This is a genomic window from Trichococcus sp. ES5, from assembly GCF_900067165.1.
Classification (GTDB): Bacteria; Bacillota; Bacilli; order Lactobacillales; family Aerococcaceae; genus Trichococcus; species Trichococcus flocculiformis.
The window spans coordinates 1-53667 of sequence record NZ_FJND01000019.1 but is presented as its reverse complement, the minus strand read 5'-3'; the positions used below and the strand labels follow the sequence as shown (position 1 = coordinate 53667).

Annotated in this window: 49 protein-coding genes and 1 riboswitch; of the genes, 31 read left to right on the top strand and 18 right to left on the bottom strand. The window is 47.4% G+C overall.

Annotated elements, in window-relative coordinates:
• Nucleotides 1-1303 (top strand): ISLre2 family transposase (locus TES5_RS12395; protein WP_157080412.1); only part of this gene is annotated, 1303 nt, incomplete at its 5' end.
• 257 nt (nucleotides 1304-1560) lie between these two features.
• Nucleotides 1561-2994: an RNA-binding domain-containing protein gene (locus tag TES5_RS12390; protein ID WP_083546534.1), complete on the top strand. Its 1434-nt coding sequence runs from the start codon at nucleotides 1561-1563 to the stop codon at nucleotides 2992-2994.
• Between the two features lie 141 nt (nucleotides 2995-3135).
• Here TES5_RS12390 and rluF read toward each other — a convergent pair whose 3' ends face one another.
• The 3 genes from rluF to TES5_RS12370 form a co-directional block, all read right to left on the bottom strand.
• Complete coding sequence (rluF, locus tag TES5_RS12385; protein ID WP_068562304.1) at nucleotides 3136-3843, bottom strand: 23S rRNA pseudouridine(2604) synthase RluF; 708 nt, start codon at nucleotides 3841-3843, stop codon at nucleotides 3136-3138.
• A gap of 46 nt (nucleotides 3844-3889) precedes the next feature.
• Entirely contained in the window at nucleotides 3890-4630 is a 741-nt protein-coding gene (gene truA, locus TES5_RS12380; RefSeq protein WP_068562303.1) for a tRNA pseudouridine(38-40) synthase TruA, read from the bottom strand.
• A 976-nt stretch (nucleotides 4631-5606) separates the two neighbouring features.
• Nucleotides 5607-6242, bottom strand: a complete 636-nt coding sequence (locus TES5_RS12370; protein WP_068562301.1) for a hypothetical protein — start codon at nucleotides 6240-6242, stop codon at nucleotides 5607-5609.
• Nucleotides 6243-6587: 345 nt separating this feature from the next.
• Here TES5_RS12370 and TES5_RS12365 point away from each other — a divergent pair, with 345 nt between their 5' ends.
• The 3 genes from TES5_RS12365 to TES5_RS12355 all read left to right on the top strand — a co-directional run bounded on the left by TES5_RS12365 (nucleotide 6588) and on the right by TES5_RS12355 (nucleotide 10510).
• Nucleotides 6588-7445: a helix-turn-helix domain-containing protein gene (locus TES5_RS12365; protein ID WP_068562300.1), complete on the top strand. Its 858-nt coding sequence runs from the start codon at nucleotides 6588-6590 to the stop codon at nucleotides 7443-7445.
• Between the two features lie 251 nt (nucleotides 7446-7696).
• Nucleotides 7697-9049, top strand: coding sequence for a Trk system potassium transporter TrkA (trkA, locus tag TES5_RS12360; protein WP_068562299.1), 1353 nt, complete (start codon nucleotides 7697-7699; stop codon nucleotides 9047-9049).
• 15 nt (nucleotides 9050-9064) lie between these two features.
• Entirely contained in the window at nucleotides 9065-10510 is a 1446-nt protein-coding gene (locus TES5_RS12355; protein WP_068562298.1) for a TrkH family potassium uptake protein, read from the top strand.
• A 114-nt stretch (nucleotides 10511-10624) separates the two neighbouring features.
• Here TES5_RS12355 and TES5_RS12350 read toward each other — a convergent pair whose 3' ends face one another.
• The gene (locus TES5_RS12350) at nucleotides 10625-10957 is read right to left on the bottom strand and encodes an iron-sulfur cluster repair di-iron protein, ric (RefSeq protein ID WP_068562297.1); all 333 of its coding nucleotides are present in this window, start codon (nucleotides 10955-10957) and stop codon (nucleotides 10625-10627) included.
• A 133-nt stretch (nucleotides 10958-11090) separates the two neighbouring features.
• On the opposite strand from TES5_RS12350, the gene ftsH reads away from it, so the two are divergent.
• The 3 genes from ftsH to TES5_RS12335 all read left to right on the top strand — a co-directional run bounded on the left by ftsH (nucleotide 11091) and on the right by TES5_RS12335 (nucleotide 13673).
• On the top strand, nucleotides 11091-12863 hold the full coding sequence (gene ftsH, locus TES5_RS12345) for an ATP-dependent zinc metalloprotease FtsH (RefSeq protein WP_369813498.1): 1773 nt from the start codon (nucleotides 11091-11093) through the stop codon (nucleotides 12861-12863).
• A 93-nt stretch (nucleotides 12864-12956) separates the two neighbouring features.
• On the top strand, nucleotides 12957-13307 hold the full coding sequence (locus TES5_RS12340) for a DUF2200 domain-containing protein (protein WP_068562295.1): 351 nt from the start codon (nucleotides 12957-12959) through the stop codon (nucleotides 13305-13307).
• A gap of 51 nt (nucleotides 13308-13358) precedes the next feature.
• The gene (locus TES5_RS12335) at nucleotides 13359-13673 is read left to right on the top strand and encodes a pyrimidine/purine nucleoside phosphorylase (RefSeq protein WP_068562294.1); all 315 of its coding nucleotides are present in this window, start codon (nucleotides 13359-13361) and stop codon (nucleotides 13671-13673) included.
• Nucleotides 13674-13787: 114 nt separating this feature from the next.
• Here the strand turns inward: TES5_RS12335 and TES5_RS12330 are convergent, their stop codons facing one another.
• The 5 genes from TES5_RS12330 to TES5_RS12310 form a co-directional block, all read right to left on the bottom strand.
• Nucleotides 13788-14129 (bottom strand): type II toxin-antitoxin system PemK/MazF family toxin, encoded by a 342-nt coding sequence (locus TES5_RS12330; RefSeq protein ID WP_068562293.1) that lies wholly within the window; start codon nucleotides 14127-14129, stop codon nucleotides 13788-13790.
• Nucleotides 14129-14359: a type II toxin-antitoxin system PemI/MazE family antitoxin gene (gene mazE, locus TES5_RS12325; RefSeq protein WP_068562292.1), complete on the bottom strand. Its 231-nt coding sequence runs from the start codon at nucleotides 14357-14359 to the stop codon at nucleotides 14129-14131. The genes TES5_RS12330 and mazE overlap by 1 nt, the downstream gene beginning before the upstream one ends.
• Before the next feature lie 301 nt (nucleotides 14360-14660).
• Nucleotides 14661-15398: an amino acid ABC transporter ATP-binding protein gene (locus TES5_RS12320; protein WP_068562291.1), complete on the bottom strand. Its 738-nt coding sequence runs from the start codon at nucleotides 15396-15398 to the stop codon at nucleotides 14661-14663.
• A gap of 4 nt (nucleotides 15399-15402) precedes the next feature.
• Nucleotides 15403-16071 carry an amino acid ABC transporter permease gene (locus tag TES5_RS12315; RefSeq protein ID WP_068562290.1) on the bottom strand — a complete coding sequence of 223 codons (669 nt, stop codon included), beginning with the start codon at nucleotides 16069-16071 and terminating at the stop codon, nucleotides 15403-15405.
• Between the two features lie 144 nt (nucleotides 16072-16215).
• On the bottom strand, nucleotides 16216-17061 hold the full coding sequence (locus TES5_RS12310) for a transporter substrate-binding domain-containing protein (protein ID WP_068562289.1): 846 nt from the start codon (nucleotides 17059-17061) through the stop codon (nucleotides 16216-16218).
• 220 nt (nucleotides 17062-17281) lie between these two features.
• On the opposite strand from TES5_RS12310, the gene ade reads away from it, so the two are divergent.
• The 3 genes from ade to TES5_RS12295 are packed head-to-tail and all read left to right on the top strand — an operon-like array spanning nucleotide 17282 to nucleotide 20860.
• Nucleotides 17282-19123, top strand: a complete 1842-nt coding sequence (gene ade, locus TES5_RS12305) for an adenine deaminase (RefSeq protein WP_369813497.1) — start codon at nucleotides 17282-17284, stop codon at nucleotides 19121-19123.
• 42 nt (nucleotides 19124-19165) lie between these two features.
• A complete protein-coding gene (locus TES5_RS12300) occupies nucleotides 19166-20215 on the top strand; it encodes an inorganic phosphate transporter (protein ID WP_068562287.1) in 1050 nt (349 codons plus the stop codon).
• 12 nt (nucleotides 20216-20227) lie between these two features.
• Complete coding sequence (locus TES5_RS12295) at nucleotides 20228-20860, top strand: DUF47 domain-containing protein (protein WP_068562286.1); 633 nt, start codon at nucleotides 20228-20230, stop codon at nucleotides 20858-20860.
• Between the two features lie 149 nt (nucleotides 20861-21009).
• Here the strand turns inward: TES5_RS12295 and TES5_RS12290 are convergent, their stop codons facing one another.
• The gene (locus tag TES5_RS12290; protein WP_068562285.1) at nucleotides 21010-21246 is read right to left on the bottom strand and encodes a hypothetical protein; all 237 of its coding nucleotides are present in this window, start codon (nucleotides 21244-21246) and stop codon (nucleotides 21010-21012) included.
• A gap of 225 nt (nucleotides 21247-21471) precedes the next feature.
• Nucleotides 21472-21582, top strand: a riboswitch (SAM riboswitch).
• An 80-nt stretch (nucleotides 21583-21662) separates the two neighbouring features.
• Here TES5_RS12290 and TES5_RS12285 point away from each other — a divergent pair.
• Complete coding sequence (locus TES5_RS12285) at nucleotides 21663-21941, top strand: hypothetical protein (RefSeq protein ID WP_068562284.1); 279 nt, start codon at nucleotides 21663-21665, stop codon at nucleotides 21939-21941.
• Nucleotides 21942-21967: 26 nt separating this feature from the next.
• Nucleotides 21968-22330 (top strand): DUF488 domain-containing protein, encoded by a 363-nt coding sequence (locus TES5_RS12280; RefSeq protein ID WP_232309386.1) that lies wholly within the window; start codon nucleotides 21968-21970, stop codon nucleotides 22328-22330.
• A gap of 170 nt (nucleotides 22331-22500) precedes the next feature.
• Here TES5_RS12280 and TES5_RS12275 read toward each other — a convergent pair whose 3' ends face one another.
• A complete protein-coding gene (locus TES5_RS12275; protein WP_068562282.1) occupies nucleotides 22501-23430 on the bottom strand; it encodes an AraC family transcriptional regulator in 930 nt (309 codons plus the stop codon).
• 196 nt (nucleotides 23431-23626) lie between these two features.
• Between TES5_RS12275 and TES5_RS12270 the strand changes: the two genes are divergently transcribed.
• Entirely contained in the window at nucleotides 23627-24559 is a 933-nt protein-coding gene (locus tag TES5_RS12270; protein WP_068562281.1) for a DMT family transporter, read from the top strand.
• Between the two features lie 59 nt (nucleotides 24560-24618).
• Here TES5_RS12270 and TES5_RS12265 read toward each other — a convergent pair whose 3' ends face one another.
• Nucleotides 24619-24978 (bottom strand): hypothetical protein, encoded by a 360-nt coding sequence (locus TES5_RS12265; RefSeq protein ID WP_068562280.1) that lies wholly within the window; start codon nucleotides 24976-24978, stop codon nucleotides 24619-24621.
• Nucleotides 24979-25195: 217 nt separating this feature from the next.
• On the opposite strand from TES5_RS12265, the gene TES5_RS12260 reads away from it, so the two are divergent.
• From TES5_RS12260 to galE, 5 genes are all read left to right on the top strand, one after another.
• The gene (locus TES5_RS12260; RefSeq protein WP_068562279.1) at nucleotides 25196-26236 is read left to right on the top strand and encodes an NAD(P)-dependent alcohol dehydrogenase; all 1041 of its coding nucleotides are present in this window, start codon (nucleotides 25196-25198) and stop codon (nucleotides 26234-26236) included.
• A 198-nt stretch (nucleotides 26237-26434) separates the two neighbouring features.
• Nucleotides 26435-27052 (top strand): trimeric intracellular cation channel family protein, encoded by a 618-nt coding sequence (locus tag TES5_RS12255; RefSeq protein WP_068562278.1) that lies wholly within the window; start codon nucleotides 26435-26437, stop codon nucleotides 27050-27052.
• A gap of 273 nt (nucleotides 27053-27325) precedes the next feature.
• Nucleotides 27326-28489, top strand: a complete 1164-nt coding sequence (locus tag TES5_RS12250) for a galactokinase (RefSeq protein ID WP_068562307.1) — start codon at nucleotides 27326-27328, stop codon at nucleotides 28487-28489.
• A 12-nt stretch (nucleotides 28490-28501) separates the two neighbouring features.
• Nucleotides 28502-30007: a UDP-glucose--hexose-1-phosphate uridylyltransferase gene (gene galT / locus TES5_RS12245; protein WP_232309383.1), complete on the top strand. Its 1506-nt coding sequence runs from the start codon at nucleotides 28502-28504 to the stop codon at nucleotides 30005-30007.
• A 28-nt stretch (nucleotides 30008-30035) separates the two neighbouring features.
• Nucleotides 30036-31046 carry a UDP-glucose 4-epimerase GalE gene (gene galE / locus TES5_RS12240; protein ID WP_068562277.1) on the top strand — a complete coding sequence of 337 codons (1011 nt, stop codon included), beginning with the start codon at nucleotides 30036-30038 and terminating at the stop codon, nucleotides 31044-31046.
• A 263-nt stretch (nucleotides 31047-31309) separates the two neighbouring features.
• On the opposite strand, the gene TES5_RS12235 is transcribed toward galE, so the two are convergent.
• Nucleotides 31310-32281 (bottom strand): helix-turn-helix domain-containing protein, encoded by a 972-nt coding sequence (locus TES5_RS12235; RefSeq protein ID WP_068562276.1) that lies wholly within the window; start codon nucleotides 32279-32281, stop codon nucleotides 31310-31312.
• Nucleotides 32282-32398: 117 nt separating this feature from the next.
• Between TES5_RS12235 and rhaB the strand changes: the two genes are divergently transcribed.
• From rhaB to metF, 6 genes are all read left to right on the top strand, one after another.
• Complete coding sequence (gene rhaB / locus TES5_RS12230) at nucleotides 32399-33847, top strand: rhamnulokinase (RefSeq protein WP_068562275.1); 1449 nt, start codon at nucleotides 32399-32401, stop codon at nucleotides 33845-33847.
• A 4-nt stretch (nucleotides 33848-33851) separates the two neighbouring features.
• Nucleotides 33852-35108: an L-rhamnose isomerase gene (locus tag TES5_RS12225; protein ID WP_068562274.1), complete on the top strand. Its 1257-nt coding sequence runs from the start codon at nucleotides 33852-33854 to the stop codon at nucleotides 35106-35108.
• A 10-nt stretch (nucleotides 35109-35118) separates the two neighbouring features.
• Nucleotides 35119-35943, top strand: a complete 825-nt coding sequence (gene rhaD / locus TES5_RS12220) for a rhamnulose-1-phosphate aldolase (protein ID WP_218587630.1) — start codon at nucleotides 35119-35121, stop codon at nucleotides 35941-35943.
• A gap of 25 nt (nucleotides 35944-35968) precedes the next feature.
• Nucleotides 35969-37126 (top strand): iron-containing alcohol dehydrogenase, encoded by a 1158-nt coding sequence (locus TES5_RS12215; protein ID WP_068562272.1) that lies wholly within the window; start codon nucleotides 35969-35971, stop codon nucleotides 37124-37126.
• A gap of 458 nt (nucleotides 37127-37584) precedes the next feature.
• The gene (gene metE / locus TES5_RS12210) at nucleotides 37585-39867 is read left to right on the top strand and encodes a 5-methyltetrahydropteroyltriglutamate--homocysteine S-methyltransferase (RefSeq protein ID WP_068562271.1); all 2283 of its coding nucleotides are present in this window, start codon (nucleotides 37585-37587) and stop codon (nucleotides 39865-39867) included.
• Nucleotides 39868-39884: 17 nt separating this feature from the next.
• Nucleotides 39885-40745: a methylenetetrahydrofolate reductase [NAD(P)H] gene (metF, locus tag TES5_RS12205; RefSeq protein WP_068562270.1), complete on the top strand. Its 861-nt coding sequence runs from the start codon at nucleotides 39885-39887 to the stop codon at nucleotides 40743-40745.
• A 305-nt stretch (nucleotides 40746-41050) separates the two neighbouring features.
• Here metF and TES5_RS12200 read toward each other — a convergent pair whose 3' ends face one another.
• Both TES5_RS12200 and TES5_RS12195 read right to left on the bottom strand, forming a co-directional pair.
• On the bottom strand, nucleotides 41051-42334 hold the full coding sequence (locus TES5_RS12200) for a DEAD/DEAH box helicase (RefSeq protein WP_068562269.1): 1284 nt from the start codon (nucleotides 42332-42334) through the stop codon (nucleotides 41051-41053).
• Between the two features lie 358 nt (nucleotides 42335-42692).
• Entirely contained in the window at nucleotides 42693-43169 is a 477-nt protein-coding gene (locus TES5_RS12195) for an RpiB/LacA/LacB family sugar-phosphate isomerase (protein WP_068562268.1), read from the bottom strand.
• A 194-nt stretch (nucleotides 43170-43363) separates the two neighbouring features.
• Here TES5_RS12195 and pgmB point away from each other — a divergent pair, with 194 nt between their 5' ends.
• The 5 genes from pgmB (at nucleotide 43364) to TES5_RS12170 (ending at nucleotide 51355) form a co-directional block, all read left to right on the top strand.
• Complete coding sequence (pgmB, locus tag TES5_RS12190; RefSeq protein WP_068562267.1) at nucleotides 43364-44053, top strand: beta-phosphoglucomutase; 690 nt, start codon at nucleotides 43364-43366, stop codon at nucleotides 44051-44053.
• Nucleotides 44047-45726 (top strand): glycoside hydrolase family 3 protein, encoded by a 1680-nt coding sequence (locus tag TES5_RS12185; RefSeq protein ID WP_068562266.1) that lies wholly within the window; start codon nucleotides 44047-44049, stop codon nucleotides 45724-45726. The genes pgmB and TES5_RS12185 overlap by 7 nt, the downstream gene beginning before the upstream one ends.
• 83 nt (nucleotides 45727-45809) lie before the next feature.
• Nucleotides 45810-46814, top strand: a complete 1005-nt coding sequence (locus TES5_RS12180; protein ID WP_068562265.1) for an AraC family transcriptional regulator — start codon at nucleotides 45810-45812, stop codon at nucleotides 46812-46814.
• A gap of 96 nt (nucleotides 46815-46910) precedes the next feature.
• The gene (locus tag TES5_RS12175; RefSeq protein ID WP_068562264.1) at nucleotides 46911-48287 is read left to right on the top strand and encodes an MFS transporter; all 1377 of its coding nucleotides are present in this window, start codon (nucleotides 46911-46913) and stop codon (nucleotides 48285-48287) included.
• Nucleotides 48288-48490: 203 nt separating this feature from the next.
• Nucleotides 48491-51355 carry an alpha-L-rhamnosidase gene (locus tag TES5_RS12170; RefSeq protein WP_068562263.1) on the top strand — a complete coding sequence of 955 codons (2865 nt, stop codon included), beginning with the start codon at nucleotides 48491-48493 and terminating at the stop codon, nucleotides 51353-51355.
• A gap of 516 nt (nucleotides 51356-51871) precedes the next feature.
• On the opposite strand, the gene TES5_RS12165 is transcribed toward TES5_RS12170, so the two are convergent.
• Both TES5_RS12165 and TES5_RS12160 read right to left on the bottom strand, forming a co-directional pair.
• Nucleotides 51872-52285: a cupin domain-containing protein gene (locus tag TES5_RS12165; RefSeq protein ID WP_068562262.1), complete on the bottom strand. Its 414-nt coding sequence runs from the start codon at nucleotides 52283-52285 to the stop codon at nucleotides 51872-51874.
• Between the two features lie 19 nt (nucleotides 52286-52304).
• On the bottom strand, nucleotides 52305-52622 hold the full coding sequence (locus TES5_RS12160) for a carboxymuconolactone decarboxylase family protein (RefSeq protein WP_068562261.1): 318 nt from the start codon (nucleotides 52620-52622) through the stop codon (nucleotides 52305-52307).
• Between the two features lie 319 nt (nucleotides 52623-52941).
• Here TES5_RS12160 and TES5_RS12155 point away from each other — a divergent pair, with 319 nt between their 5' ends.
• Complete coding sequence (locus TES5_RS12155) at nucleotides 52942-53127, top strand: hypothetical protein (RefSeq protein WP_068562260.1); 186 nt, start codon at nucleotides 52942-52944, stop codon at nucleotides 53125-53127.
• 81 nt (nucleotides 53128-53208) lie between these two features.
• On the opposite strand, the gene TES5_RS12150 is transcribed toward TES5_RS12155, so the two are convergent.
• The coding region (locus TES5_RS12150; protein ID WP_198143353.1) for a transposase at nucleotides 53209-53667 on the bottom strand (459 nt) is incomplete at its 5' end.

Genomic DNA, 53667 nt, shown 5'->3' with positions numbered 1-53667 from the left:
AAGTCAACTCATGAAGGAGGCCTTAGAGGCCTTGGATAGCGAGTTGTACGTTCCGTTTAAAGCGGAAGGATGGCGTATCGCCAACAGGGATTCACGCACGATTACTTTCACATTCGGTACAGTCGAGTTTATGCGTAGACGTTTAAAGAAGAAAGGTGAAAAGAGCTTTTTCCCACTGGATAACATCTGTGGCTTCAATAAAAGCGAGCGCTACTCTACCCTTTTACAAAAGCAAGTGGCCGAACTTGTGACTGGCAGCGTCTACCGCGGTGTGGCCGAAGCCGTCACTAAACTGACTTCGTTCAGCATGAGCCATGGAACAGTGGGCAATATTGTGAAATCGGTAGGAGAAAAGCAAGCGCAGTGGGAGAAACAAAACTTAGAAGAATACGAAGTGGCATTACCCGAAGAACAGAAAGAAGTACCTTTTCTCTTGGTAGAAGGCGATGGGATCGTCATTAAAGGCAAGGGGAAAAGAAAAGAAGAGATCCACCGAGTCCAAATAGCAGAAGGCGTCACAACAAGCGGGAAAAGAAAGAAACTGAAAAATCCGATATTTGTGTCATCGTTGAAATCAGCGAAAGATGCATGGGAGAAAGCAGCGATTTATTTAGGGAGTCATTACGATCTCAAAAATACGGTAGTCATTTCGAACACCGATGGTGGCTCAGGTTATCGGGCAGAGGACTGTGCCATGGCAATTGGTGTGTGTAAGGAACATATCCATCAGGTGGATCGCTATCACGTTCACAAAAAGATTAAGAGCCGTCTTTCTTGGTGTCCAGAGATGGAACTGCCGCTGAAAAAGGCCCTATGGTCCTATGATTGGGATTCGATTGCGATTGTGTTGGATACGATTGAAAGTAAAATCTCGCTAGAACAGGAGAAAGATCAAAAAGAGGAGTTACGACTTTTGGCAGCCTACCTAGAAAGAAACTGGGCGTATCTTCGTCCGTTAAGAGAAATCGAATCCTGCAAAGGAATCCGGGGAATTGGAAGCTGTGAAAGTAATCATCGACCTTACAGCTACCGAATGAAAGGTAATGGGAAATACTGGAGCCATGATGGCGCTCGGGCGATGGTCTCCATCATTGAAGGTAAGAAGATGGGAACCCTAGAAAAAGCGTTAACGGAGCCAGTACGCACCGTTCCGGAAAGTTTAGCGGTAAAACTGAAATTCGCAGTCAGAAATGCGTTAAAGAAACATTCTGGCAGAGAGAGGACACCCGCTAGACAGGCTGGTATACCAGCGATGAACGCGACCTGCAGCATGGGAATGATGAAGAAAATATTTGCGAGTTAATCAGAATTTTCTTCAAATCCTCCGGGAATACAGTGAATTACGCTTTTTGATTCACTGTATTCCCGGAGGGAAGGGCAAGCGACGCGCGCCAAAGCTTCAGGGACAATATTAAAACAATTTCAAATTGGCACTACAAGTAAGGTTTCTGAACTTTGCATAGAAAAGATTGACACATACTTCTGTCATAAAAATAGTCATACACTAGCATTTTTGTGTTATCATTAGAGAAAAATATATGATACGAAGAGGGATTAAGTTTGATAAAAGATGAATATTTAGATCAAATAAGATCGGGTAAAGAGTCGTTATCTTTAGAGTTTAAAGAAGCGTCTCAAGACATACCTAAAAATGTTTATGACACAGTGTGTTCTTTTTCAAACAGGAATGGTGGAAATATCTATTTAGGTGTAGCTGATGACGGAATGGTAACGGGTGTAAATCCTGAAAAGATATTACAGATGAAAAAAGACTTTGTTACTGCTATTCAGTCGCCGATAAAAATAAACCCGCCTTTATATTTAGACATCAATGAATTTGACCTTGACGATAAAAAAATTTTACATGTTTTTGTTCCTAGCAGTTCACAAGTGCATAGACATGGCAGTAAAATTTTTGATAGAAACGAAGACGCTGATATTGATATTACGAATAATACAGTTTTAGTTCAACAAACATATATTAGAAAACAATCAGAATATACGGAAAGACAAATATATCCTTTTGTGAATTTAGAGGACTTGCGTGGGGATCTAATTGATAGGGTGAAAAAGGTAGCAATCACTCAAGACGCTAACCATATATGGGCAACTGCGGACCATATCGAGATTTTAAAATCTTTAGGTATGTATAGTAAGGATTATATTAACGGAAGAGAAGGGTTTACTTTAGCGGCAATCATTACTTTTGGAAAAGATGAATTAATTGCCTCCGTTTTACCTTATTTTAGAATAGATGCCTTATTAAGGATTGAAGATGTCGAAAGATATGACGATAGAGAAAATATCCGTACTAATTTAATAGAAAGCTATGAAAGGTTAATGGGATTTGTTAGGAAGCACTTGCCTAGTGCCTTTTATATAGAAGGTGATGTACGTATTAATGTTAGAGATGTCCTCTTTAGAGAACTAATAGTAAATATGTTAGTTCATAGAGAATATTCAAATGCATACGTTTCGAGATTGATAATTGAGAAAGATAGAATTCTAGTTGAAAATGCTAATAAGCCGGTTCATCCAGGGATAATGCAAAAAAACCAGATTGAGCCTTATCCGAAAAATCCAACTATTGCAAAAGTATTTAATATACTTGGCTTAATAGACGAACTAGGCTCAGGTGTAAATAAAATATTCAAATATGCACCTATTATGTTCGGGGAAATACCACTTATTGAAAATAGAGATATATTCAAAGTACGTGTACCAAAAAAACAAGATAATGTAGGGAAAACAAACGATGTGAGCGAGGAATTGCCTGTTAAGGTTTCATTGAGTGAAAATCAAAAAATTGTATTAGAAAGTTTGAATACAGCAATGTCTGCAAGAGAACTGATGGAAATTTTGAATTTATCAGATATTAGTCATTTTAGAAGGAATATATTGAATCCATTGCTTTTAGAAGGGCTTATTGTTCGAACGAAGCCTGATAAACCAAAAAGTTCTAAGCAAAAATACATTAAAGCCAATTTTAGGTAAGATGTTGTTAAATAAAAGAAGGAATACACAAAAAAACTGACCTTGCACAAATCACTATTGGAAAATAAAAAAGCCGGACACCAGCGAAAAATCGCATGGCATCCGGCTTTTTAGGTTACCAAATTCATCAAGCCTATGGTTTCACCATTCTTTGGGCTCATAGTTTAACTCTTGGAATAACTGCGCTTTTTCTTTTTTTGACAGGTAGCGCCATTGTCCCACTGGAAGGTTGTCCAACTGGATATTCATGATGCGGATTCTTTGCAATCGGTAGACGTTGTATCCCAATTCTTCGCACATGCGGCGGATTTGACGGTTGAGTCCTTGGGTCAATATGATTTTAAAATCATATTTTGATAGCTGTTCCACTTTGCAAGGCAGGGTGATCGTATCCAATATTTTGACCCCTTCTGACATCTGCTTCAAGAATTCAGGCGTGATCGGGCGGTCTACGGAAACAACGTATTCCTTCTCATGCTGGTTCTCAGAACGTAAGATTTCATTGACGATATCGCCGTCATTCGTTAGCAGGATCAAGCCCTCTGAATCTTTATCGAGGCGCCCGATATGGAAAACCCGGAAAGGGTGGTTGACCAAATCGACAATATTCCCCTTGACGCCTTTTTCGGTCGTACTCGTGATGCCGACCGGTTTGTTCAAGGCAATGTAGACATTGTTACGGGCCACGAAAAGTTGGTTACCGTTTACGCGAACATCATCCCCCGGCTCGACTTGGCTGCCGATTGTTGCCCGCTTTCCATTGATCGTTACGCGCCCCTCAGTAATCAGCTTGTCGGCCCCTCGTCGGGAGGCTGTGCCTGCCTCACTTATAAATTTATTGATACGCATGTGGACACTTCCTTCATCCAAAATTTTTTAGATTTTGCGCCTACTGTCAATCGTAATAAACGGCATCCAGGAACAGTCCATGGGAAGGGACGGTCATGCCGGCCTCACTGCGGATTCCGCTCTTGAAGATGGCATCAATGTATTCGGGTTCCATCGTCCCGGCCCCGATTTCAAGGATCGTCCCCATCATGATCCGGACCATGTTGTAGAGGAAGCCTTCCCCTGTGAACGAAAAGTGCAGCAGATTGCCTTCCTGCTGGACTGTGATTTCATTGATGGTCCTGATCGTTGATTTTTTCGATTTCTTGAGTGAAGAGAAGCCGAGGAAGTCATGCTTCCCGACAAGCTTTTGGCAAGCCGCGTTCATCCTGTCCATATCAAGGTGTCCAGGGTAATGGTAGCTGTAATGGCGCTCAAATGCGGAAGGAACGACATTATTCCAGACATGATAGCTGTATGTCTTTCCGGCTGCGTGATAGCGGGCATGGAACCTTTCCGGAACCTCCTCCAGCTCCTTGACGACAATATCGCGCGGGAGATAACGGATCAGATGATCCTGCATCGCCTTCAAATCCATTTTGGATGTCGTTTTGAAATTGGCGACTTGTCCCCTGGCGTGGGTGCCGGCATCCGTCCGGCCCGAGCCGATGATTTCGATTTCTTCTCCTGTCATTGCCGACAGGATATTCTCTATTTTACCTTGAATGGTTTTGTCCGAATCCCCGAGCCTTTGCCATCCCAGGTATCTGCCGCCATCATACTCGATCGTCATTTTTATATTTCTCATTTTATCTCCCTTAAACATCGGATTCTGGGCATCGTTACATGCCTTGTACTCCTGTATTATAACGGATATCATGCTGGTTTGGGGTGTTTTCGTTGAATCTTTAGACTTTTCAATCAAATCCAATAGGCTAGGCGGTTTTTCCCGGTCCAATATTTTTGTTCCCTATTATTAACACTGTTACTGTTAACGAACTGAATAGTTTAAACTAAACTCAATGACAGTTATCTTTTTCATTAAATCAATTTTATAGCTGTTCCAAGAATTCAAATATAAGAAAAAAGGAGGTATGCAAGGAGCAAACGTCCATTTTTCAATAGGATGGTACTATCTTCTCCGAATACGCTTTGCATAAAAACGGAGGTCTCCTTACCGAAACGGAATATAATCTGAGCGATACAGGAGACCTGCTGCCTCAGATCACAGAGTAAGGTGAGCCTTCGATGTAATCTTCAATATACAATCTGGAATTGGATTGTGATGATCACCTTCTATTCGGCAGCCTAAATTCTGTTTAAAATTTTCCGAGAATCCAGTAAGAAAACCTTGTAAAAGCAAAGCAAGCAACCTGCGAAAAGGCATCGCACGTTGCTTGCTTTTCATTCTGATTTACGTTTCTGCGCAAAAATTTCTCCAACAGAAATACCCAAAGTTATCCAAACACCAATGTTTCCTAAACCTATACCCGAAGCGGATTTCCCGCCTAAAGCGTTCAACAAAAGCATTACGAAGAACAAATAGATTATTGACAGTATCTGACCATTTATATTGTCTGTATTTTTGGAACGGCGGAATCGTTTTGATATTATAGATAAAAGATACAAACTTAAGATGATCCATATATTTAACTTTATGGGAATTAAATTAAATAGGAACGAATCAGGAAAATAGTCATTAACCATCAAAAGTGTTAAAGAAATATAAAAAATGAAATCAATGCATTTCCAAAAATTCATAATAGATTACCTCGAATTTGATGTTATTTTCTCTCAATATGAGTAGAGTAATACGTAACATGAGTCGGGTTATTAAAACTTGAACTTGAATGACGGACTATTGTAGAGAAGTATTGCCAAAAGTCGGTGTTTGGTGTATATGTAGCTCTGGAAATCCATTCTGAGGTATAAGTAGGAGCTATATTCCATCCTAAAACTGAAGAAACTATGTAATTTTTAAAAGTTGTGTCTGTATATTTAACAGGTATTTTTGTTCCTACCCAAGCGATAAAAACATCAACTACAAACTGAACACTTTTGTTGGAATTGACTCTGTTCACTGGTCCATATATGATGGATCCTGTGTATGTTCCAGGTTGAACAGGGCCGCGAACTGTGATTTTTGATGTTTTACTTGCTTCAGTTACCTCTTGTTGAATTCTAAGAAAATCGTCTTCCTCTAACGCGATATTAGAAGAAATAACAAGCCCGTCGTATTCGTACTCGTGTACAGTTTCTTCCGGGATAATATTAGCATTTATAATGGTAGTATTCGGACCTCCGGTAATCTCAGTTTTAATGACTTGTGTGTCGTTTTCATCTGCAAATACAGATAAATCTGGAGCGGCAACATTTAGAAGCGTTAGGGTCATTAAGACGCACATAAAGATTTTTCTCATATCTACTTTTCCTATAATATCATATTTTTATATTTAAAACATATATTCCTTACCTTAGAATAATTATCTTCGTCTAGCATAATCTGAAGTTTAAGAAAAAATGCCCCAAAATCGAACAGCATGCAGATGTTTGATAATTATTCTATACAAATTTCTCTAAATTGTTGTGTACTAGAGCAAAAATACGTGTTCACAGTCCGCCTATCACCTCCCAGATAAGGGTTCCGATGCTTTCCAACATTTCACACTCCTCCTACTTCTTATTTGTTTACATATTTAGTGTAAACTAGTTATACTGTTAATAGTAAAAATGTTAATAATACGGAACAAAAAGGTGGGGTGTTGATGCAAATCGGAGAAGTACTAGGTGACATTCGGAAGAACAAGAATCTGAAATCGAAAGAAGTTTACAAAGGTATACTGAGCAGGCCTGCCATATCGCGATTTGAAAAAGGTCACAGCGATACGACTGCCGAGAAATTTCTTCAGATTCTTGAGAATTTAAATCTGTCTTTGGAGGAATTCCATTTCCTGTATGATGGAAACAAAGCGAATACGGATGCTATGATGATCAGCGCTTATTCTGAAGCCTACTACGCAAAGGATATACCAAGGTTGGCGGCTTTAGAGGAAGCGTCCCGAAATCATTTTGATGAAACTTCCCAAATCAAATATTTGCACCATGCGAGCATTATCCATCTGCTGAGGTGTAACCTCAGCGAGCTGCCATTCCCGCATAAAGAGTTGGCGGTCATAAAAGACTACCTTTTCGATTGCGAGACATGGCATTATTATGAATTGGTTTTGTTCACCAATGCCTTGGATTTCTTTCCGGAGGACGCAGTGGATGCTGTGTACGCTAGAGCCAAGGAGAAGATGATAGAGTTCAATCAGATGAAACGGTATAAAAACGAACTGTTCTCCCTCATTTCAAATATACTGGTGTTGCAGCTGGAGAAAAATAATCTGGAGAAGAGCTTGTTCTACTATGATGATTTAGAAAAGACCGTTTCTGTATCGGACAACAGGATGTACGAACATGTCATGTTGCTGTTCTTCAAGGAATTGATTGGTATCATGCAGCAGCAGGAAGATGCCCAAAAGCTGACGGACATCATCCGGACATTCAAGCTTCTGGATATGGAGCGCGTGGCTAACCAGTGTGAGGGCTTGCTGGAAACTGTAAGAAATAATAATGCGTGATCTGCATGTGCCCCTCAATCGGAGCATATACAAATCACGCATTATTCCATTCATTCATAACGTCCAAGCAACCACAGGAAATTTGTGCACTTCAGCTAAATCTATCCGATTTTTCTTATGAACTAAATGCCAAAATGTTGGATACTTATCCAGATTCATCTATTAGTATCTTGTGTATCCACACGAAATGTGCGAAGATACACTCGTTATGTCATAATGGAAGAGAAGTCAGAAACGAAAGGACGTTTTGAATGAAAATCGTGATTGCCGGTGGCGGGAAGGTTGGTTCCGTGCTCTGTGCAGAATTGGCTACACAAGAAAATGATATTATTTTGATCGAAAAAATGGAAATGCGTTTGGATAAGCTGATCAGCACGTATGATATCTCAGGCATAGTCGGAAATGGTGCCAGCTATGATATCCAACAGGAAGCAGGTGTCGCTGACTGCGACATTTTTATTGCAGTGACAGCACAAGATGAAGTGAATATCATGGCCAGTATCCTGGCGAAAAAACTCGGGGCAAAATATACGATTGCACGCGTACGCAACCCGGAATATTCTGGGCATTTTGACTATGTCCGTGAAAGCTTGGGCATCAATCTGATGATCAATCCCGAATTGGAGTCGGCGCGGAGCATTGCGCGTATCATCAAGTTCCCAACAGTTCTGAGCATCCAATCTTTTGCGGATAACCGCGTTGAGTTGATCGAAATCGAAATTGGTTCGACTGTTTCCCTTGCAGACTTATCGCTAGCCGATTTCAGGAAAAAATTCGGTGACGTACTTGTCTGTGCTATCCGCCGGAAGAATGAAACACTGATTCCCTCTGGTCAGGACAGGTTACTTGTTGGGGACCATGCCTATATCATAGGAAACAGGGCAACAATCCGTAAATTTTATAGAACGGTCTGTCCCCAAAAAACAAAAATAAACTCCGCTCTCGTGATCGGTGGAGGAAGGCTGACCTATTACTTGCTTGATTTCCTGAAAGAATACCGGATGGATATCAAAGTCATCGAACAGAGCCGCCAGACCGCTGAGGAGCTGAGCGCAGCCTATCCAAATGTTGAAGTAATACTGGGTGACGGGACGGACCAAGATGTTCTTCAACAAGAAGGTATCGAAACGTACAACGCCTTCATTTCTTTGATTGGGGTAGATGAAGAAAATATTATCGCTTCATTATATGCTATCCAACAAAATGTGGAAAAAGTGATCACCAAAGTGAATCGGGAATTATTGCTGAAAATATTTGATTCACTAGGAATGGAAACGATCATTACGCCAAAACGTGTGATTGCCAATACGATTTTACGCTTTGTTCGTAGTCTGGGAAATTCCTCGGTGTCCGATGTCGAAGCTTTGTATCGTCTGGCGGACAATGAAGCGGAAGCGATCCAGTTCAAAGTGAAAGAAACGAGCCGGATCATCCATATCCCGTTAGTAAAATTGAATACAAAACCCAATCTGCTGATCGCATATATTATCCGCAATAAAAAACTGATCATCCCCTCCGGACAAGATGTCATTAAGCCGAATGATCGCGTTATCGTTGTCACGAAAGAAAAAAATTATGATGATATCGACGACATCGTTTATTAGGAAGGGGAATGCGGAATGAATGTATCGATCGTTCGTTATGTTGTGGCACGTCTGTTGCAGATTGAAGCCGCATTGATGATTTTCCCTCTTGCGGTGAGCTTGCTTTATCGGGAATCTTGGAACTATCTTTTCAGTTTTTTGTCCGTGATGATTTTTTTGGCGGTGCTCGGGCAACTATTAAGCTTGAAAAAGCCTGAGAATAAACGGATGACTGCCCGGGAAGGCTTCGTCATCGTCGCGATTTCCTGGATTTTGTTTTCCTTTTTCGGCAGTCTGCCTTTTGTCATTAATTCGGATATCCCTTCTTTTGTGGATGCATTTTTCGAGACGAGCAGCGGATTCACAACAACAGGTGCGAGTATTTTGGATGATGTGGAATCCTTATCCCATTCCAGCTTATTCTGGCGAAGTTTTACCCACTTGGTCGGAGGAATGGGGATTTTGGTTTTTGCCTTGGCGGTCTTGCCGCAAATCGATTCCCAATCCGTTAATATCATGAAAGCCGAAACACCCGGTCCTACTTTCGGCAAACTTGTGTCGAAATTGTCTTCTTCGGCTCGGATTTTGTATCTGATTTACCTTTCCATGACAGCCATCGTCACTATCCTGCTCTGGATTGGCGGGATGGATCTGTTTGATTCTCTGCTTCATGCTTTTGGTGTAGCTGGTACGGGAGGTTTCGGCATCAAAAATGGCAGTATCACGCCTTATGAGAATGCCTACGTTGAGTGGGTAATCAGTATAGGTATGCTTGCCTTCGGGATAAACTTCAATATGATTTATTTATTGCTGATAGGAAATATCAAGCAAGTATTCAAGAGTGAAGAGTTGAAGTGGTATTTCTTGATTGTGCTGGGTGCTGTGGGGCTGATTTGTATCAATCTGATAGGGGACTATGATTCAATTTCGAAATTGATCAGGGATGTTTTTTTCACGGTATCTTCTGTCATTACGACAACCGGATTTACGACAGCAGACTTTGGTTCCTGGCCGTTATTTTCCCAGATGGTGATTTTGTTGCTGATGTTTTTTGGGGCATGTGCGGGTTCTACGGCTGGAGGATTGAAGATTTCGCGTGTCGTTGTCTATGTTAAGATTCTGGTTGCGGAAATCAAACGTGTCGCGCAGCCGAATCGGATCGTGGTTGTTCAATATGATCAAAAGCCTTTGGGGACAAATACGAAGCACGGTGTAGCTAATTATCTGATCATCTACTCGGTAGTCTTTGCAGCAGTGTTTATGCTCATCAGTCTGGATGCGCCGGACTTTTTGTCGGCTTTCAGTGCAGTAGCGGCAACGTTCAATAATATCGGTCCTGCTTTGGGAGCAGTCGGACCGGCATACAGCTACAGCAAATTGCATGATTACTCAAAGGTTTTGTTGTCTTTCACGATGCTTGCGGGGCGGTTGGAAATTTTTCCGATTTTGATCCTTTTTGCACCGCGTACATGGAAAAAATAGAAATAAGAGGCGTGGATAGCGCGGCCAACCGTGCTTGATCATGAAAAATTCAAAAAACTGATGCTGACATAAAGTCGACATCAGTTTTTTGCTGTAAGGTGTCCCGGTAAGTGCTCAGATAGAGCGGGAACTTCTTGGCGATAATGAAGCTTGGTAAGCTTGATCCACTTTCGCCAACATCTGATAGACCGCTTCATAACTTTCGCACACATCATCCGGAACTGTGTAGTTATTCGAAACCGCGCGCAATTGGATGAACTCCTCGTTCAGGTCTGGTTTTTTTGTGTCGGCTGTTAGGGTCTTTTCGAGGATCGCGTTGAATAGCTGGTGAACATCATGGAATTCCGGGTGATTTTTTCCATGTACACGGGCTACAATCGGCACGTATTGTTCCAATGTTGGAAAGAGAGCTTCCTTCACTTCTGTAAATGTGGGTTGATTGGACATCTGAGATCCTTCTTTCTGAGTTCTGATGCTTTCATTATAATGCTGATCCGCCAAAAGATACTTGATCTGTGTCAAGAAAAAGAAAATCGATACGACGCTCTTTCGAAATTGGCTGGAATATCCTGGATAGCCAATTGATACCGCCTTCATATCATTTGGCGGTATAATGAAGTCAAAGGGTGAAGAAGTGGACTACAAGACGTTTGTTGCCATGGTGGAAGAAGGCAGTGTAGAGACAGTGTTGGTAGAGGAAAACCGGATAGAATTCACAGCGCTGGACGATGAAGGGGCAGAGAGCACCTTCATTACCGGCAGAATGGAGGATCCTCAACTCACGGACCGGCTGCTGCTGACTGATGTAAAGTTTGAGAAAGAGATTATCGAGGAGAGTTCTCCGCTTGTTGATTTTTTCCTGATTTGGATTCTGCCCATGGTGTTGTTGTATGCGTTCTGGAACTTTATGATGCGCAGGCTGCAGGGAAGAGTCGGAGGGCTCGGCGGCAGCGAAATGAAATTCGGCAAAAGCAATGTCATGGTTTATGCTGCATCTGAAACAGGAAAAACATTTGCGGACGTAGCAGGCCAGGACGAAGCGAAAGAAGCACTTTGGGAAGTGATCGATTTTCTGCACAATCCCCAAAAATACCGGGAAATCGGGGCGAAGATGCCGAAAGGGATTCTGCTTGTCGGACCTCCGGGAACCGGCAAAACGCTGCTTGCGAAAGCTGTCGCGGGAGAAGCCAAAGTTCCGTTCTTTTCGATATCGGGGTCAGAATTTATGGAGATATTTGTCGGTGTCGGAGCAGCCAGGGTGCGGGATCTGTTCAATCAAGCCCAGGCAAAAGCCCCCTGCATCGTCTTCGTTGATGAAATCGATACGATCGGCAAGAGCCGTAACCTGTCTGGAATCACCGGAAATGATGAGCGGGACCAAACGCTCAACCAATTGTTGAATGAAATGGACGGTTTTTCCTCGGAAAAAGGCGTGGTGATCCTGGCGGCAACGAACAAACCTGAAGTTCTTGACAAAGCGCTGTTGAGGCCAGGGCGTTTTGACAGGCGCATTCCACTCGAACTGCCGGATATTGCCGGCAGAGAGGCGATTCTGAGGGTGCATGCAAAAACAGTCAAAATGACGGAGGATGTTGATTTGAAAGGAATCGCAAAGTATACACCCGGCAGCTCCGGCGCCGATCTTGCCAATCTGATAAATGAAGGCGCTCTCCATGCCATAAAAGAAGAGCGCAGCAAGATCAATCAATCCGATTTGGAGTATGCGTTGGAAATCATATTGGCCGGATACCAGCGGAAAAATGCGATCCTCTCGAAAGAAGACAAATTGGCGATAGCGTACCATGAAATCGGCCATGCGATCGTTGCCGCAAAACAGACCGATTCCGCACCAGTCAATAAAATCAGCATCATCCCAAGGACATCCGGGGTCCTCGGCTATACGATGCAGTCGGAAGAGACAGACCAGATTCTTATGAGCCGGGAAAAGTTCCTGAACAAGATCGTCACCTACATGGGCGGACGATCTGCCGAGGAAGTCATTTTAAATACAATCACGTCCGGGGCGGAAAATGACATAGAGGCTGCAACGGCTATTGCACGGGCCATGGTCACGCGCTACGGTATGAGTGAAAAATTCGATATGATGGCCTTGGAAACGATCAATAATCCTTATCTGGGAACGGATGTAACCTCGCTCGTGTCGAATGAAACCTCCGCGAAAATTGATGATGAGGTTTTGCGCATCATCACATTCGCCCATGAAAAAGCCAAGGAAATCATCCGGGGAAATTTACCGAAAATGCATGAACTTGCAAAATACCTGCTCGAAAAAGAAACCATGACCGGCGAGGAATTCATGGAAATGCTAGAGGAAAAAGATGATGGAGGCTAATGAATCGAGTTTTTACATTTTTTTGCGATTTGTGGCATAATAAACATCATAAGTATGGAAAATAGATTCAGGAAGTTTCAGAAAGGGGTCAGTATGAAAAATACGAAAATATTTGGAATGTCGTTTGCCAGCGTTTATCCGTTGTATATCAAGAAAGCCGAGAAAAAGGGCCGCACGAAAGAAGAAGTCGATGAAATCATTTTCTGGCTGACCGGATATGATGAGGCAGCGCTGCAGCAACAACTGGATAATAAAGTTGATTTCGAGACATTTTTTGCACAGGCGCCGCAGCTGAATCCCAACGTTTCGCTTATCACAGGAGTCATCTGCGGTTACCGCGTTGAAGAGATCGAAGACAAACTTATGCAAAAGATCCGTTATCTGGATAAGTTGATCGACGAATTGGCAAAAGGCAAGGCCATGGAGAAAATACTAAGAAAATAGGCTATACGTGCAAGCAAACCATAAAATAAACAGGCTAATGGAGGAAACAGGATGGAATTCAAAAATGTTACAGTGATCAAGGAAGCGAATGTGTATTTTGATGGGAAAGTGACCAGCAGAACGGTTCTGTTCGAAAGCGGAGAGAAAAAGACACTTGGATTCATGTTGGCAGGCGAGTACGAATTCAACACTGATGCAGAGGAAATCATGGAAGTCCTGGGTGGCGATATGTCGGTTATGTTGCCGGGTGAAGCGGAATACACGCTTTACAGCAAAGGCCAAAGCTATGTTGTTCCGGCAAACTCATCCTTCAAGATGATTGTCGAGAAATATGTGGACTATTGCTGTTCATACAAAAATGACTAAATCTGAAACACCACGTATACAGTAACCGTCTGGCAATACAGCCAAACCAACTGATTTTAAAAAAATAAAAGAATATATGATGAAAATCCGCAATCATTTGTTTGATTGCGGATTTTAAAATATATACTCGATTATCTGATCGACTTTAGCGATATCCTGAACAGGCAATCTATCAGCAAATTCTATTTTTCTGGCGTGAAAATCCAAAGATTTGAGTTGGGAAATGACGATTTGACCTGTGACAACCATTTCTTTCGGCAACGTATATCGAGTAGGAATGTTTTTTATTGTCGAAGTGATGGGGCAAATAACCGCAAACAAGGTGGAACGATTAAATTCGTATCTTGAGACAACCAGTCCCGGCCGACGTTTCTTGATTTCATTTCCTGAAGATGGGTCAAAATTTACCCAGACGATATCGCCTTTCTTGGGGATGTACCTATCGGAAGCGTTCATCAGAATAGTTCTCTCCCTTCAGGAGATAAATTATTCCACTCATCTTTTTCGTAAAAAGCTCCAGCTTCGGACAAAACAAAGGGATCATCAATTTTTGGAACCAATGTGATTGTCCCATCTGGTGAATAGATTACGACATATTCTTTATTGGGTTCTAATTTTTCGCCATTGTGAAGCGGCAGGGTGACAACTACGGAACTTCCTTGCAGTCTGGACTTTGTAATTAGCATGTTTCTCACCTCTTATGAATAATTATACTCGACAACACTCAGTCACGCAAAGTGCACTATCGGCACATGCTAAAAAAGTAAATTTAGGAATATAATCGATTTATGGAGTCGATGACCCTAGGGAAGTCAGCCGACAGAACAATGGAATTCAGGAGGGATACGGTGATGGATATGACGAATTATGCCATCATGACCATCATCGAACTCGAGAATAAAACATAATGTTGCGTACAATAGTATCCAGTGCCTCAAAAAAGATAGACGATACCAGAGCATCCAAGCTCTGGTATCGTCTATCTTTTTAAATCGTGATGCTGTTGATGAAACGTGCAATCCTTGGGTCGGTTGTGCTTGCGAAGAAGTCCTTGGTCGGGCCGTCGAAGCCGACTTTGCCGTCTTCCAGGAAGAGCATGCGGTCCGCTGCTTCCCGGGCGAAGTCAAGGTTGTGCGTCACGATGATCATGGACAGCTTCTCGGAGGCGAGTTCCTTCAAAACACGCAGCACTTCTGCCTCCAACTCGGGATCAAGGGCGGATGTGGGTTCATCGAACAGGACGAAATCCGGTTCCATTGCCAATGCGCGCGCGATGGCAACGCGTTGCTGTTGACCGCCCGACAATTGGTCCGGGTAATGATCCAGTTTGTCGGCCAATCCCACTTTGTCCAGCAGGTTTTTGGCTCTGGCCGTCGCTTCCGTTTTCGAAAGTTTCAGAACCGTGATCGGGCCTTCGATGACATTTTCCAATACCGACAGATGCGGGAAGAGGTTGAAGCTCTGGAACACCATCGCCGTTTCTTTGCGGATTGCCATCATTGTTTCTTTCGAAATTTTGGAGCTGAAATCGACCTCGAGAGTGCCGTTCTTCAGGATGCCGCTTTCTGGCACTTCCAACAGGTTCAAGGTGCGGAGCAAGGTGGACTTGCCCGAACCGGATGGACCGACGATGACGGTCGTTTCACCAGTTTTGAACGTCAACGAGATGTCCTTGAGGGCATGGAAGTCACCGTAGGATTTTTGGATATTTTTGATTTCGATCATGTCGTCACGCCTTTTTCAGATATTTGGAAGTTCTGATTTCCAATTTGCCTTGGATCCAGGTCAACACGGTACTGATAAGTAGATAGATCACAGCCACTTCCATATACAGAATCAGCGGTTCATAGGTAACGGAAGCGAACTGCTGCCCGACCATCGTCATTTCGATGATCGTGATGCTGGATGCGAGCGAGGTCGATTTCACCAAAGAGATGAAGTCATTCATGACAGCCGGCAAGGCAATCCGGATGGTCTGCGGGAAGATGATCCTTTTCAGGACCTGTCCGTGCGTCATGCCCAAGGAGTCGGCCGCTTCCCATTGCCCTCTCGGGATGGACAGGATCGCGCCGCGGATGGATTCGGCCGAATAGGCGCCGCTGTTTAAGGCAAAAGTCAGGATGGCAGCCGTCCACGCATCCAAGGTGATGTTCAGCTTCGGCAAACCGAAGAAGACGATGAACAACTGGATCAAAAGCGGGGTGCCGCGGAATACCCAAACGTAGAACCAAGCCAGCGCCTTTAATATCTTGCTTTTCGAAATCCGCATGACTGCAGTAAGGACCGCCAGTACAAGGGACAAGGCAAAGGAAATCAGCGCCAAGGGGATGGTGACGGTAAATCCTGCTTCCAGAATTGGCCATAGGGCGTTTTCGATTATGGATAATGTATGCTGCAAAATTTACTCACCGTTCCTTTATGTATTTAAAAATTGTGAATGTTAATCATTAAAAAATCAGATAAATCGTACCGATTGCGCATCTTAGAACGCAATCGGTACGATTTTCTGAATGTGGTGCTGAACGAATCCGCCCAACTTTTCTTATTCGTTGGCGCCGACACTGATGTCTTCACCCAGGTATTTTTCGAAGATGGCTTTGAATGTGCCGTCTTCTGTGCGTGCTGCAATGATTTCGTTCAGTTTAGCCTGGAAATCTGCGTTTTCCTTTTGCAAGATGATGCCGACCTTATCGTTGGTTGGCAATTTTTCGTCGATCAGGCGCAAAGTGGATTCCGGATGTTCCTCAAAATAAGTCAAGAACGTGATGTAATCGTTGATCGTACCGTCCGCGCGACCGGAAGTGATCAATTCGACTGCTTGGTTGAAGCCATCGACAGGGACGATTTCAGCGCCTAGGTCAGTAGCGTTCTTTGCGTAATTGCTTGTGGTGGATTGGGCAGATTTTTTGCCGCTGTAGTCTGCCAAAGTTTGGATATCGGAGTCTGCACTGACCGCCAATTGGCCATAGGACTCGAAATAAGCATCGGTGAAATCATAAACCGCTTGTCGTTCTTCGGTCACGCCGACGTTGTTGATGACGATGTCGTATTTATTGACGTCCAATCCGGCAATCAGGGAATCCCATTTCGTTTCGACGAAGACAGCTTCCACGCCCAAATCTTCCGCAATGACTTCTGCGATTTCCACTTCGAAACCGACTAAGTCTCCGGTTTCTGTATCATGATAGCTGAACGGAGGGTAAGTGCCTTCCACACCGATGCGCAATTGTTTGTTTTCTTCGATCGTCTTTAAGACGTTTCCTGCTGCAACGGTGCTTGTTGCTGTAGAGGCACTGTCCGAACTCGAGTCAGTTGTTGTTGCGCCGCAAGCCGCCAATGCCAAGCCGGCTGTACCCACGAATAAGATTTTTGATAATAGTTTCTTCATTATATTCACTCCTGTTGTTTTTTTTGAATAGTTGCCGGTCATTCGACCGAAAAAACGCCCCACATGGTTATTGCTGGTGATGGTGGACCGTAAACCGACATTCCTTACTTTTTATCGCTCGAAGGCATGAGGAAATCTTATCACCAGCGTATGTAAGAAGCAAATAGTTAAAAACGAACAGTATTGATAGGTAAAACCGATCACCTAAGTATTATGCATCATGAAAATCATGCCGCGATTAAGATGCTTATCGGCCCCCACGAGAATCGTGTATAATATAAGAAAAAACAAGAGATTCGCTGATCAAGAGAGCGAAATGGAACCAGGGGGAATTTGTATGGGAGATGGATTGAAAAGGTTGATCCAAGCGGCGCAACAACTGGAGGAAGTGGATCTTATCATTCAAAATGGAACCGTAGTGGATGTGTTTTCGCTTGAGACCTTTGAGGCTGACGTCGCGATCCGGGATGGTCGTATCGTCGGCATCGGTACCTACCCGAACGGAAAGCAAGTGGTGGATGCTACAGGCAAGTTCATTCTGCCGGGTTTTATCGATGGGCATATTCATATTGAATCGACGATGGTGACACCGTCGCAATTTTCACGGGCGCTCATCAAACACGGTATTACGACCGTTGTGACCGATCCTCATGAAATTGCGAACGTCGCAGGGACAATCGGAATCGACTTTATGCTCGAGGACGCCGCCAATGCCGACATGGATATTCTGATGAAGCTGCCTTCGTGTGTGCCGGCAACGCCCTTCGAGCAGAACGGCGCGACGCTGACTGCGGATGATCTCCGCCCTTATTTGACCCATCCGACCGTCATTGGCCTGGCGGAAGTGATGGATTATCCAGCTGTCTTGGATGCAGACCCGGACATGCTGGAAAAAATCCGCATGACGACAGAAGCTGGGATGATGGTCGATGGACATGCGGCCGGTTTGACTGATACTGCGCTGAATGTGTACAGCACAGCCGGAATCCGCAATGACCACGAGGCGGTGACGGCGGAAGAAGCAATGGCACGCGTACGCCGTGGCATACACGTATTGGTGCGCGAAGGTTCAGCCGCGAAAGATTTGCTGGCGTTGTTGCCGGCCATCAACGAAAAGAACAGCCGTCGTTTTTCATTCTGTACGGATGATAAGCATCTTGACGAGTTAGCCGAAGAGGGAACCATCAATTATGCCGCTCAGCTTGCGATCCAACAAGGCTTAGATCCGCTGATCGCGATCCAGATGGCTACGCTCAACAATGCGGTGTGTCACGGTATCCAGGACAAAGGCGCCATCGCACCAGGTTATGTTGCGGACATCTTGATTACGGACAGTTTAGAGAGGCTGAGCCCGGAAACGATCATCAAAGACGGGCGCGTGCTGAATTTGGATGAGCTGAGAAATGTCCATGCTGTTGTCCCGCAAGCTGTACGATCATCGCTTCATTTAAAGAAAGTAACAAAAGTCGACTTGCAGATTCCACTCTTGGAAGGCCAAAAAGCTTGGGTTATCGGCATTGTGCCGGGAAGCATCATTACACAGAAAAACGCAAGGGATGTGCAGACGGAAGACGGATTTTTTGTTGCGGATCCGCAAAATGATCAACTGAAGATGGTTGTGTGCGAGCGTCATCACCAAACCGGCAGCATCGGTGCTGGCATCGTCAGTGGTCTAGGTATGAAACGGGGCGCAATCGCTTCGACAGTGGCCCATGATTCGCATAATCTGGTCGTGGCCGGAACCAACGATGAAGACATGCTGCTGGCGATCGAGGAAGCGGAACGGATGCAAGGCGGACTCGTCATCGTGGATGGCGGCAAAGTATTGGCTTCAGTCCCGCTGCGGGTCGGAGGTATTATGTCGGAAAAACCGTATGAAGAAGTGATCAAGGAATTGCATCAGTTGCACGGGCAGTTGGCTACGCTGGCGGAGGAAGGACAGAACATTTTCATGATTCTTTCGTTTCTGTGTCTCCCGGTCATTCCGCGGCTGAAATTGACGGATAAAGGATTGTTTGATGTGGATTCCTTCCAGCATATCGAAGTGGGGATTCCGATGTAAGGTCACTTACTTCAGTGCGGTCCGGAAAGGCGGTGGTCCTTTATGGCGATTTCATTTGGTGCATTCATTCAGTTGCTGCTGACGAGCCCGGCTATTGCGGTGACGGTGATCTTGACGTTGGGCGTGGTTTTGGTGAACGGGTGGACGGATGCGCCGAACGCCATCGCCACCTGCGTTTCGACACGAAGTATGACCCCGCGCAATGCCATCTTGATGGCGGCAGTGTTCAATTTTTTTGGTGTCTTTGCGATGACCGCAGTCAATGCGAAAGTTGCCCAGACGATGGCAAAGATGGTTGATTTTGGCGGAAATACGGAAGATGCGGTCGTGGCGCTGTGTGCGGCGCTCTTTGCGATTGTGGTATGGGCCACTGCCGCTTGGTATTTTGGCATTCCGACAAGTGAAAGCCATGCCTTGATTGCTGGGGTGTCTGGGGCTGCGATTGCGTTGCAAGGCGGTATCGATGGAATCAATGGTGCGGAATGGATTAAGGTTCTGTATGGATTGCTGCTTTCCACCGTTCTTGGGTTGTCTCTGGGCTTTCTGGTCGTGAAGCTTGTCGGCGCGCTGTTCAAAGACATCGAGCGGCAAAGCACGACCATATTCTTCCGCAACAGCCAGATCGCCGGTGCGGCGGCGATGGCCTTCATGCATGGGGCCCAGGACGGCCAGAAGTTCATCGGGATTTTCCTGTTGGGCATCGCTTTGTCGCAAGGGAATGCCGCGACTGATTTCATGATTCCTGTCTGGCTGATGCTGTTGTGTTCCACCGTCATGGCCTTGGGAACGGCAATTGGTGGCGGGAAAATCATCAAGACGGTAGGAGTCAATATGGTGAAGCTGGAGACCTATCAAGGATTCAGCGCTGATTTTGCCGGGGCCTTGAGCCTCTTGACGGCTTCCCTGTTTGGGCTGCCGGTGAGCACGACCCACACGAAGACGACGGCCATCATGGGAGTGGGCGCAGGCAGGCATCTGTCGAGCGTAAACTGGTTGACGGTCAAGGAAATGGTTTATACGTGGGTGTTGACCTTTCCAGGCTGCGGCCTTGTCGGTTATCTGATGGCAAAGCTGTTCATTCAGATATTCTAGGGGGAGCCGATTATGTTCAAAAAGAAGATGGAAAAGTTGGATTATTTCGATGAATTCATCAATCTTGCCGAATGGGGCGTCCAATCGGCGGAATACCTGAAGCAAGTTTTAGTGGAGTATCCGGTCGTTGGCCTCAGCCAAAAGCTGGATGAGATGCATGAAATCGAACACAATGCCGATCTCGCGAAATACAGGCTGATGCTCTATATGTACAACGACTTGTTGCCGCCTTTCGACAGGCCCGATGTGATCGCGCTGGTCACCAGTCTGGACCATGCCATCGACATGATCGAGGATGTTATGATCCATATTGAGATCTATCAACCGCAGAACATCACCCCGGAAATCAACCAGTTTTTGGATCTGATCGAAAAATCAGCAGTGGAATTGCTTACGGCTGTGCAGCTAATGAAAATCTACAAGAAATCGCGAAAAGAGATTCATGAAGTCATCGACCGGATCAATGCCTGTGAGAAGGAAGGCGATCTGCTCTACATACAATCGATGCGCGAACTATATCAAAGCGATGTGGATGCGGTCAGCATCGTCATCCTGAGCAAAATCTATCAGTCGCTGGAAGATTGCTGTGATGCGTTCAAGGACGTGACCAAGTTTGTCGAGGAGATTGCTTTGAAATACTCATAGCCCGGTAGATGTAAAATAAAAAAAATCCCTGCAAGGCAGAAAATTTCTGACTTGTGGGGATTCTTCGCAACAATACATCATCCAAAAATGTTCATCAATCATGATTCGTTGCCTGATGAACGAAATCATTTAGAATAGCATGGAGTCATTTATTCAGCGAGACAACTAAGCGTTTCACCCTTGTCTCTGGCATGCATGCTTACGCCGTTCATCTGACGGTCGTCTTGCGCGTGATGACGGAGATGAGTGGCGTGGCTACGAACATACTGACCGTGATTTTCATATGTCACAGTATCCATCATCGCTGCTTCTACGGGAGATGCAACAGCAAAAGTGGTCAAGGCAGTAAAAGAAATCAGGCCAATCATCAAATATTTTTTCTTCATGGGTAAGTTCTTCCTTCCTATTTTTAAACTGGCTAAAGTTTATGAGACTGTTTCCGTGTTGTTGATCGAACAAAAGGAATGATCAACAACGCGGGATCGCTTGATCCTTCTTGAGTATACTAAGGAAGTATGTAGAACAGATGTAGATGAAGAAAATAAATGAATGGACAATTAGTTGAATTTTGCGCAAAGTTATGACATAATATGTTCGAAAACTAAATAACTTCTTTATCAAGAGAGATTGAGGGACTGGCCCGATGAAATCTCAGCAACCGACCATCGCATGAACGCGGCGGCACGGTGCTAAATCCTGCAGAGCAATCTGAGAGATAAGAAGAGCAAAGCGACATTCCCGACTCTTCTTGTTTAAAGAAGGGTTTTTTGTTTTCAAAAAAAACAATCTGGAGGGAAAGACGATGACAATGACAAAAGAACAATTCGAACATTGCGAAAGAATGGAAGCTGCAGGCGGCCCAAAAAGCCAAGCCGAGGCTATGCTCTATCATCAGTACAAACAGCAAAAGGCTGCCATTGCAGAAGCGCTTAAGATGGGTAAGGAGAACTATCAAACGGAACTGCTGGCCAAAGTAGTGGAAGTACATCGGCTTGAGGAAGAAATCGCCAAGTTGCAGCAGCACCTTTACCTGGAGCGGGTACAAGTGGATAAGATGATGGAACTGATGGACCAGTTTTAACGAAGCAATTGGGAGGAGGAATGGATTTGGAACTGAAGATGAAACGCATCTACGAAGCCCCCGCGGAAGCTGATGGCTTCCGGATCCTGGTTGATCGGCTGTGGCCGCGGGGTGTGAAAAAGGAAGCCGCGCAACTGGATGCATGGCTGAAAGACAGCGCGCCTTCGCCGGATTTGCGCAAATGGTTCGACCACGATCCCGAAAAATTCACCGCCTTCAAAGAACGCTATGAAGAGGAAATGTTGACGAACCCGCCGACAGCTGCTGCTGTAGCGGAGATCCTGAAACAGTTGGAAGCGACCGATGTCACATTGGTCTATGCCGCGCGGGATCCGGAAATCAATCATGTCGTCGTGTTATGGGATTTTGTGGAGAGCCAGTGGAAATAAGCGATCATAGAATGCGAGAGAAGACGCGCTTGGCCAAGGGCGTCTTCTTTCGGTTGGGGGTGCTGCCTCAGTTGGCTTTCGGAGAAGCGTCAGTGTCTGTTCAGTCGACAAAAGTGAGTTGTCTTGAGCTTCAGTAGCAATGGTCGTGTGGAATAGTCGACGCACCCCCATCAGGTCTCGTTCCTGTCCCCGAACTGCTTCCGGTATTTCAAAGGCGGCAGCCCGTAGCTGCGCCGGAATTGCTCCACGAAGTAGCTGGTCTGGTTGTAGCCGACCGCTTCGCTGATTTCACTGATCGAGAGGTCGGTGCCGATGATCAGGTTTTTGGCCAGAAAGAGCCGATGCTTGGCGACGTATTTCATCGGGGATGTCTGAGTGTACTTCTGGAACAGTGCCGTGCAGCGGTTTTTGTTGATTAAGGCATGGTTGGCCAGATCAGCAACGGTGATCGGACTTTGATAATGTGCTTCTACATATGCTAGCAGTCTGTGGAATAAATTTCGATCCTCAAAATCGGCCGTTTTGCCGGACCCACTGGACGACTGCATGATTTCCTCCAGGCAGTCCGAAAGCAGGTTGATGACGGAAAAGTAGGGGATGGATCGGTCGCTTGCCGCCAGGATCCGGTGCAGCCGGGCCGTCATTTCCGGAGACAAAGCCAGCAGCCGATAGCTGAAGGCCTCTTTTTCCAACAGCGGCAGAATGTAGTCCTGAAGCACTTTTGGATGGAAAAAATCCGGCTCGAAATTGATGCAGATGGCGGCTGCATCGCCTGCGATTGTCCGGGATCGGTGCAGTTGCCCGCGGTTGATGAGCAGGAGCGTATCGTCCGATAACGGAAACGTCTCCTCGTTCACCGTGAATGCCAACGTGCCTTCATGGACCCAGACAGCCTGCAGTTCCTTGTGCCAATGCAGCGGAATCGTATCGTGGCGCAGATGCTGAAAATGCTGGCGAAGCAGTGTCAGATTGAAGTCGTTGGAAGGGAAAAGGACGTCCTCTTCCAAGTGATTCCTGAAATGGATCGGCATCGTTTTGCCATCGACTTTGCTTGCAACGATGCGGTTGTTGTCTGTAATGGGATCAGTAAAATCGTTCATCTGGATCGCTCCTTCTTCGTTCGGTTCTGCAGCTTTTCTGATATTATCATAACAATTTCGATCTTCCTCTAGCAAATCCGGCAATAGAATTTACACGAATCTGATAAAAATAAATAGGCAATTGATAGAACCAGTCAGATCAGCCGACTATAATGAATCCATACAAAAGATAATCACAGAAATGGGAGCGGGCAATATGAGCAACAAATTAAAAGGAATTTTATTGGCGGCGGGTGGAGGCAGCTTGTGGGGGATTTCAGGGATTTTGGCGCAACTGCTTTTCGCTGTTTATACGGTCTCTTCAGAATGGCTGGTGAGCACGCGCCTTTTGATGGCAGGAATCTTGATCCTTTTCTACAGCCGTGCCGTAAAGCGGGAGGATATTTTCGGGATTTTTCGTGAAAGCGGGGATGTCATCCGCCTGCTGTTGTTCGCGGTGTTCGGCATGGTCTCCTGCCAGTATTTGTTTTTCAAGGCAATCGAAGTGAGCAGCGCGTCCTTGGCGGCCATCCTTCAATTCACAGCGCCGATTTTTGTCTATCTATATATGTTGATAAAAAAAGAGAAGCGCTTCAATCCGGCTGAAGGCGGATTGGTTCTGGCGACTTTTGCAGGCGTGCTGCTGATCGTGACCAAAGGGGATTTCAGCCAAATCGCGGTTTCGCCGCTTGGCCTGGCACTCGGCATCGGGTCTGCTATCGGAGTGGCCTTTTACACCCTGCAACCGCGCCTGATTCTGAAAAAATACGGATCCCCCGTGGTCGTTGGTTGGGGTATGTTCATCGGTGGCGTGCTGTTCCAGTTCATCCACCCTTTTTGGGCCCCCGGATTCGCGGTGACAGCGCAAAGCATGCTGCTGACCGGTGCGATCATCCTCTTCGGCACGGCTGTCGCCTTCCTGGCTTATCTGGAAAGCGTGAAATACATCGAAGCCTCCTTGGCGAGCGTCATGACCGCATTGGAGCCGTTGCTGGCGGCGGTACTTTCGGTGCTGGTTTTCGGCACCTCATTCGGGCTTTTTGAATGGTTGGGCATTGCGATTGTTTTGGGATCTGTACTGCTGCTGTCGAATTTCAGCCGGTTCAAAGAAAAAAGCCCTTCCCGGGAATTCGGAAAAGGAATCTTGTAAAAACAAAGCAAGCAGCAGGCGACTCCTTAGCGCCGGCTGCTTGCTTTAAATTACTTTGGCTATTTTTGTTCCAATACCACGCGGTAATAATCATCATCGCCTTTGAAAACCAATTTGATTTGTAGTTCCCTTTCGGAAAGTTTCGGGTCGACAAAAGTATTCGTTTCGTCGGATACTTTTTCTTTAATGTCGTCGAGGGAATCGTAATAGGCTACAATAAATGGCTCATGCTCCGCATCAAAATCCGCAAGTTGTTCCAAAAAGGCCGTTTCGTTGTCGATCACTTCCGTGCTGATGACTTCTGAACTTTCGCTGACTGATGATTGCGTGACTTCGGTTTCAGGCGTTTCTTCTGCGCCATTCGAACAGGCCATAAGCAACAATACAAGCGGAAGAGCTAAATAGGCTTTCATTTGCAAGTTGATTCCTCCCATTTTTTAATTATTTCAATATTAAGTATAAACCAGTTATGCTTAATGTTGAAATAATGTTAATAATAAGGAACAAAAAGATTTGGGATAAATGAATACTCCCTAGCGGTTATCGCTTGACTTAACCTTAACTTTAAGGAGTATGCTCTTTCTACAAGAGCGAGAATGCTGCTTTTGAATTAAAAGCATAATGGAGGAAAAATAGATGGTACTAGCGAGAGCAAGAGCAGTCGACGGTCCGGACAAACCGTTCCGATTTGCTGAAATCAAGAGACGGGAATTGGATGAACAGGACGTTCTGATCGAAATCAAGTTTGCGGGTATTTGTCATTCGGATATCCATACAGCCCATGGTGAATGGGGACATGTGCACTATCCGCTCGTGCCTGGGCATGAAATCGCGGGATTGGTCACAGCGGTCGGACCCGGTGTGACGAAGTATCAAATCGGGGATCGCGTCGGCGTCGGCTGCATGGTTGATTCCTGCGGAGAATGCGAAAATTGTTTGCGTGGCGAAGAGCAATACTGCCTGAAAGGCAATGTCCCGACCTATGCCGGAGTCGATAAATACGGTGAACCGACACAGGGCGGCTACTCGACGCATATCGTCGTGACCGAAGATTTTGTTGTGCGCATTCCGGACAACATCGGTCTGGACGCCGCAGCGCCGCTGTTGTGCGCCGGCATCACAACCTACTCACCATTGAACCGTTGGCAGGCCGGCCCCGGCAAGAAAGTCGCCGTGATCGGACTGGGCGGATTGGGGCACATGGGCGTCAAAATCGCGCATGCGATGGGGGCTGAAGTCACCGTCCTTTCGCAAACGTTGAGCAAAAAAGAAGACGGACTGAAGTTCGGGGCGCAGCATTATTACGCCACCAAGGATCCGGAAACATTCAAGGAATTGGCCGGCAGCTTTGATTTGATCATCAATACGGTGAGTGCCGTGATCAATCTGGACGCTTACCTGGGCTTGTTGAAACTCGACGGCACGCTGGTGAACGTCGGGGCTCCAGGAGAACCGCTGTCAGTGAATGTGATGTCCTTGATCGGGCATCGCCGTTCCTTTGCAGGTTCCATGATCGGCGGCATCCGCGAAACCCAGGAAATGCTGGACTTCTGCGCCGAACACGGCATCGTTCCGAACATCGAAGTCATTTCAGCCGACCAGATCGACGAGGCCTATGAACGCGTACTGGCTTCCGACGTCAGATACCGTTTCGTGATCGACACCAGCACAATCTGATGAAAAATTAGTTCTCTGATGTTCAATGTTTTTGGGCGCAAGGGTATATGGAAGCTACAGAATAAATAGGGTTGTGCAAACAGGCTAAAAAAGAATGAAAAAGAATGCAAAGTTTATGGCGACTTTGCATTCTTTTGCGTTATACTTTTTGCAAAACCTAATATTTTCAGAGAACTATCATCAGGGGGGACACATTGAATGGAATTCATTTCTATAGTTGAAATAATCGGAACGATCGCCTTTGCGATGTCAGGGGCATTGACCGCGATCGAGAAGGATCTTGATTATTACGGGATCGGGATATTTGCGATCACGACTTCGGTAGGCGGCGGGATCGTCAGGGATCTGCTGATTGATCGCCCTTTGCCGGCATCATTGGAAAACCCGCTCTATGCACTCATCAGCTTGCTTTCCGCCGGCTTTGTCATTCTTTTCTATACGGACATCAACAAATTGGCGAAGAAACTGCAATTTTTTGATGCGATCGGTCTTGGGGCATTTACTGCTATCGGAGCGGAGGTAGCTGTGCGGCTGGGCTTTCAACAGTGGTACGTGGTGGTGACGTTGGCGGTATTGACCGGAACCGGTGGCGGACTTATCAGGGATGTGTTCGCTCGGGAGATTCCTTATATATTCCGCAAAGAGGTGTATGCGATGGCGTCCATCCTTGGGGCCATCCTGTACATTATCGTGTTTCGCTTAGCCGGAAGTCAAATGGCGTTATACAGCTGTTTTTTGGCAACCACTTTGATCAGGCTCTACTGTATGGAGAATGAGGTGCACTTGCTGAAAGTCGGGAAGGTCACACTTGAATAGTCATCCGTTCCAAAGCTGCGTGCATTATTCGATACAATTACCCAAATATTTTTTTTACCTGGAAATAAGCTAATTGAATGTTAAACCGCAATGAAGGGCTTGACAATGCCTAACATTGCGGTTTTTTGTGTTAAATGAATCAAATTCCGCGCGGGGTGAAAGCGCTCCAAAAACGCTTGACACTTCTTTGTTGTGGGGTTATAATTCATTTAGTTAATATTTAGTAAAAATAACAAGTAAAAATTTATCAAAAACAAGAAGGAGCGGATGAAGATGGAATTGACAGGGTTGAAGCAAAAATTTGAGGAATTATTCGACAAAAAGGATTACACAGCATTTTTCGCACCGGGACGGATCAATCTGATCGGCGAGCACACGGATTACAACGGCGGGAATGTCTTTCCTTGCGCCATCACATTGGGGACATACGCTATCGCGGCAAAAAATGATCTCAAGCAAGTCCGTCTCTACTCGGAAAACTTCCCGGAAGCCGGCGTCATCAGCTTCGATTTGGCCGATCTTGATCATAAAAAAGCCGACAGCTGGGCGAACTACCCGAAAGGCATGCTCCGCTATCTGAAGGAAGCCGGTCATGCCATCCCGGAAGGCATGGATATGGTCATCTTCGGAAATATCCCGAACGGCTCGGGTCTGTCTTCATCTGCATCCCTCGAGCTATTGATGGGTGTCGTTCTGGATAACCTGTTCGATTTGAACGTGGATCGTTTGGACCTCATCAAAACCGGCAAACGCGTGGAGAACGAGTTCATCGGCGTGAACAGCGGCATCATGGATCAGTTCGCTGTCGGCATGGGCGAGGAAAACAAAGCAATTTTGCTGGACTGCAATACGCTTGAATATGAAATGGTTCCTGTAGAATTGGGCAATCACGCAATCGTCATCATGAACACGAAAAAACGTCGCGAATTGGTCGACTCCAAGTACAACGAACGCCGCAGCGAATGCGAAGAAGCCTTGGCGAAATTGCAGAAGGTCGTATCGGTAGGCAGCCTAGGCGAACTCGATGAAGAAACGTTCGAAAATGCGAAAGCAGTTCTGGAGAGCGATGTCTTGTACCGCCGTGCGCGCCATGCCGTAACCGAGAACCAACGCACCTTGAAAGCCAAAGCGGCTTTGCAGGCGGGCGAATTGGAGGCATTCGGCCAGTTGATGAACCAGTCGCATATTTCTTTGCGGGACGACTATGAAGTGACCGGCATCGAATTGGACACATTGGTTCAAGCCGCTTGGGATCAACCGGGTGTGCTGGGAGCGCGCATGACCGGAGCTGGATTCGGTGGCTGCGCGATCGCCATCGTCGAAAAAGATGCGATTCCAGCCTTTATCGAAAATGTCGGTAAAACCTATGAAGCAGCGATCGGTTATCCGGCAGAATTCTACATCGCCGAAATCAGCGACGGCGCAAAACGGTTATAAGGAGCGGTTGGTATGACGATAAATGAGACAGCGTACATGATCGATCAAGCTGTTGTCGATTTCGTGGAAACGGGCATCGCAAACGGCGAAACGGAAGCGATGGACAGGATTGCGCAGCGCAATCTGCTGTTGGCCATGATCGGCAAGGAAGATTTGGACACAAAATTGGAGCCATCGCAAATTTTGCCGGAGCGCTTGGATCTGCTGGATCGCTTGGTGGATTGGGCGGTCGCAAACGGTAAAATCGCGGACTACCAATACGCGAGGGAGACGCTGGAGGCGCAGATCATGTCTTTGATCACGCCGATGCCTTCCGTCATCAATAAGCATTTCTGGGCAGTCTATGCAGAAAATCCGGAAGCGGCAACTGACTATTTTTACGAGCTCAGCCAAAACAATGATTACATCAAAACCCGCAGCATCGCCAAAAATATCGCGTTTCAGCACCGTACTGATTACGGGGAGCTGGAGATTACGATAAACTTGTCCAAACCGGAGAAGGATCCCAAGCAGATCGCGTTGGCGAAAAACGTACCCGCATCAGCTTATCCAGCTTGCCAACTCTGCATGGAAAATGAAGGCTACGCCGGGCGCATCGACCATCCGGCCCGCGCCAACCACCGCATTGTCCGCATGCCGTTGAACGATGAAAAGTGGGGGCTGCAGTATTCGCCATATGCGTATTACGAGGAGCACTGCATCTTTTTGGCCGAGGAGCACAAGCCGATGAAATTGGATAAGCATACTTTCGAGAAGCTACTCGGGATTATCAAGCAATTCCCACACTACTTCGTCGGATCGAATGCGGACCTGCCGATCGTCGGTGGATCGATTCTATCGCACGATCATTATCAGGGCGGACGGCACACCTTCGCGATGGCGGAAGCGCCGGTTGAACAGCCATTTGAAATGGATCGATTCGCTTCGGTTCAGGCTGGCATCGTCAAATGGCCGATGTCCGTCATCCGGCTTGCCGGTAAGGACGTGCATGAATTGGCGGAGGCGGCATCCTTTATTCTGGATGCATGGCGGGGCTATTCGGATGAAGCGGCCGGCATCCTGCATGTCACCGAGGGCATTCCGCACAACACGATCACGCCGATCGCGCGCATGAAGGACGGCTTGTTCGAACTGGATCTGGTGCTGCGCAACAACCGGACTTCGCCGGAGTTCCCGGACGGTATTTTCCATCCGCATCCGGACGTGCAGAACATCAAGAAAGAGAATATCGGCCTGATCGAAGTGATGGGGCTGGCGATTTTGCCGCCGCGCTTGAAGGATGAATTGAGCGAAATCGAAAAGTATCTCAATGGAGAAACAGCAGAAATCGCTGCTTACCATCAGGAGTGGGTTGCAGGCTTGGTGGACAAAAAGGCGAGGACCGGTGACGATGCGGCAGAAGTGGTGCAGGATGCGGTAAGCGAAGCCTTTTTGCGGGTGCTGGAGGATGCCGGTGTGTTCAAACGTACCCCCGAAGGCCAGCAAGCGTTTGGCCGTTTCGTCGAACAGTTGCGTTGATTTTTGAAAGGAAAGTGGAGGGGATAAAATGTCAGTATTAGTGACTGGAGGCGCCGGCTACATCGGCAGCCATACCGTAGTGGAATTATTGAAAGCAGGTCAGGAAGTCGTTATCGTCGACAACTATTCGAACAGCAAACCGGAAGTGTTGAACCGGATCGCAACGATCACCGGCAAAGCACCGACTTTCTATGAAGTGGATGTGTTGGACCGCGAAGCCTTGGACGCCGTTTTCGCAAAAGAGGAAATCGACTCGGTCATCCATTTCGCGGGCTACAAAGCAGTCGGAGAATCCGTGGCGAAACCGATCGAATATTACCACAACAACATCACGAGCTCTTTGGTATTGTGCGATGTGATGCGCAGCCACGGCGTGAAGAAGATCGTCTTCAGTTCTTCGGCGACGGTCTACGGCATGAACAACGTGTCACCGCTGACGGAAGACCTGCCGACAAGCGCAACGAACCCTTACGGCTACACAAAAGTGATGATCGAACAGATCCTGCAGGACGTGGCATTCGCCGATTCCGAGTGGAGCATCGCCTTGCTGCGTTATTTCAACCCGATCGGCGCGCATGAATCCGGCCTGATCGGCGAAGACCCGACCGGCATCCCGAACAACCTGATGCCATACATCACGCAAGTGGCGGTCGGAAAATTGCCGCGCTTGAGCGTATTCGGTGATGATTACGATACACCGGATGGCACAGGCGTCCGCGACTATATCCATGTCGTCGACTTGGCTTTAGGCCACATCAAGGCTTTGGACAAAATCAAGGAAACGGAAGGCGTTGGCATCTACAACCTAGGAACAGGTACCGGCTACAGCGTGCTGGACTTGGTGCATAACTTCCAGGATGCCAATGGTGTCGAGATCCCTTACGTAATTGTCGACAGACGCCCTGGAGACGTAGCGACCTGTTATGCGGACGCTACCAAAGCCAAGGAAGAACTGGGTTGGACCGCCCAGAAGACATTGGCGGACATGTGCCGCGATTCCTGGAATTGGCAAAAGAATAATCCGAACGGCTACGAATGAAAAAAGCTTATACAGACTCGTTGATTCTGTATGAGAATTGAATATATGCTCAAAAATAGCCCGCCAAAAGTACTTTGGCGGGCTATTTCAGTCCAAACAACAGTCATAAAACCCGCCGAAACCACTTTGGCGGGGGAAAACGTCCGCGGACAACTCGAGATTCACCGCCAAATCCATTTTGACGGAGAATCTCGCCACGAACTTCGAACCCCAGAGACAAACAGATAACAATACCATTAAACAACAAAAGAAACGGAGCAGTCTCATTTCGAGACAGCTCCGTTTTTTCGCACTTCCGATGGCAGACAGTGGAATCTGTTTTTGTAACACGTATAGAAATAAGTCTTGTTCGAAAAGCCGACTTCGGTCAGGATCGTCTGGATCGGGATTTCGGTGGATTCGATGAGCAGGTTGGCTTTCAGCAGCCGCTTTTCGTTCAGCAGTTCCGTGAACGTCTGGCCGCTGCGCTTCTTGATCATGTTGCTCAAGTAGTTTTTGTTGAAGTTCAGCCGTTTGGATGCCGCGTCCAAGGTCAGGGTCGTGAATTCGGCATCGATCAGCTGGAGGACCTCGTAAAAGGGGTCTTTTTTGCTGAACGTTTCGCTGTACTCGTGCGGCAGCGAACGTGCCAATTCGTAAAGCAGGATCGGCAGATAACTGCTGATGATCTTTCCGGAAAAGACCTTCGGGAAGAAATATTCATCGGCCATATTGTTGATGATTTGCTTGATGTGTTCGTTTTGTTCATTGCGGAACAGGATGAAGTTGGCTGCATTCGTATCCAGTGGGTCATTCGTCAGCAAAATTTTGTAGAGGATGCTGTCGTGGTGGTTCATGTTCATCAGCCAGTTGATCGAGATGCTTTTGTTGTTGAAGAGGATGTTCAAAAGCAGATCGTCCTTGCCGAGCGCTTCGATGGAATGCGCGCTGCCGGTGTCCATCAGCAGGATGTCGCCTTCCTTCAACAAGTAAGGGACGCCGTTGATGATCTGGCGGCATTCGCCCTTCACGATGTAGTTGAGTTCGAGGAATTGGTGCGAGTGCTCCGGGTAGGCGGCGTAGCGGTTGTGTTTGCTGATGTAGATGTCCTTGTTTTCGAAAAACAGATGTTCCTTGATTTTTGGCGCCCGGGTCGCCTCCCCCTCCAGTTCCGGCAGATCGGGCACAAATTTATGCCGCTTTTTCTGTTCCTTTTCGATGACAGATTCCTGCGATAACAGCGCAATCAGATCCATCCCAACACCTCCTGTATATTTGGTACTCACAACTAATTCAGTGACATTGTAGCATAAATCCAGAAGTTGTTTAATAGTAATGTAAACAATTACAAGGCGGAGGTGTGAAACAAGTAAATGAAGTACTATACGATGATAGATATCGGAGCCTCCAGCGGGCGGATCATGCTGGCGGAAATAGATAATAAACAATTGGCGTTGCAGGAAGTGCACCGTTTCAAAAATGGCTTCAGCCGCATCGACGGATCCGACAGATGGGATATCGAAACCATTTTCGAAGAAATCCTGACTGGGTTATCCAAACTGAAGGCACTCGGCGTGACGGAATGCCATCTCGGGATCGATACATGGGCGGTCGACTACTGCCTGATTGGAACGGACGGCCAATTGCTGCAGCTGCCGATCAGTTACCGGGACGAACGCACGAAAGATACGATGGAAAAAGTGGTGCAAGAGATCGACAAAGAGACAATCTACGCCAAAACGGGCATCCAGTTCCTGAACTTCAATACTTTGTATCAACTGTATGAAGAGGACAAGGACTTGTTGGCCAAGACCGACAAAATTTTGATGGTACCGGATTATCTGGCATACCGCTTGACCGGGGAAATGGTCGGCGAAGTGACGAATGTGTCTTCTTCGCAGATGCTGAATCTCGAAACCGGGGAGTTCGATGCCGACTTGCTTGAACTTGTCGGCATCCCGAGAGAGAAGTTCCCGGAACTGGTTGTGCCAGGAACGAAAATCGGCGATGTGAAGGCTGATCTGACGGAAACTTATGACCTGCCCAAAATCGAAGTGATCGCTGCGGCGACACACGATACAGCATCCGCCATCGTCGGCGTGCCGGCGCTGGCCGGGAAATGGGCCTACCTCAGCAGCGGAACCTGGTCATTGATCGGTGTCGAAAACGACGCACCGATCAATGACCGTCCCGCCTACGAAGCGAACTTCACGAATGAGTGGGGCGCTTACGGCACCTATCGTTTCCTGAAGAACATCACGGGCATGTGGTTCGTGCAGGAAATCGCGCGCAACCTGGATTACCGCCACTCCTACGGCGAAATGGCGCAGATGGCCTATGCAGTCGAACCATTCCTGCAGTATGTCGACCTGAACGATCCGCGCTTCCTCAATCCGGCAAATATGATTGAGGAAATCCAAGCCTATTGCCGCGAAAGGGGCGAAATCGTTCCGGAAACGACCGGCGAATTGGTGATGTGCGTGTACAGCAATCTGGCCTTGGCCTACGCGCATGAACTGAAGAAAGTCGAAGCACTAACGCAGGAAACGATTGACGTGCTGCACATCGTCGGCGGCGGAGCGAATGTTAAATTGCTGAATCAGTTGACTGCCGATGTCACCGGGAAGCTGGTCGTTGCCGGACCTACCGAAGGCACCGCAATCGGAAACCTGCTCGTGCAGATGATTGCGGCTGGAGAATTTGCTGACCTGGCGGAAGCCAGAAAATGGCTGAGAAGTCAGATTCATGTGGAAGAATACCCACCAAACCCGATCGCAGACCGGGAGCACCTAAAAAAATACGAAGAAAAGATTGGAGTATAGACAAATGACTAAACCTATTGAAGAAGCATACGCTTTAGCGAAACAAAAATACGCCGCCATCGGTGTGGATACGGATGCAGTACTTGAAAAATTAAGCCAAATCAAGGTTTCCTTGCAGTGCTGGCAAGGGGACGACGTATTGGGATTCATGTTCCCCGATCAAGCCTTGACCGGCGGGATTTCCGTCAGCGGCAACTACCCTGGCAAAGCAACGACGCCAGCGCAATTGCGTGCCGATTTGGATAAAGCCTTAAGCCTGATCCCTGGTAATCATAAAGTTAATCTGCATGCCATCTACGTGGATACGGACGAAAAAATCGACTTGGATCAGATCGAACCAAAGCACTACGAAAAATGGGTAGAATGGGCAAAAGAAAAAGGCCTTGGACTGGATTTCAACCCTACTTGCTTCTCCCATCCAAAATCGACAGACGGCACATTGTCCAGCAATGACCCTGAAACGCAAGCGTTCTGGATCGAACACGTGAAACGCAGCCGCAAAGTGGCCGCTTACTTCGGCGAAGAACTGAACCAAACTTGCGTGAACAACATCTGGATCCCGGATGGCTACAAAGACAACCCAATCGACAAAATGTCGCCGCGTGTACGCCTGCGTGATGCGTTGGATCAATGTTTGGAAGAGAAATTCAATGATGCGCATATGCTGGATGCAGTCGAAGGCAAACTTTTCGGTATCGGTGCAGAAAGCTTCACGACCGGTTCCAACGATTTCTACCTGTCCTACGCTTTGACAAGGGATATCTTGTGGACAATCGATGCGGGACATTTCCACCCAACCGAGGATGTATCCGATAAATTCACGGCCTTCCTGCCGTTCGGTAAAGGCTTGATGCTGCACGTGAGCCGTCCGATCCGTTGGGATTCCGATCATGTGGTTATCTTGGATGAAGCGACTACCCGCATCGGCGAAACATTGGTTCGCAACGATTTGTTGGACAAAACTTTCATCGGCATGGACTTCTTCGATGCAACGATCAACCGTGTCGCAGCCATGGTCATCGGCGCACGCAGCACATTGAAATCCTTGCTGTTGGGCATGTTGAGCCCGATCGAAACATTGAAGGATGCCGAAAGCACAGGCGATTTCACAACCCGTTTGGCTGTCACGGAAGAAATGAAATCTTATCCATTCGGCGCTGTCTGGGAATTCTATTGCCAACAACAAAATGTACCAGCTGGTACGGAATGGCTGACTGAAGTAAAAGACTACGAACAAAAAATTCTGACGGAACGCAAATAAGGGGGAAATCATAAAAATGAAAAACATTTTAGAAGCACCATTCATCAAAGAAGTCATGCTGTTGACGGACGTCATGTACAAATTCGGCTGGCACGAAAGAAACAGCGGCAACTTGTCCTACTTGCTGAAAGAAGAGGAACTTACGGAATATCTGGATCTGAACGAAGTGAAACGCAACATTCCGATCGCTTTCGACGGAAAAGCTTTGGCCGGGAAATATTTCCTGGTCACAGGAACAGGGAAATTCTTCAAAAACGTCATCCATGATCCGGCTGATGTCTTGGGTATCCTGAAAGTAACTGCTGAAGGCAACAGCGTGGATCTGCTATGGGGCTACGAAAACGGAGCGGCTCCTACAAGCGAATTGCCTGCTCATTTGATGTCGCACATTTCGCGCTTGTCGGTCGATCCTGAAAACCGTGTCGTTTACCACTGCCACGCCACCAACCTGTTGGCGATGTCCTTCTCTTGCGAGTTGGATGAAAGAAGCTTCACACGCATCCTTTGGAAAATGTGTACCGAGTCATTGGTCGTGTTCCCTGAAGGCGTGGGCATCTTGCCTTGGTTGATGCCTGGAACGAACGAAATCGGCGAAGCGACTGCCGAGAAAATGAAGGAATACCGTCTGATCGTATGGCCGCACCACGGTTTGTACGCAGCCGGAAAAGATTTGGAAGAGTGTTTCGGTTTGGTCGAAACGGCTGAAAAATCAGCGACTGTCTACACACTTGTTCAATCGCAAGGCGGCATCAGACAGGAAATCACTGACGAACAACTGAGCAATCTTGGCAAACGTTTCTCGGTAACCCCAAGAGCGGGCTACTTGAATATCTAATTATATCAAAAGGGGATAATTGAAAATGGCAACTTTTTATGTACCGGCAATAAACCTGATCGGAATAGGCTGCATCAAGGAATTGGGCAGCAATGTGAAGGAACTTGGCTACAAGAAAGCTTTGTTCGTAACGGATAACTTTTTGGCCAAAAGCGAAATGATCGACGTTGTTTTGGCAGAGTTGGACAATGCGGCAATCGACTATGTGATCTATGCGGATGTCGATCCGAACCCGACATGCAAAAACGTCAATGAAGGCGTGGCGATGGCACAAGCAGAAAACTGCGACTTCATCATTTCCTTCGGTGGCGGCTCTCCGCAGGATGCAGCGAGCGCCATCAGCATCATCCTGACGAACGGCGGCAAACCGCAGGACTACGAAGGTTTGCACAAATCCGCTAAAGCCGGCTTGCCGGTTGTGGCGATCAACACGACTGCCGGAACATCCGCTGAAATCACGATCAACTACGTCATCACCGATGAAGACCGCAAAGTGAAGATGGTTATGGTCGACAAAAACAGCTTGGCGAAGATTTCCGTGAACGATCCTGAATTGATGTTGACGATGCCGAAATCATTGACAGCAGCGACCGGGATGGACGCGTTGACACATGCGATCGAATCGATGGTAACACCGGGCGCATACGCTGTGACGGAAGTATTGGCAGCCGGAGCAATCGAATTGATCCGCGAATACTTGCCGAAAGCTGTCGAAAACGGCACGGATCTCGATGCGCGCGACAAAATGGTCAATGCCATCTTCTTGGGCGGAATGGCCTTCAACAATGCCGGCCTTGGCTATGTGCATTCGATGGCTCACCAATTGGGTGCCGTCTACCACTTGCCGCACGGCGTTTGCTGCGCGATGTTATTGCCGATTGTGGAAGCTGAAAATGCCAAATTTGCACCTGAACGTTTCCGCAAAGTAGCGAAAGCATTAGGCTTGGCAGTAACGGCTGACGTATCCGATCAAGCCTGCGCGGATTACACGGTCGAAGAAATCAAACGTTTGTCCAAAGTCGTTGGTATTCCAACCTCATTGAATGAGTTGGGCATCAAGGAAGAGGAATTCGATTACGATTACCTGTCCAAAAATGCCATGATCGATGCCTGCGCACCAGGAAACCCATTCACGCCGACATTAGAAGAAACGATTGCGATGTACAAAAAGTTGTTCCAATAATCCACACCTGAGCTAAAATTACTAAGTTTTCAAAGAAATGCAGATAATCCGAATTTGTCCAAAACAAGATTGTCGACAATAAAGAAGAGCCGCCTCGATTTTTGAGGTGGCTCTTCTTTGCTGTGCCAAAAGACGGTTATAGAAATGGATGTCGGCTGTTGAGGATACCTTGAATAGCGAAAAGCCGACAGAAGACTGATCTCTCGGCTGTCTGCAACGTGGAATGCTCAAAACAGCCGACAAAACCCGGTCCAACTCCAGTCAACTAGGATCAGGCCGCACGATGTTATAGCGAAAAGCTATAACTTCGTATATTTATTAAGTGTTATCCTATATCCGGATTCCGTGGCATACTGAAACCACCTTCTGATGAATGATGATCAGCAAACAGTACAACACTTAAAAGCATGATTGATAGTTTTGCAGCAGGAACCAAAAAATGAAATGGAGGAATCAAAATGAACAGTTCAGTAATCGGTTTTCCAAGGGTCGGTAAATTGCGCGAATTAAAGTTCGCATCCGAAAAATATTTCAAGCAAGAAATTTCAACAGAAGAGTTGGAGCAAGTCGCAAAGGGTTTGCGGGAGATGCACTGGAATCTGCAGCAGGCTGCCGGCATCAGCCACATCCCTTCGAATGATTTTTCATATTACGATAACGTGCTGGATCTGACGGTCCTGTTGAACGCGTTGCCTGAAAACTACAGACAGCTCGGTTTGAGCGAGCGCGACACTTATTTTGCGGCTGCGCGCGGATACCAGGGCGTAGCGGGCGACGCCAAAGCCTTGGCGATGAAGAAATGGTTCAACACCAACTATCATTATTTGGTTCCAGAGCTGTCCGACAATACCGAAATTAAATTGGTGGGCGATAAGCCTTTTGTCGAGTACGAAGAAGCCAAAGCAATCGGTGTGCTGACGAAACCGGTCCTCATCGGCGGATTCACTTTCCTGAAGCTGGCCAAATACAAAGACTCGAAAACAATAAATGATTTTGCCGACCAAGTGGCAGATGCCTATATCGCAATCCTCGATCGGTTCAACGAACAGGGTGTGGAGTGGGTGCAGTTCGATGAACCGAGCCTGGTCACCGATCTGACGCAAGAAGATGTAGCGCTGTTCACGGCCCTTTACGAAAAAGTCTTGGCGCATAAGGGTAACGTAAAAGTATTGCTGCAAACATACTTCGGCGATATCAGGGACAGCTATGAAGAAGTGGTCGGCCTCGATTTCGACGGCATCGGCCTTGATTTCATCGAAGGCAAACAGACTGTGGAACTTTTGGAAAGATATGGCTTTCCGGCTGATAAAACATTGTTTGCCGGTGTCCTGAATGGGAAAAACATCTGGAAGAGCGACTACAAAAAGGTCATCACGTTGGTCAATGGGTTGAAGAAATACAGCAACGACATCGTCATCAGCACTTCCTGTTCGTTGCTGCATGTTCCCTACACGCTGGAAAACGAAACGAGCTTGCCGGAAGAAGTTTCCCAGTATTTCGCTTTCGCGAAGGAAAGGCTGCAGGAAATCAAAGAGCTGACGGAGTTGATCGGCACATCCGGATCCGGATATGAAGAGCAGGCAGCTTATCTTGCGAATCAAAAAGTCTTTTCAGCGGACCGGGTCTACGAAGACAAGCACGTGCAAGCATCCGTAGCGAGCTTGACGGAAAGAGATTTTGTCAGAAACGTTCCGAGACAAAAACGGAGAGCGATCCAAAAAGAGAAACTGCAACTGGGTCTGTTGCCGACAACGACGATCGGTTCCTTCCCGCAGACGAGGGAAGTCAAGCAGAACCGCAGCAAGTACCGCAAAGGCGCGATCTCAAAAGCCGAATACGATGAAAACATCAAAGGCTTCATCAAAGAATGCATCGATCTGCAGGAGGAACTGGGGCTGGATGTGCTGGTCCACGGCGAATCCGAGCGCAACGACATGGTTGAATTCTTCGGCGAAAACCTGGCTGGATACGTGTTTACCGAAAAAGCTTGGGTACAGTCCTACGGAACAAGATGCGTCAAGCCGCCGATCATTTTCGGGGACATCCGACGCGAAAACCCGATCACCGTGTTCTATTCGGAATATGCGCAGAGTCTTTCCGACAAACCGGTCAAAGGGATGCTCACTGGTCCGGTGACAATCTTGAATTGGTCGTTCCCGCGTGAGGACATTTCGCTGAGGGAGATGGCTTTCCAGATCGGTCTGGCGATCCGCGAAGAGGTTCTCGATTTGGAGGAAGCGGGCATCAAAATCATCCAGATCGATGAAGCGGCTCTGAAGGAGAAGTTGCCGATCCGCAGAGAAGAATGGGCGAGCGAGTACCTTGATTGGGCGATTCCGGCATTCCGCCTTTGCCACAGTGGCGTGAGACCGGAGACGCAGGTGCATACGCATATGTGCTACAGCGAATTCGAGGAAATCGTAAAGGATATCGATAACATGGATGCGGACGTCATTTCTTTTGAAGCCTCCCGTTCCAAACTGACGATCATCGATGCCTTGAAGGCGAACCAGTTCGAAACGGAAGTCGGACCGGGTGTTTACGACATCCACTCGCCGCGCGTGCCGAGTGTCGAAGAGATGGTAGCGGTATTGAAGAACGCGCTGACGAAGATAGACGTGGAAAATCTATGGATCAATCCAGATTGCGGACTGAAAACAAGAGGCATCAAGGAAACAAGAGAAAGCCTGGCCAATCTGGTGGCGGCCGCGCAAATCATCAAAGACGCAGTTTTGGTCTAAAAAAGAGGTGAAGGCTGATGAAAATAGAATCCAAATTCCAAAAGAAAAAACCGGTGCTTTCCTTCGAAATTTTTCCGCCGAAGCGCGATAAAGCGATCCAGAACATCGATGAGACGCTTGCGATCCTGAGTGAACTGAATCCTGATTTCATCAGCGTCACTTTTGGTGCCGGTGGAAGCCACACGGACAATCAGACTGTTGAATTGGCCAAACGCATCAAGCAACAATACGGGATCGATCCGCTGGTGCATCTGACTTGCTTGAATTCTTCGAAATTCGAAATCTGCGAATTGCTGGAGGAACTGAAAGAGGCCGAAATCGATAGCATTCTTGCCTTGCGCGGGGATAAAAATCCGGCCGTGGAAGAAAAGCAGGACTTTCGGTACGCCAGCGATCTGGTCAAATTCATCCGGCAGTACGGTGATTTTTCCATCAGTGGCGCCTGTTATCCGGAATGCCACACGGAATCGAAGAACAAAATCGAGGATATCGCCCATCTGAAGGAAAAGGTGGACAGTGGGGTGCAGCATCTGATTTCCCAGCTTTTTTTCGACAACAATGCCTTCTACTCCTTCCGGGAGCATATCCAGATTGCAGGTATGCACGTTCCGGTCGAGGCGGGCATCATGCCGGTCATCAACAAAGCGCAGATCGAAAGGATGGTGACGCTCTGCGGCGCCTCCTTGCCGGAAAAGTTTTCCAGAGTGATGCACAAATACGAAGACAACAAAGAGGCACTTTTCGATGCCGGCATGGCCTACGCGATCAATCAGATTGTCGATCTGCTGGCGCATGATGTGGATGGCATCCACATCTACACGATGAACAATCCGATCGTCGCAAAAAGGATCTGCGACGGAATCAAGAATCTGATTTGAACGTGAACTTCGTTTGGGCGTCGCTTACCGGAGAAGGTGGTTTCCTCCGGTGAGCGCCCCTCTCAAAGGAGTTGCGGATCACGGTAATAGCTGATCTCCTGCGAGCGAATGTTTGCCGGAGCTGAGTGCGCGGACGGAGGCTGATCTCCGTCGAACGAGGGCTCGACGGAGGTGAGCGTTTTGCGCACGCGTCAGCTCCTGCGAAGCCTCCGTTCCCCGGAGCAAAACGTTTCATCCCGCCGCATTCATCAGTTTTGTCATAAAAAGAGAGCTCCCGCCATTTCCGGCGGGAGCTCTCTTGTCTGTCATTTGCTTTGCGTGTTTTGTTTAGTTTGGAAACGCGGTCTTTGTGCGGCTTTTTGGCCGCCTCTTGGACCTTGTTGGTTTTTGACGCGAGTTCCGTTATTGCGCGCGGCAACCGGTTTTTTTGGCTGTGGTGCAGCTGCCTTAGTGCCTTCTTTCAACAGGAAAGGCTGATCTGTTACGACCGGGACTTTTCTCTTGATAAGCTTTTCGATGTCTCGCAACAACGATGCTTCGGTTTCATCACAGAATGAGATGGCTTTTCCGCCGCGTCCTGCGCGTCCCGTCCGTCCGATACGGTGAACATAGGTTTCCGGAACTTCAGGCAGATCAAACAAGATGACATGCGAAAGCTCAGGCACATCGATACCACGGGCTGCGATATCTGTCGCTACAAGAACGCTGGTTTTTTTGGTCTTGAAGTTTTCCAAAGCTCGTTGACGCGCAGTCTGGGATTTGTTGCCGTGGATTGCTTCAGCTGAAAGGCCCGCCTGCAAAAGCTTTTTGACGATCTTGTTGGCGCCGTGCTTCGTTCTTGAGAAGACAAGCGAGCGTTCCACTGTATCTTCCTTCAACAGGTGGATAAGCAAGTCAGTTTTGTCGGTCTTGGCTACAGGATAAACGCTTTGGTGGATGACTTCTACAGTCGAGGAAACCGGAGTGACTTCCACTTTCACCGGATATGACAAAATAGTTCCCGCAAGTTTTTCAATCTCAGTCGGCATAGTGGCCGAGAAGAACATGCTCTGACGTTTTTTTGGCAATTCGCGGATGATGCGGCGTACATCATGCAGCATCCCCATGTCCAACATCATATCCGCTTCATCCAGGACAAAGAAATCGACCTGGTTGAGTTTGATGTAGCCTTGTCCGATAAGGTCCAACAGTCTGCCTGGCGTCGCGACCAGGATATCCGTTCCGCGTTTTAGCGCGGTTGTCTGTGGATTCTGGGAAACACCACCGAAAATGACTTGGATCTTCAATGGAAGGTATTTAGCGTAAATTTGGAAGCTTTCCCCGATTTGCAGGGCAAGCTCACGGGTAGGGGCAAGGATCAGCGCTTTGATGGCGCCTTTTCCAGCGGTTTCTTGTTCCGTTAGGTTCTGAAGAATCGGTAGGGCAAAGGCAGCGGTCTTACCGGTACCGGTTTGGGCGCAACCCAACAAATCCTTGTTGTTCATCAGATGCGGAATGGCATCTTCCTGGATGGGCGTCGCTTTCGTGTAGCCTGCCTCTTTCAGTGCGCGCAGCAGGTGTTGATTCAATTCTAGTTCTTTAAATAACAAATGGTTCTCCTTCAGCATGTTCTACATGCATTTGATTTTAGTGGGTATGTTTCGGGTCAGGCCAGTTTGGGAAAGAGAGCCGGACTCTCATTTTGCCAAATGCCTCTCCACGAAACGTTATATAGGTACTCTGAGCAACAGCGTGACTGGCCTACTATATCACAAATGAAAGCAAAAGTCATAGCATTCCGCTTTTGGGTGGAATAATGAGTGGGTTAACAAGGCGAGGAAGCGTTGAGGCATCCGAAATAGCCCGCAAAAAAAACCGCACCGAAATGGATTCGTTCATCCATTTCGGTGCGGTCTTGTTTTTGGGGTAATTTGTTCTTCAAACATTGTGCAGTAAATTCATGAATGACTATTCCTGTATTTCATCCAATTTCTTCAGATGCTTTTCGGCAATCTTTTTCACTTTGTCGACGCGGTTCGTGTATTTTTCGATATCGCTGAGGTAATCGGTCGTCATCCAAGCCCTCACGATTTCAAGCGCCAATGCCGATCCGATGATCTTTCCGCCGAGGCAGAGAACATTCGTGTCGGAGTGGGAACGCGCCAGTTTCGCGCAGAAAGGATCTTGGCAGACAGCCGCATAGACGCCGTAGATTTTGTTGGCGATCAGGGCACTGCCGTAACCGACGCCATCGACAAAGATGCCGCGGTCGGCTTTTCCTTCTGCCACAGCCAGTGAGGCAGGATAAACATAATCGGACAGGTCACAAGGTTCTTCGTTGTAAGGTCCGAAGTCGAGCACTTCATGGCCTTCTTGTTCGAGTAAAGCTTTGACTTCTTCTTTCAATGCGAAGCCGGCATGGTCGCTGGAAACGGCAATTTTCATCTAAATCCCTCCATTATCTATCATTAACCAAAAGTATAAGCCAAACGGCGAGAGGAGTACAGACTGAGTTTACAGATCAAGCCAGAACAAACCTGTGATTTGAACAGTAGCCACTTTGATTCTGCCATTGTTCGGGATGCCTCAATTATGTAAGATGAAGGTGTAAACTAGGATTCTTCGAATGGAGTAGACAAATGGGCGAAATAAAAGGACTGGTATTTGATTTGGACGGTGTCATCACTGATACAGCTGAACGGCATTACTTGGCATGGAAAAGGATAGCGCATCGATTGGGCATCGCGATCGACCGCGAATGGAACGAACGCCTCAAAGGCATCAGCAGAACGGAATCTTTGGAACTTATTTTGGCTGAGAATCCGACACTTCTCCTTGATTCGGAAGAAAAAGCACAGCTTTTGAAAGAAAAAAATGCGCATTACTTGGAGTTGATCGCGGAAATCACAGCAGCGGACATCCTGCCGGGTATTCCGGAACTCCTGGAAGAGGCAAAGAATGCAGGCTACCGCATGGCGATCGCCTCCGCCAGCAAAAATGCGCCGCTCATTCTGGAAAGACTGGGTCTATCGGCTATGTTCGATGCCGTCGTCGATCCGGAATCGCTGAAACAGAACAAACCGCATCCAGAGATTTTTGAAAAGGCTGCTCAGGCTTTGGGTCTGGAAACACAGGAATGCATCGGTTTCGAAGACTCATTGGCTGGTATTGAAGGGATCAAAAGGGCGGGTATGCCCGCTGTAGCCATCGCCATCCCTATCTTTGCTGAGTGGCTTCCAGATATCGAAGTGGCGGCTACAAAAGATTTGAAATTGGAAGAAATTGTACGCAAAGTGACTACGATGAAGGAGCGTGTTGAAGAATGGTAGATTTGAAGGGGAATCCTTTTTATCTGAAGGATGAACAAATAGCATGGGTGAACCTAACTTTGGAAAACTTGACGTTGGATGAAAAAGTGGGGCAGCTGTTCTGCCCAATCGGCATGTCCACGGACGAAAAGGCACTGTTTGACTTGGCTGTGAACAAAAAAATTGGAGGCTTGCTGTTCCGTCCTGGAAAAGGCGAAGAAGTGCAGCAAGCCCACCGCTATCTGCAGCACCAAGCTAAGGTTCCGATGCTGATCGCAGCCAACCTGGAAGCGGGCGGTACGGGAAGCGCTATTGACGGTACGCGCATCGGCAATCCGATGTTGTTGGCGGCTGGTCAGGATGCCGAATTTGGGCACCATCTTGGTGAAGTATGCGCCAAAGAAGGTTCGGCAGTAGGCGTGAACTGGGCCTTCGCGCCGGTCGTGGATATCGACTACAATTTTCATAATCCGATCACGAATGTGCGCACGTACGGCAGTGATCCCGAAACCGTCCTCAACTATGCAAAAGGTTTTGTTGAAGCCGTGCAGCAAAACGGAGTAGCGGCTTCGATCAAGCATTTTCCCGGGGATGGCATCGATTTCCGTGATCAGCATCTGGTGACGACAGTCAACACTTTGCCGCTTGAAGAATGGCGGAGTACCTATGGTAAAGTCTATTCGGGCCTCATCGAAGCAGGCTCATTATCGGTGATGATCGGCCATATTGCTTTGCCGGCGGTCCAGAAATCAGAAGAAGATGCTTTTCTGCCGGCCACCTTATCTCCTGTTATCATGCAGGAACTGTTGCGCGAGGAACTCGGATTCAATGGCGTCATCACAAGTGATGCGACGCCGATGGTCGGTTTTTGCGCGGCGATGGAGCGGCGTTTGGCCGTTCCGACAGCAATCGCTGCCGGTTGTGATATCTTCCTGTTCAACAAAGACTTGGAGGAGGATATCCGCTTCATGAAGGAAGGGATTGAAAATGGCATCCTGAAGTTGGAACGCATCGATGAAGCCGTCACCCGCATTCTGGCGATGAAAGCAGCATTGAAGTTGCCTGAAAAACAGGCGGATGCATTGTTGGTTCCGGCAAAGGAAGAACTGGCCGTCCTGCAGGCGGAACAACACGTCCAATGGGCTACTGAAGCCGCCGACAAAGGCATCACCCTCGTCAAAGATACAGCCGGTAACCTACCGCTACGGCCGGACGCGACGCCTCGTCTGTTACTGCAACTGCTCGGGCCTTACGAGGAATCGAATACCCAAATCTTTTCCAAGGTGCTGCCGCTGTTGGAGAAGGAAGGCTTCCAGGTGACGCTGTATCAGCCAGAAGATTTCACGACCGGATTCGAATCCGTTTCCCAGTTCCGTTCCAAATATGATGCTGTCCTCTATCTGGCCAATGTCGAAAACCGCAGTAATGCTACAACGACAAGAATCAATTGGTATACGTTCTTCGGCCAGGGGAACAATATCCCGTGGTTCGTCGATGAAGTGCCGACCGTATTTGCGAGTCTGGGGAATCCGTACCATCTCATGGATGTTCCAATGGTGAAGACCTACATCAATACCTACGACAATCACCAAGCAGTCATCGAAGCGCTTGTAGCTAAAATTCTTGGCAAGAGCGATTTCAAGGGCGTGAGTCCGATTGATCCTTATTGTGGGTTGATGGATGCACGCAGATAGATTTTATGCACCCAACCCGATGAGTCCGGTTGGGTTTTTCTGTATAATGGTGGAGGAGACAATGAGAGAGGGTGAGCCGCAAAATGTTTGAACTGGACCGTATTTTAAAGGAAGAAACCAAAGTTGAAAAAGAGCAACGGAAATCCGGGTTTAATGTGACGGATCCGGACATTCTCGATGAACTGATTTTGAGTGGGGATAAGTTCCGATTGAATGGCGATTTCCTTCTGAGTGAGGAAATGTTCTTCAAAAAAGGGGACGTCCATATCCGTAAGCACAACCGCTATTCGGATATGCCATTGCATCACCATCAGTTTCTGGAATTGAACTATATGTATTCCGGTTCCTGCACTCAGGAAGTGAGCGGTGAAAAAATCATCCTCCATGAAGGTGACATCATCATGCTGGATCGGGGCAGCTCGCATTCTTTCCTGGCACTGGGCGAGAACGATATCCTCATCAATGTTCTGTTGAAAGTAGAGACGATCAACACCAAAATTCTGCAGCAGCTTGTGAGGAAACGAGGGGTATTGACTGAGTTTCTGGTGTTGGCAAGCCAACGCACCCACGAAGAGGATCAGTTTTTGGTGTTCAGGACGGGAGAAAACAAAAAAGTCCAAACGTTCATGCATTATATCCTGGAGGAATACTATGGTGATACTGAACCGAACATCGAAGTGATCCACCTCTATCTTCCATTACTGTTCATGGAGCTGGCGCGCACATTTGAAGAAGAAACAAAAGGGCAGCAACGGCACCACAATCAGGTCGTCACCGAAGCCTTGGCCATCATCGAAAAGGATTACCGCACGCTTTCTTTGGAAATGTTGGCGCAACAATTGGGCTTCAACAAGAATTATTTGGGGAATCTGATCAAAAAAGAGACGGGGGACACTTTCAAGCAATTGCTGCAGCGCCAACGCATGCTTCACGCGCACCATCTGCTGCTTTATTCAAATTATTCGATGGAGGAAATATCCGAGGAAATCGGCTATCTGGACACGAGCTACTTCTTCAGGTCCTTCAAAAAAACGCACGGCAAGACGCCAGGTCAGATCCGCGAGGAAGCCTTGCACAGAGACCTGTAGTTTGGCCACTTTGTTCTGTTCAGGCGACATTGTAAGCCTTTGCCGAAAGCGGTTTAATAAGGGTGTAAACAAAACAGAACAAAGGAGAGAATAATTATGGTAACTGAAACAAGAATTTTGGATCAAATAGACGAAAACAAGCTGCCGCTGAGTGAGAAGCTGACGTTCGGTTTCGGGAATCTGGCGGCCAATCTGATGCTGACAACGGCCAGTTCCTTCATCACTTATTACTATACCGATGTGGTCGGCCTGAGCGCAGTCATCGTCGGGAACATCCTGTTATGGGCGCGACTTTTTGATGGCGCTTCCGATTTGGCGATGGGTGCGATCGTCGACAAGACACGTTCGAAACACGGAAAGGCCAGACCTTGGATTTTATGGATGGCAATCCCTTATGCTTTGGCAATGATACTTTTATTCACTTCCCCTGATTTCTTGGGATCGACGGGCAAAGCCATCTATGCTTTCGTAACGTATGTGATTGCTTTGGCTGGTGTATACACGGCGACGATGGTTCCCTATAACGCAATGATCGGTACTACGACATCGAACCCGGTCGATCGCGGCAACCTATCGACATCACGCACCTTAGCTGGATTCGTGGGGGCGATGGGAGTGACTGCAGCGGTTTTGCCGATCGTAAACTTCTTCGGTGGCGATAAACAGGCTTGGACATGGATGGCCGCTCTATTCGGGGGTATCTCGACAGTGCTGTTGCTGATTCTGTTCAAAAATTCTAAGGAACGCGTCATCGAGTCTGCTGTTGCTGTCGAAAAGGTTCCTTTGAAAAAGAATCTTAAGGCGCTGTTGCAGAATAAATACTGGGTCATCATGATTCTATATATGCTAATGAGTTTCATCAGCTCTGGTTTGGGTGGCATCAACATTTTTTATGCCCAATGGATTTTGGGAGATCCTGCAAAAGTGGCAGTAATCGGTATTCTTTCTTTTATGCCGATTGCGGTAGGTGCAGTGTTTATGCCTGTTCTGTTGAGCAAATTCAGCAAAAAAACGATCACCTTGATCGGAGGCATCGTAATGATGATAGGTCTGTTGATCATCGCGGTGTTCCCGGAAAACTTTACGATGATTATGGTTGGTTTGATCATCCGCGGACTCGGTATCGCGCCGGGAGCTGTCGCAGGCTTCGCTATGTTGGGTGACGTTGCCGATTACGGTGAATGGAAAACGGGCATCCGCAGCGAAGGTTTGATTTTCTCGGCAGGAACTTTTGCCGAAAAAGTCGGCTCCGGAGTGGGCGGGCTGATTCTGGGTGTCGTTTTAGGACTTGGCGGCTATGTGTCGCAAGGGGCAACGCAATCAACAGAAGCTTTATTCGCGATCAAGGCAATCTTCGCCTATCTGCCACTCGCTTTCACAGCAATCTGCATTTTGTTGATTCTGTTCTATGACTTGGACAAAAAACTTCCTGAAATTGCGGAAGACTTGAAAGCGAAACGAGTGAACGGATAATGTTACAGGCTGGGACAAAAACCCAGCCTGAAATTATATATCCGAATATTATTTGCGCAAACGTGCGGCAAAAGGCATGCCCTGGTTCCACTTCACGAAAAATGCTCAGATGGTCTGCGACAATCTTGCGCTTATTCGCTCCAGTGGTCCGGGCCTAAATGCCTTTTGTCCCACTCTCATTTTTTAAGACAGGAGCACACACAATGAATATATATAATCTGAAAACCAATTACCTAATGAATCCTATCGGCTTTTTGATGGACACGGTGGCTTTATCGTGGATAATCGAAGCGCCGTTTGAGGAGGAATTGCAGGGAATCCGTGTCCTCATCGCACTGGATGAGAACTTTGAAGAGGTCATCCATGACAGCAGGATGCAAGCCGATTTGGATTCGCTGTGCTATCAGCCGGAAATCAAGCTGCAGCCGCGCACGCGCTACTTCTGGAAAGTGATTGCGAAGAATGTTAGTGGAGACGAGTCTTCTTCCGAAATTCACTACTTCGAGACGGCGAAGGAAGAGGAACTGTGGACCGGAAAATGGATCGAACCTGCCCGACAATTGCAAAGGATGCCGCTTGCGCGCAAACTGTTCCGCCTGCCTGCAAAACCTATCCGTAAGGCACGCGTTTATGCGACAGGACTGGGTATTTATGAACTGTATCTGAACGGAGAAAAAATCGGTGACGAATATTTGGCTCCCGGCTTCCATTCTTATGATTTTTGGCAGCAATACCAGACGTACGATGTCACAGAAGCCCTTCAAGCAGGTGGAAATGCGATCGGCTTCATGCTGGGGGACGGCTGGTTCAAAGGCCGCTTCGGATTCGACGGTGGATATGAAGATCTGTACGGGGATCAGTTCCGCCTGATCGCGGAATGCATCGTTACTTATGAGGACGGAACGGAAGAAATCATCGCCAGCGATGATACGTGGGAAGTCGCTGAGGGGCCGCTCGTCTCCAGTAGCATATACGACGGGGAAGTGTATGACGCGAACCTGGAAATCGACGGTTGGAACAAATACAGCGAATCAGAATCAGCTATTTGCTGGGAACGGATGCAACTGAGCGATACGGATACCGAAGAACTTCAGGCACGGTTGAGTGTTCCGGTTAAAATCGTGGATGCCTTCGTGCCAGAACTGATTATTACCCCTGCAGGAGAGCAAGTATTGGACTTCAAACAGAACATGACCGGATGGATCACGTTCTCCGCGGATGTGCCGGATGGAACCGTCATCACCTATGAAGTCGGCGAAGTGCTGCAGGAAGACAACTTCTACCGCGATAATCTACGCACGGCGGAAGCGAAATTCACCTACATCAGCAATGGTAAAGCGGCCGAAGTGCGTCCGTACTTTACATTTTACGGCTTCCGCTACGCCAAAATAACCGGTGTCGATCTCCTGGAACAGGATCTAGGCTTCAAAGGATACGTGCTCCAGAGCGAACTGGAAGAGACGAGCGGCATGATCACAGCCAATCCGGATGTGAACCAATTGCTGAAGAATGCGCTTTGGGGGCAAAAAGGTAATTTCCTGGATGTGCCGACGGATTGTCCTCAAAGGGATGAGCGCATGGGCTGGACTGGTGATGCGCAGATTTTTGCCCGCACAGCGAGCTATAATATGTACACTCCGGCTTTCTACAAAAAATTCATGCACGATCTCCGTTTGGAGCAAAAAGCGCTCAATGGATCCGTTCCATTTGTTGTTCCACAGATCAAGCCGGAAGGAGATGCCGGATTCGTTACCGGATCCGGCGCAGCCGCCTGGTCGGATGCGGCGACAGTCATTCCCTGGGTGCTTTACGAACAATACGGCGATCGTTCGTTGCTGAAGGAACACTACCCGACCATGAAAGATTGGGTGGACTATATCGTTCGCGAAGATACGAAATCCGGAGACAAACGCCTCTGGACAAGCGGGTTCCAGTTCGGCGATTGGTTGGCGTTGGACGGGGATAATCCGCACTCACCGATGGGCGGCACCGACACTGCTCTGGTTGCATCCGTGTACTACTATCATTCGGCTTCCTTGCTGGCACGGGCCGCGGAGGTTTTGGGCAATACGCATGATGCGTTGGCGTACACCCAATTGGCCTTGGAAGTGAAACAAGCCATCCAAAATGAATACCTGACTACTACGGGACGTCTGGCGGTGACGACCCAGACTGCCTACATACTGTTCCACTATTTCGATCTCTGCCCGGAAACATTCAAAGAGCGGATGACAAAAGACTTCTATGATAAAGTCATTTCCAGTGGTGTCCACCTGCAGACCGGGTTCGTCGGGACGCCGTATTTTGCGGAAGCTTTGAGCAAGAACGGCATGAACGAACTGGCGTATGGTTTATTGCTGAATGAGGATTATCCGAGCTGGCTGTTCGCGGTGAAGATGGGCGCAACCACCATCTGGGAACGCTGGAATTCGATTCTGCCGGACGGAAAAATCTCCGGAACGGACATGAACTCCCTGAACCACTATGCTTATGGATCTATCGTGGAATGGCTGTATCGTTGCGTCCTGGGCATCCAGGCGGACAGCAATCAGCCAGGATACAAACATTTCTTCCTGTCACCGCAACCAAGTGCGCAGTTGGGCAAAGCGGAAGGGTATTATCAATCGGTATCCGGCCGTATCGAAAGTGCGTGGGAGATTCTGGCTGACGGACAATTGGATTTCGCTTTCCGCGTGCCTTTCGGGACGGCTGCCACCATCACCCTGCCGGACATGTCGCTTGAAACAGCGCAGAAAACGGAGTGGCTCCGGTCTGCCGTGGCTGCTGAGGATGGCCTAACAGTCACAGTCAAAGCAGGTGAATACCGCGTCACGTACATGCCGACACGGAACTATTGCCCTGAAGTCACAACCGAGATGTCCTACCGGGAACTATTGGAATATACACCAGCCCGAAAAGTGATCTTCGAACAATTGCCTATGATGCGCAACAATGACGTGGCCTTGCAGTATCTGGATAAGCCAATGGAAAACTTCAAGGACCTGCCGATTGTTTCCAATTTTGTCAGCGAACAAGTCCTGGAGCAGATGAATGCATCGTTTGCCTGATGGAGATAATGACTTAAGAATGAGGCGGCATCCGTCGCGAAAACTGCGACCTGTTCTATATTCAATATGTGGACGGTGAATTCAAAACCGAAATCGTCGACATAGACAGCGGGCCTTCCAATATCATGGTGGTGAACGAAGCAGATCGTGACATTATCGTTGCCGCGAACCACACCGGTAATGAAGCGGCGGTCTATATAGTGGAAGATTGATGCGACGGTGAATGGTAATCTGACGTGAGTTCAGGTCACCTGATCTTTCTCCTCCGATGAACGGAGGCTTCGTCGGAGTTCGGCCAACATTATTAGATGTGATCTCCGGGGAGGCGAACTTCGCAGGCGGTGCAGTCGGATCTGAAGCGTGTCCTCCGGCAGGCAGCTGCCTCGCCGGAGTTGGAGGCCCGACAAGAGCGCGTTTCTCAGACTAACGGCCACCGCTAATTTTTTTCATTAATACCATACAATCAAAAAAGAATATCCGGCCTTGAAACTCAAGGTAGGACATTCTTTTTTGCAATTATTGGTGAAGTTCCTCGTAAAACTCATCAGCAACGGGTTCCAACCATTCCGGTATTCCTGCGGTGATGGCGATGTGTTCGAACCAGCTGTCCTTGGCGGCACCGTGCCAGTGCTTCACACCGTCATGGGTCACGATGACATCCCCTGGCTTTAATGATTGGGCAGGCTTGCCGTCTTCTTGATACCAACCCTCTCCGCCGGTGACCAACAGAATTTGGTAACCGTCGTGATGAATATGCCAGTTATTGCGGCAACCGGGTTCAAAGGTCACATTGCCGACGCCGACAGCCACTTCGGGATCAGCCACCAGTGCATTAAAATAACTTTGGCCGATAAAATACTGCGCGTAAGCTGTGTTTTCATCTCCAATCGGGAAAATGACGCCTTTTTTTACTTCTTCGTTTTTTGCCATATTTTTTTCCTCCTGAAAATTAATCTGTGTAAATTTCTTTGGCGATGTTGAAAGCGGACCATGCTTTCGGCCAACCGACATAGAACGCGAGCTGCGTGATGATTTCCACAAGTTCCTCTTTGGTCACGCCATTTTCCTTGGCTTTGTTCAAGTGAAACGGAAGCTGTTCAAAGTTTCCGCCTGTAATCAACGCTGTGATGGTGACGATAGAACGATCGCGCGGCGCGAATTCCTTTTCCCGCGACCAGACTTGCCCGAACAGAACATCGTCATTCAATTCAGCAAATTTTGGCGCAAAATCGCCCAATAAATCTCTTCCTGCAGTTACTTTTGCCATAAAATCATCTCCTTAGGAATATTACATTCAGCATACTCCCTAGAGTGCACTTTAAGTCAAGCGCGAGTTCATAATTCTTTTCCGTTCTCAAAATATCGTACTGTTGTATCTTTGAAAATGGAGGTGAAAGCACATGGCCTGTTCAATTTGAGCATTCTCTGAAAAGGGTAGAAAATTCGGGCTTCATGTAAGAGCTTCTATTCGATTGCTTGTCATATATTAGTGTATAATGAGATTATTATAGCTTAGTGATGGAACGAGCTGAATTTTTTTGTTTTTTTAGATGGTAGGATGCATAAAAATTTGAAAGAGGTGGCCTATGGATAAGAAAAGAATTGTCATTTATACGCTATTATTTATAGCAACATTAGCGATAGCGACACAAGGATTCACGAATACTGGTTTGGACGGACTGCTTGTCCCGTTACTTTTTACCTTTGCCTATTTTACGATCATCTTTATTATCGCAACAATCATTAAAAGGCTCTCTGTCAAATGGTGTTGATGAGACATTTTATCTGTTGAAATAAGGGAGCCACATTCACAAACTCCAGAAGAGAATTTTTCTCTTTTGGGGTTTGTTTTTTTATATTGCCTGAAGCAGATTGAATTGGATAAAAATCCGATTACGGAAATGAATGAAGTTCCTGTAGCCGTAAGAGACTCTCTTGATGACCTTTATTTTGTTATTTATCCCTTCGATTACTCCGTTGGAGTAGGTATAGGAGAGACTGTTGAGAATGTATTCTTCGGCGACCTTGAGTGACTTAATGGCTTTTGTCATGTTGGGTGAAAGGGATTTATGGGTTTCATTCAGAAAATTTTTAAACAGTTCTTTTTCTTTATGGTTCACCGCATATTTGATAGTCTGATAGGCATCATAATTTGCTTTCAGAGTGAGGTCTATTCCCAATAGATAATCGACTACATCTTTATCGCACATGCCCTTTTTGAAGAGTCTGTGGTAGCGGAAATTGGTGAAGTCCAGCTTGTCTTGATCCATAAGCAGTAATTTCCAGTAGTTCTTCAATTTTGTATAATCGCG

Bases quoted from the DNA above. Each gene is read 5' to 3' on its own strand.
- rluF (WP_068562304.1), bottom strand. From the start codon at position 3,843: ATGCGTATCAATAAATTTATAAGTGAGGCAGGCACAGCCTCCCGACGA.
- truA (WP_068562303.1), bottom strand. From the start codon at position 4,630: ATGAGAAATATAAAAATGACGATCGAGTATGATGGCGGCAGATACCTG.
- TES5_RS12370 (WP_068562301.1), bottom strand. From the start codon at position 6,242: ATGAGAAAAATCTTTATGTGCGTCTTAATGACCCTAACGCTTCTAAAT.
- TES5_RS12365 (WP_068562300.1), top strand. From the start codon at position 6,588: ATGCAAATCGGAGAAGTACTAGGTGACATTCGGAAGAACAAGAATCTG.
- trkA (WP_068562299.1), top strand. From the start codon at position 7,697: ATGAAAATCGTGATTGCCGGTGGCGGGAAGGTTGGTTCCGTGCTCTGT.
- TES5_RS12355 (WP_068562298.1), top strand. From the start codon at position 9,065: ATGAATGTATCGATCGTTCGTTATGTTGTGGCACGTCTGTTGCAGATT.
- TES5_RS12350 (WP_068562297.1), bottom strand. From the start codon at position 10,957: ATGTCCAATCAACCCACATTTACAGAAGTGAAGGAAGCTCTCTTTCCA.
- TES5_RS12340 (WP_068562295.1), top strand. From the start codon at position 12,957: ATGAAAAATACGAAAATATTTGGAATGTCGTTTGCCAGCGTTTATCCG.
- TES5_RS12335 (WP_068562294.1), top strand. From the start codon at position 13,359: ATGGAATTCAAAAATGTTACAGTGATCAAGGAAGCGAATGTGTATTTT.
- TES5_RS12330 (WP_068562293.1), bottom strand. From the start codon at position 14,129: ATGAACGCTTCCGATAGGTACATCCCCAAGAAAGGCGATATCGTCTGG.
- mazE (WP_068562292.1), bottom strand. From the start codon at position 14,359: ATGCTAATTACAAAGTCCAGACTGCAAGGAAGTTCCGTAGTTGTCACC.
- TES5_RS12320 (WP_068562291.1), bottom strand. From the start codon at position 15,398: ATGATCGAAATCAAAAATATCCAAAAATCCTACGGTGACTTCCATGCC.
- TES5_RS12310 (WP_068562289.1), bottom strand. From the start codon at position 17,061: ATGAAGAAACTATTATCAAAAATCTTATTCGTGGGTACAGCCGGCTTG.
- ade (WP_369813497.1), top strand. From the start codon at position 17,282: ATGAAAATCATGCCGCGATTAAGATGCTTATCGGCCCCCACGAGAATC.
- TES5_RS12300 (WP_068562287.1), top strand. From the start codon at position 19,166: ATGGCGATTTCATTTGGTGCATTCATTCAGTTGCTGCTGACGAGCCCG.
- TES5_RS12295 (WP_068562286.1), top strand. From the start codon at position 20,228: ATGTTCAAAAAGAAGATGGAAAAGTTGGATTATTTCGATGAATTCATC.
- TES5_RS12290 (WP_068562285.1), bottom strand. From the start codon at position 21,246: ATGAAGAAAAAATATTTGATGATTGGCCTGATTTCTTTTACTGCCTTG.
- TES5_RS12285 (WP_068562284.1), top strand. From the start codon at position 21,663: ATGACAATGACAAAAGAACAATTCGAACATTGCGAAAGAATGGAAGCT.
- TES5_RS12275 (WP_068562282.1), bottom strand. From the start codon at position 23,430: ATGAACGATTTTACTGATCCCATTACAGACAACAACCGCATCGTTGCA.
- TES5_RS12270 (WP_068562281.1), top strand. From the start codon at position 23,627: ATGAGCAACAAATTAAAAGGAATTTTATTGGCGGCGGGTGGAGGCAGC.
- TES5_RS12260 (WP_068562279.1), top strand. From the start codon at position 25,196: ATGGTACTAGCGAGAGCAAGAGCAGTCGACGGTCCGGACAAACCGTTC.
- TES5_RS12255 (WP_068562278.1), top strand. From the start codon at position 26,435: ATGGAATTCATTTCTATAGTTGAAATAATCGGAACGATCGCCTTTGCG.
- TES5_RS12250 (WP_068562307.1), top strand. From the start codon at position 27,326: ATGGAATTGACAGGGTTGAAGCAAAAATTTGAGGAATTATTCGACAAA.
- galT (WP_232309383.1), top strand. From the start codon at position 28,502: ATGACGATAAATGAGACAGCGTACATGATCGATCAAGCTGTTGTCGAT.
- galE (WP_068562277.1), top strand. From the start codon at position 30,036: ATGTCAGTATTAGTGACTGGAGGCGCCGGCTACATCGGCAGCCATACC.
- TES5_RS12235 (WP_068562276.1), bottom strand. From the start codon at position 32,281: ATGGATCTGATTGCGCTGTTATCGCAGGAATCTGTCATCGAAAAGGAA.
- rhaB (WP_068562275.1), top strand. From the start codon at position 32,399: ATGAAGTACTATACGATGATAGATATCGGAGCCTCCAGCGGGCGGATC.
- TES5_RS12225 (WP_068562274.1), top strand. From the start codon at position 33,852: ATGACTAAACCTATTGAAGAAGCATACGCTTTAGCGAAACAAAAATAC.
- TES5_RS12215 (WP_068562272.1), top strand. From the start codon at position 35,969: ATGGCAACTTTTTATGTACCGGCAATAAACCTGATCGGAATAGGCTGC.
- metE (WP_068562271.1), top strand. From the start codon at position 37,585: ATGAACAGTTCAGTAATCGGTTTTCCAAGGGTCGGTAAATTGCGCGAA.
- metF (WP_068562270.1), top strand. From the start codon at position 39,885: ATGAAAATAGAATCCAAATTCCAAAAGAAAAAACCGGTGCTTTCCTTC.
- TES5_RS12195 (WP_068562268.1), bottom strand. From the start codon at position 43,169: ATGAAAATTGCCGTTTCCAGCGACCATGCCGGCTTCGCATTGAAAGAA.
- pgmB (WP_068562267.1), top strand. From the start codon at position 43,364: ATGGGCGAAATAAAAGGACTGGTATTTGATTTGGACGGTGTCATCACT.
- TES5_RS12185 (WP_068562266.1), top strand. From the start codon at position 44,047: ATGGTAGATTTGAAGGGGAATCCTTTTTATCTGAAGGATGAACAAATA.
- TES5_RS12180 (WP_068562265.1), top strand. From the start codon at position 45,810: ATGTTTGAACTGGACCGTATTTTAAAGGAAGAAACCAAAGTTGAAAAA.
- TES5_RS12175 (WP_068562264.1), top strand. From the start codon at position 46,911: ATGGTAACTGAAACAAGAATTTTGGATCAAATAGACGAAAACAAGCTG.
- TES5_RS12170 (WP_068562263.1), top strand. From the start codon at position 48,491: ATGAATATATATAATCTGAAAACCAATTACCTAATGAATCCTATCGGC.
- TES5_RS12165 (WP_068562262.1), bottom strand. From the start codon at position 52,285: ATGGCAAAAAACGAAGAAGTAAAAAAAGGCGTCATTTTCCCGATTGGA.
- TES5_RS12160 (WP_068562261.1), bottom strand. From the start codon at position 52,622: ATGGCAAAAGTAACTGCAGGAAGAGATTTATTGGGCGATTTTGCGCCA.
- TES5_RS12155 (WP_068562260.1), top strand. From the start codon at position 52,942: ATGGATAAGAAAAGAATTGTCATTTATACGCTATTATTTATAGCAACA.